This is a genomic window from Daejeonella sp. H1SJ63, assembly GCF_029360775.1.
GTDB lineage: Bacteria > Bacteroidota > Bacteroidia > Sphingobacteriales > Sphingobacteriaceae > Daejeonella.
The window spans coordinates 27027-84697 of sequence record NZ_JARKMZ010000025.1 but is presented as its reverse complement, the minus strand read 5'-3'; the positions used below and the strand labels follow the sequence as shown (position 1 = coordinate 84697).

Genomic DNA, 57671 nt, shown 5'->3' with positions numbered 1-57671 from the left:
GTAAGCAGGCTGACTGTAGCGATTGTTCCAAGAACCTGATTTGCTTCTGAATCTCAATTCACCTCTAAGTATTCAATGCCGAAGAGGTTGCTAATGTGTTTTTTTGAAACCTTTGCAGTATCAAAGCGATTAGTACCACCAGCACACAGCCTACTACATTCAGCCATAAGAAAGCCATGATATCCATCATCCAGCAGCCGAATACAATTACTTCTGTTATGATGGCGGCATAGAATGTGGCTGATCCGCCAATTTTTTTGAGGTAAAAGGCGACCACAAAAATTCCAAGTATTGTTCCGTAGAAGAGCGATCCCAGGATATTTACAGCTTCCAGAAGATTTCCCATTTCACTGGCATATAAGGCCATCAGGATGCAGAAAATCCCCCAGATGACGGTTGCCCATCGCGAAGCAGAAAGATATTTTTCATCAGATGCATCTTTATTGATCAGTCTTTTATAGATATCAATCACTGTGGTGGATGCGAGTGAATTTAATGAACCGGCGGTTGATCCCATGGAAGCCAGAAAAATGATGGCAATCAGTAACCCAATGAGTCCCTGAGGCAGGTACCTGGTTACAAAACTCAGGAAGACATAATTATTATCATTGGTATCAGCTTTCGGATCATTTTTCTTCATCAGATCAACAGCCTGCTGACGAATAGCCCTGGTCTTTTTATCGGCTTCTTCCAAAATGCTTCTTTGAGTGTTTATGGCTTGTTCATCATCCTGGTCAAGTGCTTTTTCCAGAATATGTATTTGTGCCTGTTTCTCAACAAATGCATTGGAATAATCGTTTTTAATCTTGCTTATTTCTTCTTTATATTCACTTTTTTCAAGCTTCCCCAGCTCATAGCTGTTAAAGAATACCGGTGGCTGCTGATACTGGTAGAAGGTAAACACAAGTACTCCAATCAGCAGGATCAGAAACTGCATCGGTATTTTTACCAGTCCGTTCATGAGCAAACCCAGTCGGCTCTGCCCGATAGATGAGCCTGTTAAATAGCGCCCTACCTGGCTTTGATCCGTTCCAAAATAGGATAGTTGAAGAAAAAATCCGCCAATCAGGCCGCTCCATACAGTATATTGATTGTTCCAGTCGAACTTGAAATCGATAGCATTGGTACGGCCCATTTTTCCGGCAATCTGCAATGCCTTTCCCAATCCAACATTATCAGGAAGTAACCTCACAACAAGAATTCCGGCAAGGAGCAGTCCCAGAAAAATGATCGACATCTGCAGCATTTGGGTATAGGAAACCGCTTTGGTTCCGCCGTAAACAGTATAGCTGATCACCAATCCGCCAATAAACAGGGTAGTATAGGTGGTATCAATATCCAGTATGGTCGAGAGGATAATCGAAGGGGCGTAAATGGTAATTCCAGTTGAAAGTCCGCGCTGTATCAGAAATAAAAATGCGGTTAGAGCCCTTGTTTTCAAATCGAATCGATTCTCAAGGAATTCGTAAGCCGTGTAAATTTTCAGTTTGTGAAAAATTGGAACGAAGGTAATGCAGAGTACAATCATTGCCAGAGGCAAACCAAAATAAAACTGTACAAACGACATTCCCGAAGAAAAGGCAAGTCCGGGAGCAGAAAGAAATGTAATCGCACTGGCCTGGGTAGCCATTACCGACAGTGTAACGCTGTACCATGGAAACGACTGGTTACCCAGAAGATATCCCTCGATATTTTCTGTACCACGACTTTTGTAAATGCCATATACAACAATTACAAGCAGGGTAATGAAAAGTACTAACCAGTCTAATCCGCTCATTCAAATATTTTAGTGAACAGATAGAAAGATGCAATGAGGAAAACCAGCCATATTATCAGAAGATAATAGAACTGGTTCCAGGTTTTTACAAATGGTGGAAGATCCTGATCAGGCTTCTTCACCATGCTGAACAACATTAATCCAGAATCCTGCAGAAAGTAGTCCGAATATTGCGCCTAATACCATATAGCCAACTGAGCCGGTTACTAAGCAAGCAGTAGCAATTCCGCATAACATAGCCGGAACAACATAATAAGCACTATAAGCGCGATGATTGTTTTGAGTTTTCATCTGTTTATTTTTTTGTTTTTAATGATAGTCATAATCCTGCAGGTTTTAGCAAAATCATGATGGTTTCATATTAGTTACCCTTGTTTAATGTGATCAAATTTACAAATAATCTGTATGCGCCGGGTATCCCTGCAGGTAATTCCCTGAAGAATGCCAATGAAGTATAAACAAATCGTCCCTTCCCGAAATTGCTGACCAGAAGTGAGCCGTCTTTCGGACTTTCACCCTGATCCTTCATACTCAGAATCCTGCTGTATTTTGGATCTGCTGCATTGGTAAAATATAAGCCTCTTTCCTGAATCCACCCTTCAAAATCTTTAGATGTAATCTTGTTTGGATAGTTTAACACAGGATGATCTTTTTCCGGGAATACTACTTCAGCATCCTCCTCTGTTACCCTGTCGCGTGAAATCTTAAATGGATACGGGCCTATATCCTGAACCAGTAAGGGATTACTGACATTATACTGAACCAATAATGTCCCTCCTTTGCTTACATATTCCATCAATTTAGGCTGCATAAGAGCAAGTCTTTCGTTTACGTTGTAAGCCCTCACTCCGGTAATGATTGCGTCATATTGGTTCAGGTTGCCGTTCATCACTTCTGCTTCAGTGATTGTATTTACCTGATAACCTATTTGCTGAAGCGATTCAGGTATAAGATCTCCTGCACCCGGAATATATCCAATCTTTTTTCCTCCTGTTTTCAGATCCATACGGGCTATTTGAGCCTCTGCTAAAGGGAACAATGTTTGCAAAGGAATATGATCATAATCAATCACTTTATTCCCACGGTTTAGAATTTTCCCTTCGCTTTGGATGTTCAAAACAAATTTTCCTGCTGCTGCATTTTCGCCGGGACTGACCGTGAACTGAACTGTTTGCTCATCGCCCTTTTTGCTGAGCTGAAATGTATATTGTACAGGATCGATTTTCCACCCTTCAGGAAGCCGGGGGATAAGGATTCCGGAGCTCTTATCGCGATAACTTTTTAAGTGTACCTGAATGGTCTTTGTTGTATTTCCTGCCAGTACGAACGCCTTCTCAGCAATACTGGCGGTTACTGCCGGAGCAATGATGAGCGGCTGATAAATCTCACCTCTTACCTGATCTGTATATTTATAAATCACCGGACGTTTATAGCTCAGGTTTTTTCCGTTTATATTAAAAACAAAATCAATATCGGCCGCGGCAGGATTTTCAGGATGTCCAACCAGTTGCAGATCCCTGATTGTATATATTCCAGGCGGATGATTTTCATTAAGCCAGTAAGGATCAGTGATGTTATTTGCCAGGGCAGATCCCTTTAAACTCTTTAATCCTCCTTTTTTAAGATCAGTATTCTGAATTTTATTATCTACAGAAACAAGTTTTACACTTAAGTCTGATTGTAAAACCACTTCTGATCTGATTTGAATACTATCACCTGAAGCATATGTGGACTGTGCGGAGTAACTTTCAAACCATAACCCTGCAGCGGCTGCTATCAGATCTTTTAATTCTCTGCTTTTTTGCTCTTTCCAATAACCTTGCGGCAATTTTTCGACTTGTTTTAGAATATTAATCAATGCCGTGACTGATTCAGAAGGTCTATCGGTATTAAAACTTTGATCAGCCTGCCGGATCATCTTTCCAATTGCCTCTCCGCCCGGGATCCTGTTCCAGTTGCTGTTTATACCTTCGAAAAGTTCTTGCTTAGCCTGCTGACCTGCAGTATGTACAAAATATTCAAATGCTTCGCCTCTTTGCTTTGCGCTGCCAAAACCCTGACTTTTATGATGTGTTCTGCTTTCGGCTGCAATCTCACCGTAACCTTTACCCAGCAGGGGGTTAAAAGTGCCAACATCAATCCTTAACTGATCATCTGCGGTAGTATTGAGCCCGCCGAAATTATAGGTATTCCATAAAATTCTTTTTGTCTGCCATGCTTCAACATATTTCAGCTGCTCCGGAAAACGTTTTGGGTCGCCGGCAGCCAGAAATGCTTCTCTTGCTATGATAGCTGATGCCGCATGCTGACCATGACCTGCACGTGCATCTTCAGGAAAACGGGTGATGATAATATCAGGACGCAGTTTCCGGATTACCCATACAGCATCGGCCAGTATCTGTTCCTTATTCCAAATGCGGAAAGTTTCATCTGATGTTTTCGAAAATCCAAAATCAATGGCTCTTGAAAAATATTGTTCTGCTCCGTCAGTCCGTCTGGCAGCCAGTAATTCCTGAGTTCTGATCAGTCCAAGCAGTTCAGATTGCTCATTCCCGATCAGATTTTGTCCTCCGTCGCCTCTTGTAAGAGAAAGATAAGCAGTTCTGAAATTTTTCTCCTTGGCAAGAAAGGCCAGCAGCCTTGTGTTTTCATCATCCGGATGTGCCGCAATGTACAGGGCAGATCCCAATACATTTAATTTTTTCAACCCCTGTTTAATCTCTGCAGAATTATACTGAGGAGAGGGCTGCCCCGATAAAAGGGCCGGAATGAAGAGAAATATTATGAGTACTAATTGGCGAAAGTTCATACTGATCCATGAATTAATTCGAAAAATAATCAAAAAACAATGGCTATCAGGAATGAATCAAAAAATTTACCTGTTGCAGATTTTTGACTTATTGGGGATGGATGGAAACCGTATAAAGGACAAAAACGGTCAGATATTAAATACCTGACCGTTTTCCCCAAAAATTACAATTTAAAACTTGTAGATCCCTGAAGCTTTCATCCGCCTCTCAGAGTACAATCGCTGCATGACTGAAAGGCGTTTAAACGAAATAGCCTCAAGGTTGATTAACCTTTATTTTTTAAAATTACGATTTTTCATTATTTATCTAAAATAAGTTTTCAACATTTTTAACTCAAAATAATCGGCTATATGAGTATTAATTAATCATTATTCTTTCTGAGAACTATTTTAAAGTAGCTTCAAACAGCTTGTAAATACGTTTATATTCATCTGTCCAGCTTGAAGGTTCAACAAAAGCATGGTCCTCAACCGGGTACACTGCAAGTTCCCATTTATCTTTTTTCAGTTCGATAAGACGCTGTGACAAACGAATAATATCCTGAAAATGAACATTCACATCCACCATTCCATGTGCCATCAGCAGGTTGCCTTTCAGACCTTCTGCAAAGTAAATAGGTGAGCTTCGCTTGTAAGCGATTTCATCATCCGCAGGTTCATTCAGAATATTTGCTGTATATCCGTGATTATAATGAGCCCAATCAGTAACAGAGCGTAATGCCCCTCCTGATTTAAATACTTCAGGAGCATTGAATAATCCCATCAGGGTCATAAATCCACCATAAGATCCACCGTAAATACCCACATTTTCAGGATTGACACCATATTTCTCAACAAGCATTTTTACTCCATCTACATTATCACTAAGATCTTTCCCGCCCATATGCCGGTAGATTCCTGTACGGTGATCACGTCCATAGCCAGAACTTGCAGTATAATCAATGTCAATAACTGTGTAGCCATTATCAGCCAGCAGATTATTAAACATATACTCCCTGAAATATTGACTCCACCAGTAATGCACATTCTGAAGATACCCTGCACCATGAACAAAAACCACGGCTGGTTTTGTCGGAGCCGGTTTTTCAGGCGTATAAACACGTGCATAAACATCAGCACCGTAGCGGTTTGTAAACTTTACCATTTGGGGCTCTCTCCAGGCGTAAGATTTAAATTCTGCACTAACAGAGCTGGTGATCTGCTTTGCTTTAGCTCCCGGTTTATTTTCCTGGAGATATAACTCCCATGGTTTATTTGAATATGAATAACGTATGGCAAGCCATCTTTCATCGGGCGACAGACTCACTTCATTGCCTCCCTTCATAGAACTGAGCTTCACAAAAGTTCCACCGCTAACAGGGATTCTGTAATAATGCGTTATTCCCGGATGTTCCATATTTGCGCTGAAGTAAAAGCTCTTCTTATCATTTGATAGCCTGAGTGATTGCACCTCATATTTACCCGAAGTGATTTGCTTTTTCTCTCCGGTATTGATATTCATGGTATAAATATGCGAGTATCCGCTTGCCTCACTCTGAAAATAAAATGTACTATTATCAATCCAGGCTAAGTTGCCGGTTCCGAAAAATCCACCAATTCCCGGCCCGCCAATCCATGCTTCATCTCTTTGACGGTCAAGAAGTGAAAGTTTGCCGCTTTGCTGATCCAGGTTCATGATCCAGCGGTCTTTATTGTCTAAAGCCGATACCACTACTACAGCTTTGGTGCCATCTGCATTCCAAACCGGGATATTGATGGATACCTTGCGATCTTCATTCTTTTTGGTTCTTTCTTCCAGCTGTTTTGGGTAGTCTTTCACATAGTCCGGAAGATCTTTAATTCCGGGGATATCCTTAGTTATAACTGCATAAATGGTATCACGCTGAATGTCATAAATAAAACCTTCATTTTCTGAAAGGGTATTGCCAACTTTGGTTCGGCCGGGGATATCTTCAGTATAACCACTGGTAGTTACATAATTGGGTACATGGGTATTTTTATTGCCTTCAGCCCGTTTCATGATTCGGAAAGCAATATATTTTTCATCCGGACTCATGTTCAGGCCGATGAGCATACTGCGCTCATCCAGATAGAATTCTTTTGGGTCCTTAATGGCATTTAACTTATTCTTTTGCTCATTGTTTTTACGTTCATTTTCCCTCTTTTTGATGATATCAAATTCACCGATCTGATCTTTTCTTAGCCATTGATCCTGCTTGCTCAAAGGCATTTCTGGTCTGTTTCTGTTTCTGGTAAAATTACTCAGCTGAACAAGTGAGCCGCCATTAATTTCCAGACTGAATAAATTATCGCCGCGCTGAAATAATACTTTGCTTTCATCTTTACTAAAAACCGGATTGCTTTCCCGATCCATTGTTTTGGTGAGTGCTGTTTCCTGTCCGTTAGCAATAGCCAATAGAAAAATATCTCCATTGCGCTCAAAAAGAGCCTTCGATCTGTCTTTGGAGTAGCTAACAGAAATTCTTTTCAGTATTCTGCTCAGCTCTTCTGCCGATTTAACAGGCAGGTGCTTATCTATGGAAATCTGATAAAGCTGATCCTCATTTAATTTATCCGGATTCCAGTTAAAGTATATATTCCGGCTGTTCAGATCCCATTGTATGTCTGAAGGTGCAACACCCATCCATTTTGGATCGCGCATGATTTTTTCTACTGTCAGATTGCCAAGTTCCTGAGCAGATGCGTAAATGGTTCCAAAGATGAAAAAGCAGATCAGTAATCTTTTCATAATATTAGTTTTCTAAATAAAATTCGGCTTTAAAGCGTAGTGATTTATTTCTTTCAAGGATATAATAAAATCTTTTTTTGTCAGCACTGAACTCCATGATCCAGCGGTTTGTTGAGGCTGAAGGGAGCAGTTTAGCAGTAAAGGCATCTGCAGGAAAATACTGGCTGAGCGTCGTTCCCAAGCTTATATCTGAATCTCCGCCATAATTCGTTATGCTGTCCTGACTGCCATCAGCATGCCTGTGATCATGTTTCAACTGAATTCCATGTCTGCTTTTCTTTAAAATCCAGGTACGGGTTTTGTTTTCTCCTGCATTGAAGGGCAGACGAAGCTCTGATCTTTTAAACTGTAGAACAGTGAAACTTAATTCCTTGCCCCAGAAATCATTGGCTTTTGTAGTATCCGGCATATAAATGGCTTTTCCGTAAATGGTTTTGCCCTTAAAAGATTTGAGGTGGTTAAAAAACTCATTGCTGCTCTGCCCGAACAAAAATGTACAGTACAGAGTCAGAAATGCCGTTATGTATAATGGCTTCATTCTAATGATGTAGTAAAAACATGCCGACAAGAATTTTTCTTATGAAGAAATATTTCTCGGGTACTTAGCTGGTTAGTTGTCAGGGGCTGAAATTACAGAATAATTTTTACACCCCTGATTTTACATAATATCTATCCCGGATGATTATTTTTCTGAGTATTCGTAAAGTTGATTGAAAAGCAGTTTAAATGTTCCGTGTGTTTGCGCTCTGAAAGTGATCTCAGGACCGAAAGCATATAATTTACCTTTGCCGATCTTTGCTTCGAAACCTGTTACTCCATCCCGCAGGTAGGCCTGCCCCCATGCCCATCCGCTTCGCAGAGGCGTTGGGTCAGAGAACCATAGTATAGGTTTAATATCACCTTTGGCTATTGCTTCAGTTGATATCCGGAAAACCGGATTGTTATTAAAATAGATGTCTGCTTTTGACGGCATTCCCCATGCAGCGCTAAGCGAATTGTCGACACTAACATTGAGTACACTTCCCGGAACATAATATTTTTCATTCGGTAACCTGCGTTCTTGTCCGTCAGAGCCCATTTCTACCAATGAGTTTCTGACAGGAAGGCCAAGATGATATGCCAGGTTGGTACTGCTGCCTGTAGCAACAATTTTTCCGCCCTGCTCAATAAATTTCTTTAACTCCGGAATAGATTTATCCTGACTTATCCTTCCAAGCTGACCTCTGAATTCAGCAGGAATAGAATCCTGCATTGAGGCGTAATTGCCACCTGTACCTGCACGGTTGGAAACGGCAGGAATTGCTCCCGGAACGAAAACGATCACATCAAATTTTGATTTCAGATTACCCGAATCAATATCCTGAGCGTAGATTACTTTTGCTTTATAGCGAAACTGCTCCATGATGAGGCGAACCCAGCCTGATGCCATTGAACCGCCATAGGTATCCCAAAGTGCAATGCGTAATTCGTTTAATCTGCTGATGTTTTTGGGGCTTGCAGAACTGCTTCTGTAAGTAAGCCCCGGGTTTGATTCCAGGTTTTTCAGGATTCCTGAAACTTTCGGATTCCCGGGGATATAAAAGTCGCCTTTGCTCTCTCCGCTATTGATGCGGTAAACTTTTTCACCGGTATTGAGCAGTTCATTCACAGCAATAAACGCATTGTTTGCCTCGGCATTGATCATGTACGATTTTGAGGCAACAGGGGTAAGTACTTCACTTTTCTGCAATTCGCCGTATGGAATTTGCTCAAACGGGCCATTGAAATCTTCAAACATACGGTCAAACGCTACATTCATTAAATAAGCAAGGGTCCATCCTGCTGCATCGTAAGGTGCAATCGGAGGTCCTCCGGCATATTGGAAATCGTTGGGATGGTCCTGTGGTTCAAACATGTCCAGAATATGAGGTCTGAAGGCCTGATTGGTCTTGATGATGTAGGAGCCCTTTGGATAATTTTTATTTCCTGCACTAAAATCCTCACTTGCTTTATGAACAAGAATCCCGGAACGGATCAAAGTGTTTACAAATTTTATTGCCGTCTGAAAATCTTTCTGGTCCGCAGGAATAATGTATCCTCTTGCATCCCGTTTAGCCGGATCGCGCATGATCTGCTCAAAATATTTTGTTGGAATGGACCCGTTCGAAGCAATTTTTGATGCAGGCTGTTCTTTGCGGTAGGCTTGTTTAATAGCTTCTACTTTATTTGGGGATAGTCCCCAGGTATCTTTGCTTCCCTTATCTATCGAATTCCTGCCCATCAGGTAAATATTATACAGCAATTCATCGCGATGACGCCGGGCAAAATCCAGAACGGCATAGTTCATGGATATTGAATAATCAATTGACTGTCTGAAATGCCATTTCTGTGGGGTAACAGGAAAAGTTGTTCCTCCATTGGGGATCAACCTGTCGGGTACCAGTGTAATCTGTGAAGGTGTTGGCCCTCCGATCGTTTCTGTCAGAAGTCCGATCATATTGTGAAAATAGGTGGTAGTTCTTAATCCACCGTTATACCAGGTAGAAAACACAGAACCATATTTCTGGGTATATCCTGGTTTGTTCTCGCTGTTCAGTCTGTTGTTCATAGCGGCACCAACCGCATCGAGGCTCGTCATCAGAATCGGATCGAATACATAATTGAATGGATCGCGGTAGGGTGCACCTGCTACCACCGAACCTTCCGGTCCGCGCTGATGGTGGTTGTACATAATTTGTGGAAGCCACTCTACGAATAACTGCCTGCTCATATTCTGAGTTTCCTTCAGGTTCATCATGAAGAAGTCGCGGTTATTGTCATGCCCGGCGTATTTTTCGTATAAACGGGGCAAATGTTCCAGACTTCGTTTTTCAGGTGTTTTTTCGCGCATATACCAGTTGCTCACCAGCTCATGGCCATCCGGATTGGCATGGGTCATTAAAATAATGGTGTTATCAAGAATCCGGAGTGTTTCTGCATCCTTCCGGCTTACCAGATTCCAGGCTGTTTCGATCAGTTGGTGAATACCCAGGGTTTCAGTCGAATGCAGACCCCCGTCGATCCAGACAATTGCTTTCCCCTGCTCTGCAAGTGAGCGGGCCTCTTGTTCTGTCAGGCCCTCAGCACGTGCAAGTTTTTGTGATATTTCTTTATAAAAATCAAGCTTTTTCAGATTTTCAGGTGAGGAAATGATCATCATTGGCTGATTTCGTCCCTCCTCAGTCAGTCCGATGCTTTGAAGTTTAACCCGGTCTGATCCTGCCGCCAGTTTTTTAAAATATTCTTCAGTCCTGGTAAAATTGGCTAACTGATAATCATCACCTATGGTAAAGCCGAAATGCTCTCTGGGTGAGATCTGTGCAAAAGAAGTACTTATCAGAAATAAACTGATCAGCAATACAGAAAACTTACGCATGTTTTGAATCTTTAATTGGTTTTGAGTATGCAAGGTAGTAAGTTGAAAGTAAAAATTAATGAGCAACTAAGCATATATCTTTTGATCTGCTTTCGCTTATATTTATTGTTTTCGCACAAATCATCAGATTTAAATGCTTCCTTACGAAGAAAAGGCATATCATGAACTTGAGTTATGGAAGAAAAAATTCCTTAAGAAACCTTCTTTGTTCGATCTGGCCTCGAAAGGTTTGCAAAACCGGGTAAATAAATTAATTCCGGAAAAAGTGCATCAGGGCATTACCCTTGCAATTGAAAAAATGGTTAAGGCCGTGCTTTTCGGAGCTAAATATATTACTTCAGCTCCGAGACAGGACAGTTCTTTACAACTCAGGGAAGCATTCGTCAGAGAAAGAATAGAATTTTACAGAAAAACAGCATCGGCAGAGGGAGCAGTAACTGGTGCCGGAGGTTTTCTTCTTGGGATGGCTGAATTCCCGGTTCTGATAGGAATAAAGATGAAGCTGCTTTTTGATATCGCTGCTCTTTATGGCTATGATGTGAAAGATTATCGCGAGAGGCTTTATATTTTGTATGTGTTTCAACTTGCATTTTCGAGCCGGCAGGCCAGGGCCAGGGTTTTTCATCAGCTTGCTGATTGGGATGCCTATGTAAAAACTTTACCAGGGGATGCTGAAAAGTTTGACTGGCGTACTTTTCAACAGGAGTACAGGGATTATATCGATCTGGCAAAGATGGCACAGCTAATTCCGCTTATCGGTGCCGCAGTAGGTGCTGTGGTGAATTACAGACTGATCAATAAGCTCGGTGAAACTGCCATGAACTGTTACAGGATGAGGAAGATCAGTCCCCTGAAAATTATTAAGGATCCATCGTTAAGGATTAATCCTAAGAAATAGCGGGACTGAAATTAACGCAGCAGGTTTCCGGCCATATCCACCCGGATATTATAAGGCTGGAGGTATTTGTCGGCAAGAACTCCGAATTCTTTCCTGCTGATATTCCTTTTCGGATCAAAACTGCTGTTTAGCCTGAAGCTTTGTTTCCAGCCTTCTTCAATTTCTTTTTTCAGCTCATTGCCGCGGGCTGCAGTAAACATGAGCAAACTGATTACATCTTCAATGGTCAGTACTTCATTTTTATTATCGGCAAACCAAAGCTGGCTTCTGGTATAGAACTCCTTCATCGATACCTGAAGTTCCTTATGACTTACCGTACCCGCGGTATCAAAGCGGATCTCTTCATTAATTATTTTAGGTTTGATCAAACCGCTGAGCCCAAGCCGCTGAAAGGCCAGAAAATTAGGATCATTCCTGTCGATATCAGAATAAGGGATAAGTAAGGCATTGAAAGCCAGCAATTCACCCTGAGTGACTCTGACATTGATGTTTTTTGTGGTTGTTTTGAAGAATGCACAATAGGCGGCTATGGTACCTGCTGCACGGCCGGCCGACATTTTTGCCGGTCTTAGTCCGGCGATTTGCCTTGGCAGGATGACGAAATTTTCTACAGATTGAGGAATGAGCGCAGCCATAGGCAGCAGAGTACGGAAAGTTCCTGCTCCGGGATAAGCAAGGGCAACTGTAGTTCTGTACAATTTATTATCAAATGGACTTGAGCTGTTTCCGGCTAATGCCATTGTTTTTTTGGTGTCTATGCCCAGCAGAACAGAAACAGACAGGTTTTCGGTGGCATCAACCACTACATCTGCCTTGATTCTCTCGCCTCCCTTTAATCTGACCTCCCATCCCTTTCCATCTTTTTTTAAATCATCAACCACATTATTATGATTCAGGCTCAGATTTTTTACTGTGTCAGCAATACTTTGCATCAGGCTCACAGCCTGCTCAAGCTTAAGCTCTGACCTGATCAGGGAATCTGTAGCAGGAGTTCTTTTTCGGGCCTTCATGGCATAATAATTCCTGATATGGGTGATGAAGCTGATGTCCTCAGAGGTAAAAACAGGATTTACGGATAATGATTGAGTAAGGTAAATGGTTTTCGCACCTGAACGGGCCGATTGAATTGCTGCTGCAACTCCTTCAGGAGTATTCCCTACAACCAATACGCCTGTTTTTGAAGTTTGTGCCTGAATGCTGATACAGGCAAAAAAAAGAATGCTGAAAAGTGATATCCCTTTGATCATATTTAGTTTAAATTGAGCATAATTTACAGTTTCTTTGTTAAATTTATCAATAACCATTAATAAGCTATATGAAACTCCATATACGACGTAAAAGTATTATCGTACTTCTCTGTATTCTAAGTTTTACATTCGGCGGATTTGTTTTTCAAAAAGTTGAAGAAGAGAAGATCAGCAGGATTCTGGTAAAGCAGGCTCAGGAAATTTTCGCACTTGAATTTACGGATACCGAAATCGACACCATGCTGGAAGATCTGGATGGGCAGCGTAAAAGTCTTATTGCTTTAAGAAACCTGAATATTCAGAATTCTGTTTCTCCGGCCCTCAATTTTAACCCTCTACCGGTAGCTTATCAGTTTCCTGATCAGTCAAATTATTTTAAGGTTGCGCCACTGCAATCTGTAAAAATGCCTTCAAACAGAGATGAACTTGCTTTTTACAGTATTCCTAAGCTTGCAGCACTTTTACGTACCAAACAAATCAGCTCCACGGAGCTAACCCGTTTTTTTATTGAGCGGATTAAAAAATATAATTCTGTCTTGTTGTTCTCGATCAGTATTACTGAGGAGCGGGCAATGAAGCAGGCTAAAAAGGCAGATGCTGAAATCGCTGCAGGAAAATATCGTGGTATACTTCATGGTATTCCTTTTGGTATTAAAGACCTGATTGCAACCAAAGATTATAAAACTACCTGGGGTTCTGTTCCATTCAAAGAACAGCATATTGATCTGGACGCTACTGTTTTAACAAAACTTGAAAATGCCGGAGCTGTGCTGATTGCAAAATTAACCCTGGGTGAACTGGCCATGGGCGATGTATGGTATGGGGGTAAAACCAGAAATCCCTGGGATATAAAAAGAGGATCCAGCGGATCTTCTGCCGGTTCAGCTTCCGCAGTGGCAGCCGGATGTCTGCCTTTTGCAATCGGTTCCGAAACCCTGGGTTCTATCGTTTCACCTTCAACGGAGTGCGGAACAACGGGTTTGAGACCGAGTTTCGGACGTATCAGTAAACATGGTGCCATGGCCCTGAGCTGGAGTATGGATAAATTGGGTCCGATAACACGCGATGTTCAGGATTGTGCTATAGTTTTTAATGCCGTCCTTGGTGCAGATGGTAAGGACCTGAGTGTGATTACTGCTCCATTCAGTTATACGAGTCCGCTCACTACCAGCCTGAAGGGAACACGAATTGGCTATATTAAATCTGAGTTCAATCGGAAATATGCAAATTCTGCCAATGACAGTCTCACTCTGATTAAACTGAAGGAGATGGGTGCTGAACTGGTTCCTGTTGAACTGCCTGAATTACCATACAGAGACATGCTCATCATCTTGTCGGCCGAATCGGGTGCAGCTTTCCAGGATCTGAGCCTAACAAACCGTGATGATCTGATGGTCAGACAGGATAAGAATGCCTGGCCCAGCGGATTTCGCTCTGCACATTTCATCCCTGCCGTAGAATACATTCAGGCAAACCGGGCCAGGACAATTTTGATTGATCAGCTTCATAAAAAAATGAAGGATATTGATGTGTTTGTTGCCCCTGCTTTTGGTCAGAATCTGCTTGCAACAAATTTAAGCGGTCATCCCTGCGTGGTTCTGCCCAACGGGTTCAGGAACGGACTTCCGGGTAGCATTACCTTTACCGGACAACTATTCGGTGAAGGGAAATTGCTCAAGGTTGCCGGGGCTTATCAGAAAGCTACTGCATTTAATGAGAAACATCCTTCAATGAATTTTTGATAATTGTTTTTTGCTTTCGGACAAATTGTCAGAAGCTGCAAAAGCGGGAATATGGCTGTGAGCTCTGTATTCGGAATATTTATTCATTATTTGCCGTAATATTTCAGTCGCGGTTCGATCTGATAAATAGGGCTATCCGCTAAGAATGAACCTGTTAAAGAGCTTAAAGAAGAGCATTTGATGCTATGACTGAACTATTAAACATTTTCCCCAGGCTTAGTACTTCACTAATTGATCTTCTGGATGGCCTAAGCCGGCAGCAATGGGAAAATGAAACAATATGCAGCCAATGGACAGTAAAAGATATTGCGGCACATCTGCTCGACAGGGTATTAAGGAGGATATCTGCAGGTAGAGATACCAATATACTTAATGGACCCGATCTTAAAACCTATCCTGAATTACCTGCATATTTAAATGAACTGAATGCCGATTGGGTAAAGGCTTATCAGAGGGTAAGTCCGCAGATTATTATAAATCAGCTCAGGCATGCTTATGATGAACTTTATACTTATCTGAAGAGTTTGGATCCCGATGCTCCTGCTATTTTTCCGGTATCCTGGGCAGGGGAAGAGCATTCTACAAACCGTTTTGATATAGAAAGGGAATATACAGAACAATGGTATTATCAGCAGCAGATCAGGCTGGCGGTAGGGGCGCCTTCAATTCTGAACCCTGAATTATATCATCCTTTTCTGCAGATTTGCATGAAAGCATTGCCTTATCACTACCTGTGTATGGATGCCAGGGAAGGAAGTGTGGTAAGGATTGAGATTGTTGGTGATGCCGGCGGGGTATGGTGCATTCAGCAATTGTCAGGTAGCTGGTGTTTTGCAGATTCAGCAGATCAGGCAGATTCAATGGTTTTTATTGATCAGAATATTTCCTGGATGCTTTTTTCAAAGGCAATTGATATTAATCAGGCTGCACAGTTCTGGCAAGTCATTGGCAATAAACAGCTTGGGGCACATGCCCTGTCAATGCGTACATTTATGGTTTAAATAATTAATGGTATGACAAAAGATTTGGAACAGCTTAAATATCCGATAGGAAAGTTTAAGTCAGAACCCTGCACAGAAGATGAATATCCGGGATTGATCGAAAATCTGGCAGCATTGCCCGGCAAGATTCGTGACGCAGTAAATGGATTAAATGATGTGCAGCTGGATACACCCTACAGGGATGGGGGCTGGACTTTAAGACAGGTTGTTCATCATCTTCCCGACAGTCATATGAATGCATATATCCGTTTCAAGCTTGCCCTGACTGAAGATAATCCCACTATCAGGATTTATCATGAAGATCGCTGGGCTGAATGTGAGGAGGCGCATTATGGAGCCGTGCATGATTCGCTTGATCTGCTTGACAGTCTTCACAGAAGGTGGACGGCATTTTTGAGAACATTTAAGAGCAGCGACTTTTCAAGAACTTATTATCATCCGGAACATAAAAAGAATTTTGTACTGGCTGAAGTTCTGGCAATGTATGTCTGGCATGGAGAGCATCATCTGGCTCATATCACGGAGACAAGAAAAGCCAGGGGCTGGTAAAATAGCTCATCAACCCGGAGCCTGATGAGCTATTTAGATAGGATATGAGTGTATTTATTGAGCGGATTTAGCTTCTTCTTTCATTTTTTCGTTGGCAACGATCACAATTTCCACACGACGGTTTTTGGCTCTGCCATCTTCGGTAGTATTATCATCAATTGGTTCACTTTCGCCTCTTCCCTGAGTATTCAGGCGGCTTGAACTTATTCCCTGAGCAACTGCATAAGATTTAACAGCTGCGGCGCGACGCTCAGAAAGTTTCTGATTATAATCATCGGTACCGGTAGCATCTGTATGACCAACAATGGTAACGATAGTCTCCGGGTTATTTTTCAATGAGGTAGCCAGATTTTCAATATTGGTTCTTGCAGCAGGTTTCAGTGCAGTCTGATTAACATCAAACAAAATTCCTGAGTCAAACTTTACAATGATTCCTTCGCCTTCGCGGATTACTTCAGCATTTGGAACAGTTTGTTTGATTTCTTCTGCCTGGCGGTCCATTTTACGACCGATTAATGCTCCGGCAGTACCACCGATAGCTCCGCCCAGAATAGCACCAACTGCAGTATTTCCTGCTTTTTTACCAATTATAGCACCTATAGTTCCACCGGCTGCTGAACCGATGACAGCTCCTTTTTGTGTTTTTGTTGCAGTTGCGCAGGCTTGAAATAACATGGCAGAAGCAGCAATAGCCAATGCCCATGTTGCTGTTTTAATCTTTATACTTTTCATGATTATTTATTTTTTGTTTAAGATTAATTCAAATGAGATGCCAAAACTCAATTAAAAATTAAAGCACGTACTTTTGTTGTAAATATACATGAAAAATAACACTACGGTTAGTTTACTTGGATGCGGCTGGCTGGGCTATCCGCTTGCTAAATACCTGATAAGCAAAGAATTTAGAGTTAAAGCCAGTACAACAAGTCCGGCTAAATCAGATCTGTTTAAATCAGATGGAATTGACCCTTATTTAGTACAGTTCGACATAAATAGTCAGGATCCTGAACTTTTTGATTTTTTAGATTCTGACATTCTCATCATTTCTGTACCTCCGGGCAGGAGAAGTATAACCGGTACAGAAAATTATCGTAAAATGGCCTTTCTGCTGAAGCCATTGCTTGAGAGAGGAAGAATTTCCAGAATCATCTTTATCAGTTCTACCTCAGTTTATCCTGAAAGCAATTCGGAAATAACAGAAAGCTCAGCAATAGCACCTGAAACCGATTCAGCGAAGGCAATTGCAGAGTTTGAAGAGATGTTAAATGGTCTGAAGACAAAGGTGGTTGTTTTAAGGCTTGCCGGTTTAATCGGGCCGGGCCGGACACCGGGAAGATTTTTTGCCGGTAAAACCAATATTCCTAACGGACTGGCTCCTGTGAACCTTATTCATCTGGATGATGTTATTGCTCTGGTCAGTACCCTGATTAATGATGAAAATGCCGGGGGGATATATAATGGATGCGCACCAATACATCCGTCAAAAGAAGAATTTTATACACTTGCTGCAAAAACCGAGCATCTTGTCGAGCCGCAATTTATTGCTGAAAGGAAGGACTGGAAAGTAATCAGCACTGAACGAACTGATAGAGAACTGAACTTTACCTATAAGTATGCTTCACTGATGGACTGGCTAAAGAATTTATAGTCAATGACTTTAATCCCTGATACTAAAATTACTGCTGATTTTCTGAGATTCTTTCCTTAAATTTATCAATTATCGAAACATAAGGAATTAAGCTAGCCGAATTGTCGCAATCCTTATTTTCTACAGAATACTATATGAACAGATTATTTTTTATTGCTTTTATTTTATTTCTCGGTTCTTATTCAGAAGCTGCTGTTATTGATTCTTTGCTTATAAAAAGAGTAAATGAATTATCACTTCAGGTTCAAAAAAAATACGCTCCGGATAAAAGAACTGAATATTATCAGCTTAGTCAGCTAACATCAGAGCCTCTTGCGTATAAGCTGGAGATTTCCAAAGCAGAAGCAGCGGCAGAATTAAAAGCTTTGCTGAGTAGGGAAAACCTCGTGGTAATAATCAAAGAGGAAGTTTTACCTTCTGCTGATCAGAATGCAAAAGTATATGGTGTCACTAATTTATCGGTCATCAATCAGCGCTATGCCCCGAATCATGCTGCCGAGATGGCCACCCAGTCTCTCCTGGGTACACCGGTAAAAATATTAAAGAAGGAAAGAGGAAATTATTTTATCCGTACTCCTGATAATTATCTGTCATGGACTGAATCAGCCGGTATTGTACCGATGACTAAACCGGAGTTCGAGAACTGGCAAAGGGCAGAAAAGATTGTTTATACCGAACTGTTCGGACTTGCTTACACTGAACCATCTGAAAGTTCATTACCTGTATCTGATCTTGTTGCCGGAAATATTCTGCAGCTGCTTTCTGAGACAAGTGGTTTTTATAAAGTTGCATTCCCCGATAAGCGTACTGCCTTTATCTCAGTGAAGAAAGCAAGGCCATATGATCAGTGGAAAAATCAGCCCGATCCTTCAGCAGAACAATTATTGAAAACTGCCCGTAACTATCTTGGTATTCCTTATTTATGGGGTGGCACCTCAGTAAAGGGCATGGATTGCAGCGGATTTACGAAAACAAGTTATTTTATGCATGGTATTGTACTTCCCCGGGATGCCTCCCAGCAGGCATTAGTTGGGGATAAGGTAGATATTTTTGAAAGTGATTCTGTGAGTATTACCAAAGCATTAAAGAATCTGAAGCCGGGCGATCATCTCTTTTTTGCAGGGAATAAAAAAACGATGAGGGTTACCCATACAGCAATATATATTGGCAATGGGGAGTTTATTCAAGCTGCAGGATTGGTGAGAATTAACAGCATGATCAGCGGATCTAAGAATTATGATGATTTTCAGTCGCGTACTCTTGTAGGTGCCCGCCGGATATTAACTGCCATTGGTGACCCTGAAATAACCAGAGTTAAGCAACATCCTTATTATCAGGAACAAGTAAATCAGTAAATTGAAACTAAACAATTAATAGCATATGAATATTTTCGTTGGAGGACTTCCATTTAAAGTAGATGAACAGGAGTTAAGAGAAATTTTTGAAAAGTATGGTGAACCCACTTCGGTGAAGTTGATTATTGACAAGCAAAGTGGTCGCAGTAAGGGCTTTGGCTTTGTTGAAATGGACGATGAGGCAGGTCAGCAGGCTATTGAAGCCCTGGATGGCACTGAATTATATGGCCGTAAGATTGGTGTTCGCGTTTCTGAAGAAAAGAAACCCGACAGAAGATTTTAATTCGGGTTTCTCCCGAATGAATCTCAGACAGTCGTTCGGGCAATGAAACCAAATTCTGATTTTCGCGTAACAATTGAATAACAATTGATGCTTGTTTATAATCGGATAAGCTAAAATGTTATTTTTGGTATGAGGGCTTATTACCTGTCGTGTTATTTTGGCGCGGGATTTGCTTTGATAATACAAAACAATAAACTTTAGTAATTATCAAATCATGATCGCCATGCCCGACGGCATGCATGCCTGTCTACCGACAGGTAGACCTGCCTGCCGCAGGCAGATTTATTACTATTAAAAAAACAAAAAATTAAAAAGATGAAAAAGTTAGTTATTCTTTGCAGCGTAGTATTTTTGTTTGCAGCAGTATCAGCATTTCGCGCTGTAGAAAAACCTGAATTCAAGTTTGAAAAAGAAACGCATGATTTTGGTAAAATTCCTCAGGGAAAACCAGTAAGTGTTGATTTTAAATTTACAAACATTGGCGATGAGCCATTGATTATAAGCAATATTGAAAGTGTTTGCGGATGTACTGTTCCAAAGTATACCAATACACCGGTATTAAAAGGACAAACAGGAACGATTACAGTTACCTATAATGCAGCCGCATTGGCTCCATTTAGTAAGGGGCTGACCATCAGGTCTAATGCTAAAACTCCTGTAAAGTTGATTTACATTAAAGGAGAGGTTGTTGCTGCATCAGCAGAATAGGAAATCAACCTGAAAATGAAAGGCCCCGGAGTGAATTTTTCAATCCGGGGCCTTTCTGTTTTTAAAGAATTAAATTCCTTTCACTTTCATCTTCAGGGTATACACTGATTTATTTGAGGTTATAAATAAAATATCTTTGTTTTTACCTCCAAAAGTAACATTGGCTGTCCATCCCGGCAGCTCAATATGTTCTATTTGTTCTCCCCGGGGATTAAAAACAGTAACGCCCCGGCCGGTAAGATAGAGGTTGCTTTTGTTATCAAGTGTCATTCCGTCTGAACCCATACCGGTAAATAGCTTTCGTTCAGACAGGCTGCCATCCTTATTAATGGTATACTTATAGGTTTTCTTATCACCGATATCAGCTACGAAAAGATTTTTGCCATCAGCCGAACCAATGATGCCATTCGGCATTACAAGCTTATTGTCAACTATGATTGCTTTTTTTGAACCATTCGGCAGGTAATAAACATGTTGCCCGTCAAGTTCTGATTGCTTTCTTTCCCAGTAAGGACGCTGATAGTAAGGGTCGGTAAAATAGATTCCTCCCTTTTTGTCTATCCATAGATCGTTCGGTCCGTTAAAGCGTTTCCCTTCGTAATTATCGAGGATTACGGTAATTTTTTTATCCGGACTGATCGACCATAACTCATTTTTTTCGTCGGCAGCTGTGATCAGGTTGCCCTTTTTGTCAAAATACATCCCGTCAGAGTGGCCGGTTTTATCCATAAAAAGGCTTAATTCACCTTCGATACTGTACTTCCAGATCTTATCTTCGATGATGTCTGTAAAAAAGAAATTACCCTGCTTATCAGCCACCGGTCCCTCGGTAAATTTGAACTGACTCGAAATTAATACAGGCTTTGCATTATCGGCAATGATATCAGATTTCTTCTTCTGAAATTTCAATACAGAACGCATATTTTCATTCATCCCGCTGATCATCCCGTAGCCGGCAAAAGGCAAAACTATACTCAGCATTAAGGTTTTTACTGTATTCATATCTGTAAATTGTTTTATAATGAAGGTGTTTTACCGCCATCAACCGGAACATTGATGCCGTTGATATAGGATGCTGCCGGGCTGGCTAAAAATGCTACTGCTGCTGCAACCTCTTCAGCATCGGCTATTCTTCCTGCCGGAATGGTACTGATCATGTCATTTTTAACCTCCTCATTGCTTTTACCTTCTTTCTGAGCAATAGAATTAATCAGGAATTCAAGTCTGCCCGTCATGGTAAAACCTGGAAGAACATTGTTGACTGTAATACCAAAAGGTGCGAGTTCTAAAGCAAGTGTTTTCGACCAGCTGGCTACCGCTCCTCTGATGGTATTCGAAACTCCCAATCCTTTAAGCGGAGTTTTTACAGAAGTAGAAATGATATTAATGATTCTTCCGAAATTCTTATTCTTCATTCCGGGTACCACGGCCTGAGTAAGTATCTGATTACAAATAAGGTGCATGTTGAAAGCATTTATATACTCATCAGTTGCAGCATCTACCGCCTGTCCGCCTGCCGGGCCACCTGTATTATTGATCAGAATATCTATCGGGTGTTCTGAAACGTATCCGGTGATGATTTTCCTGAGTTCAGAAGGGTTTGTGAAATCAGCTGATAAATACTGGTGCTTCTGTTTTCCAAATCCGGGTAATTCGTTCAGAACTTCCTTTAATTTTTCCTCATTTCGGGCAATGAGGGTGATGTCTGCGCCCAGAAGTGCAAGTTCAATAGCAGAAGCTTTGCCGATTCCCTGTGTACTTCCGCAAACTAATGCTCTTTTGCCTTTAAGGTTTAAATTCATTTGTGTTTTGTTAAGATTTCTGTTAAAATAATATTGAAATTAATGAATTTGTTGCTGATTAAGACTCTGGTTTATTAACTGAAAATTCAGAACAGCTCAATAATTATATTTCCCCTTCCATAAAGACCTTAATCTTTCCCTGAGTTTATCTTCAGCTGCATTTTTCCCCGGATCATATAAAAGATGTCCGCTCAGACTATCAGGCATATATTCCTGAGCCGAAAAATTGCCTTCAAACGCATGCGAATATTCGTATTCCCTTCCATAACCTATGTTTTTCATCAGTTTTGTAGGGGCGTTTCGTAAATGGAGCGGAACAGACTGATCACCGGTTCTGTTAACCAGATCCTGAGCCTTTGCTATCGCTTCATAACTGGCATTACTCTTGGCTGATGAAGCCAGATAGGTTACCGTTTGTGAAAGTATGATTCTTGATTCAGGCCATCCTATCACATTTACTGCCTGAAAGCAGGTATTGGCAAGTAATAATGCGTTAGGATTGGCATTTCCGATATCTTCTGAGGCTAAAATAAGCAGTCTGCGTGCAATAAACGAAGGATCTTCCCCTCCTGCAATCATTCTTGCCAGCCAGTAAACAGCTGCATTCGGGTCGCTGCCCCGGATTGATTTGATGAAGGCCGATATAATATCATAATGCTGTTCGCCAGCTTTATCATAGATGGCCATATTCTGCTGTACATGTTTTAATACCAGCTCATTACCGATAACTACGCTGCTGCTGTTAGCGGCATTGACAACGAGTTCCAGAACATTCAGTAATTTTCTGGCATCTCCGCCTGAAAGACGAAGTAGCGCCTCATGTTCTTTGATGCTGATTTTCTTGCCCGACAGATAGGAATCCTGGCTGATTGCTTTATTCAACAAGCCAAGCAGATCCTCTTCAGAAAGGTTTTGTAAAATGTAAACCTGGCAGCGGGAAAGCAATGCAGATATTACTTCGAAGGAAGGATTTTCTGTAGTTGCTCCGATCAGTGTTACCAGGCCGCGTTCAACAGCACCCAAAAGCGAATCTTGCTGCGATTTTGAAAAACGATGAATCTCATCAATAAATAGTATTGGCAGATTCTCATTCAGATCCTTTAATGCCGCAGCTTTTTCAATTACTTCCCTGATGTCTTTTACACCTGAATTGATGGCACTGAGACTAAAGAACGGACGGTTTAATTGTCTGGCGATGATGAACGCCAGTGTTGTCTTTCCTACTCCTGGCGGACCCCATAGAATTAAGGAAGGTAATCTCCCGCTTTCAATGGCTACCCGCAGGATGGCATCCTTCCCAACAAGATGTTTTTGTCCAACATAGTCGTCGAGCGTTTCGGGGCGCATGCGCTCTGCCAGAGGAGGTATTGTTGCCATCTTTAATGAGTTTGATTAAGATTAGGAAATATTGATCGTTAAAATTCGGCAAAATCAATCGTAATTAAACAGGATTGCGCCCTGAATTTTTAAATCCCGTTACTGTTTCTATACACCTGAATATTTACTCTGAGATGATGCTTGTAATTTAATACATCTTCGTACGTTTGATTTAGTCAACAGGATCCGTAATTTAATACAGATCAATCAGGAGTATTATTAATGAAGGTCAGGTCTTATTTTTTTTATGGTTTATTTTCGGTGATTTTCGTGCTGCCAAATCAGGCATGTGCAAAGAACAAAAATCAGGAAAGCAGAGCGATTGAAATCAAGATTAAGTTTAGTAAACCGGATTTATCCGATTCGCTTAAAGCAGAAATTTTAAGGTCGGCCAATTTTGATCCGGTCAAAAGCTATTTCAATAGTTTGCAGTTGCGCAGACAGCTGATGGCATCCGACGCAGCTCCTTCAGTATTTCCTGTCTCTTCCGGAATATATAACGGTCATTTGGGTTCTGATTCCCTGACTGCTTTTGATCAGCTGATCTTTTTATACAGAAACCTGGGCGACAGGGCCGCTGAAGCAAATGTTTTGAACTCCTATGCAATTAATTATGCCTTAAAAGACGATCTGGAACAAGCTGTATTTTTGATGGAGCAGGCACTTAATCTGAATCTTGAGATCAATAATACTAAAGCAGCACTCAGCAATTACCTCAGCCTTTCGCGACTCTGTACCTTCAAGGGGGATATTAATAAAGCTCTTAAATACAGTAATGCTTTAATTGATGCTGCGGAAGGCATGAAGAATTCTGCTTCTGTTGCAGAAGGCTATAGTAGTCTTATAACTCTCTGGGCCACACAAAAAAAGTATAAAGAAGCCGAGGCATTGATTTTAAAAAGGGCTTTACCTCTGAATTATTATAAGTTAAAAGATAAAACCGGTACGATAAGATGTTACGATCAGCTGGCAGATATTTACGGACGTCAGAAGAAATTTTCTGAAGCAAAGTGGTTTTATATTCAGTCAAATATGCTGGCAAGGAAAGTAAATTACCCGAAAGGAATTGTTAATTCCCTTATCGGGCTTGCACATGTCAAACTGGCAATCGGCGATTATCAGCTTGCCTTCAGCGATCTGAAAGAAGCAGAACAGCTTTCGCTTAAATATAAATACAGTTATAATCTGATCGAAATAAAGAGCACACTGTCTGAACTTTATACAAAAACCGGTAATCTGCTTGCTGCAAATTCAGCAAATAAGGAATTTAACGATCTTAAAGCCGATTTTTTAAGGACTGTACAATAGATTTTCTTCAGGCTTTTCTTAATTTCAGCCGTTCAGTATTATAAAAGAACACAAACATGTTACATGGTTTATGTATCAATTCGATATTTGCCATGTCTATATTTAAAATTTGGTACCAATTTGGATAGGTATATTCTACAATGGAGTTAAAATCATTTAAAGAGATGTTAAAGAGGTTATGTCTGGCGGTTTTTATAGTAGCAGCTTTATCCTGCAAAGCCGACCCACGGGTAAATATTGTGGTTTCAGAAAATGATCTTAAGCCTGAAATGCAGCAGTCTGTAGTGGCAAGATCGCTGGTTGAGCTCATTGAAAATTTCCATTATCAGAAAGTTACTGTGGATGATGATTTTTCAACTGTTGTTTTTGATGAATACCTTAAAGCGCTTGATGGTGGTAAGAGCTATTTTTTGCAAAGTGATATTACAGATTTTGAGCAATACAGAATGACAATGGATGATGATATCCGTGAAGGAGATCTGAGTGTTGCATTTTACATTTTCAATGTTTATCAAAAGCGTTATAATGACCGGGTGAAATTTGCATTGAAAGAGCTCGACAAGAAATTTTCTTTCACTGCAAATGAAACATATACCTATGACCGCGAAAAGCTGCCCTGGCTTAAATCTGAATCTGAGTCAAACACACTCTGGTCAAGACGCATTAAATATGAAATGCTGAACCTGAAAGTTACAGGTACTGAAGAAGCTAAGATAAGGGAAACCTTAAAGAAGAGATACGAGAATCTGATCTCTCAATCCACTAAGTTTAACAATCAGGATGTATTTCAGATCTTTATGAATGCCTTCACCGGAACAGTGGATCCCCACACTAATTATTTTGTCCCTAATCGTGCACAGGAATTTAACGAAGAACTTGCTCGTACTTTTGAAGGTATAGGTGCCAGACTTCAGTTGGAAAATGAAGTGGTGAAGGTTGCTGAAATTATTCCCGGCGGACCGGCATTCAAGGCCAAGACTCTGAATGTGAATGATAGAATCATTGCCGTTGCTCAGGGCAGGGATGGCGAATTTGTGGATGTAATAGGATGGCGAATTGATGTTACAGTAACCAAAATAAAAGGGCCTAAAGGTACCATTGTTCGGTTAAAGGTTATTCCTGCAGGTCAGGAACTGTCTTCTACACCAAAAATTGTTGAACTGGTTAGGGATAAGGTAGTTCTTGAAGATCAGTCGGCTAAGAAAATAATTAAAACGGTTAGTTCCGGAGGTAAGTCATATAAGATTGGTATCATACAGTTACCGGCTTTTTATGCTGATTTCAGAGCAATGCAGGCAGGAGATCCTAACTATAAGAGTACAACGCGTGATGTAAGACTTCTGCTTGATACTTTAAAGCAGGAGAAAGTGGATGCCGTTGTTCTTGATTTAAGAAGTAATGGAGGAGGCTCACTTCCTGAAGCGATTAGTTTAAGCGGTTTATTCATTAAGTCGGGCCCTGTAGTACAGGTTCGCGACCGGAGAAATAAGGTAGAAGTGGATGAAGATGAGGATACATCAATTGCATGGTCTGGTCCACTGGGCGTACTTCTGGATCGCTTCAGCGCATCTGCATCTGAGATCTTTGCAGGTGCAATGCAGGATTACGGAAGAGGAATAGTGATTGGTAACCAGTCTTATGGAAAAGGAACCGTTCAGCAGGGAATCGATATGTCGAGAGTGATAGGTACTGCAGATAAGCTGATGCTTAAGGCCGCCCAGACCGCCGGTAATAAGGGAGGGAATAATGTCAGGACGAATGCTCCTGAATTTGGACAGATCAATCTGACTATGGCGAAATTCTATCGTGTGAATGGCAGCAGTACGCAACATAAGGGTGTTGTACCTGATATTGAATTACCAACTGTTTTTCCGAAAGACAAATATGGAGAAAGCTCTGAACCGAGAGCACTTCCATGGGATACGATTGCCCCAAGCAAGTTTGTTCAGGTAACTAATTTGGAGGATGTTAAGCGTAAACTTATTGTTATGCATAAAGAACGGATGAAGACATCCCTTGGCTATAAGAACCTCCTGGAGGATATTGAGGAATTTGCAAAACGTGAAGCTGAAACTTCAATCACTCTGAATGAAGAGCAGCTGAAAAAAGAACGTGATGAGCAGGAGGCCAAAGCATTACAGCGTGAAAATCAAAGACGGGCCGCAAAAGGTCTGCCACCATTGAAAAAGGGTGAAGCAAAGCCTAAGGATGATGTAGATTTTATCCGTGATGAAGCTTTGCAGATTGTAGCAGATTACATTCAGATCAAATAACAGAAAAACCCGGTGCATGCCGGGTTTTTCTGTTATTTGGAGTTTAAAATTTCTGTTTAAGCTTTCTTCTTTTTTTCCTGGGTTTCCATGATGTTGATGCTCATCATTTGCTCCATAGTTCTTTTCATACCTTCAGAAGAACCATCAAGGAATATAACATTGCCCTGCCCGTTCTCTGCGAAATGTTTGATGGCTTCTGTCCACATGGTGAAAAGAATAACTGAAGTATCCAGATCTGCGGTCTGCATTTCTTTTGCAGCATGTGTCATACCCTTTGCAACTTCTTCACGGAATAGTGCAATACCCTGTCCGCGTAACTGAGCAGCTTCACGTTCTGCATTTGCAGCGATTTTGATCGCATTACCATCCGCTTCGGCTGCTTTTGTTTTGGTGATTAAAAGAGCCTGACCTTCGTTCTCTGCAGCAGCTTTCAGGTTATTGGATGCTACTACACGGCTCATAGAGGTCAGGATTACTTCATCGAAGGTGATGTCGTTAATCTGCAGATCCTGTAAATGATAGCCCCATGTTTCGAGGACCGTATCCAGCTGCTCTTTTACGTGATCAACAATGTCTTTGCGAAGCCCCAGGACTTCTGATTGTTTCTTACTTGCCACAAAGGCGCGTATTGTTCCTTCAATGGTTCTGATCAGAGCCTGCATCAGGTTTTGCTCATTGATAAATTTAAAGGCAACATTTTTGATCGTTTCTTCATCCTGATTGTTGACAGAATAAAGAACCATCGCTTTGAAATAAACGTTAGCCTGGTCAATAGTTACTGCCTGAAATTCAAGTTCTACAGAACGGTTCTGAATAGAAATTCTCGAATGAATTACTTCGATCAGTGGAATCTTTAAATTCAGTCCGGGCAGCAGCAGCCTTCTGTATTTGCCGAAAATAGTTACAACTGCAATTGTACCCTGTTTAACAGTAACAAATGAACTGAACAGAATTACAATCGCTAAGAAAAGTAAAATATAGGATGTGTACATAATTGGAAAATTTATTGAATATACTGAATTTGAACCTATTAAAACAAAAAAGCACCGTAATTGTGTTACGGTGCTTTTTAACATATTGAGTTCTTGTTAATCTCTGAGTGAGGCCAGCAATCTGCCGCCTTTGTAATAATATCTGGTCCAGTAGGCTTCGTTCAGATCACTGATCATTACACCCTTGCTGCTTGAGGCATGTGCAAATTTATTATTGCCCATATATACACCAACATGAGTAATTGAACGGCTGCCTATTTTAAAAAATACAAGATCACCTTCTTTCAGCTCTTCCTTTTTGATCGGATTCACCATACTGAAAATATTTCTTGAATTATTGCCGATCAGTGTACTGAAAACTTTATTGTATAATTCGAATGCAAAACCAGAACAATCAATTCCCTTTTTGGTTCCACCACCTAAACGGTAAGGAGTACCGATCCAGTCGTAAACAAACTGATAAAGTTTAAGGTTTGATGTAGCGGAGAGCGCAACTCCCATAATCTGGGAGAAGTATTCGGTAGCCAGGTTATCGGGATCCTCAATCTTATCTGCAGGTTTTGGATCCTTCTGCGTGGTCTGTGCCTGAATCGACACAAAAGAAATCATAAGCAGCAGGGCTGCAATTACTTTTTTCCCCATTTTTTAGCTCTTTCGTTTATAGTACAAATGACAAGACTATGAACGCCTGTGTACTGGTTATATTCTCAGAATGTTACAAATATCCAATATTTTAACTATAAAAGCAAGACCAATTACCCTTTTAACGTTTTTTTAACATTCGAAAAGCTGCATTTACCGTAAACAAAACGCGTTAGTATTCTTTTTTTTTGGAAGATATGGTTAGATTTGTCGTCCCTTAGACAGGGCTTAAAGAGTTTAACAGAAACTAATACGAATGAGTTCAATAGAAATAACCAAAGACACTTATCTTCAATGGTATGAATCAATGCTTTTGATGCGCAAGTTTGAAGAGAAAGCAGGACAACTTTACGGGCAGCAGAAGATCAGAGGATTTTGCCATTTGTATATTGGTCAGGAAGCGGTGATGGCAGGTACAATGTCTGTTATCCGTCCTGAAGATTCTTTAATCACAGCTTATCGCGATCATGCTCATGCCCTTGCAAAAGGAATGAGTGCAAATGAGATCATGGCTGAGCTTTACGGTAAAGCTACCGGATGTTCAAAAGGTAAGGGTGGTTCAATGCACATGTTCAGCAAGGAGAAGAAATTTTTTGGCGGACATGGTATTGTAGGCGGGCAGATCCCGCTGGGAGCCGGAATTGCATTTGCTGAGAAATATAGCGGAACAGATAATGTTTGTATCTGTTATATGGGCGACGGAGCTGTACGTCAGGGAGCTTTGAATGAAACTTTCAATATGGCAATGTTATGGAAACTTCCTGTAATCTTTGTTTGTGAGAACAATGGCTATGCAATGGGAACTTCTGTATCGCGAACTACCAATATGGTTGATATCTATAAGATCGGTTTAGGTTTTGATATGCCTTGTGCACCGGTCGATGGTATGGATCCCGTAGCAGTTCATAATGCGATGGATGAAGCTGTTCAGAGGGCACGCCGTGGTGAAGGACCAACATTCCTTGAAGCGAGAACTTATCGTTATAAGGGTCACTCTATGTCAGACCCTGCAAAATACAGAACCAAAGAAGAGGTTGAAGCTTATAAGGCAAAAGATCCGATCGAGGTTGTAAAGGCTGCTATTGAAGAGAAAAAATATGCTGATGAGGCATGGTTTGATGAGATTGGTGAAAAGATTAAAGCGATTGTTGATGAATCAGTGAAGTTCTCTGAAGAGTCTCCATGGCCTGATCCGTCAGAACTTTACACAGATGTATATATTGAATCTGACTATCCTTACATTCGCGACTAAACCTAATTTTTTAAAATACTAATCTGGAAATAAAAATGGCTGAAGTAGTTAAAATGCCAAAGATGAGCGATACGATGACGGAGGGAGTTATCGCTAAATGGCATAAAAAAGTTGGTGACAAAGTTAGTTCAGGAGACCTGATCGCAGAGATCGAGACAGATAAGGCTACTATGGACTTTGAATCTTTCCAGGAAGGAACATTATTATATATCGGTGCTCAGGAGGGTCAGGCGGCTCCGGTTGATTCTGTTATTGCCGTTTTAGGTGAAGCAGGAGAAGATTATCAGGCATTGTTAAGCGGTGCCGCTGCACCAGCTTCTGCTCCGGAAACACAAGTTACTCCGGTCGCTGCTGCTGAAACTGAAGAAGTTTCGGGAGATGCTGATGCTGATGCCGCTGCACTGGGTGCTACCATCATCCGTATGCCTTTATTGAGCGATACGATGACCGAAGGTGTTATCGCTGAATGGCACAAAAAAGTTGGGGATACTGTGAAAAGTGATGATGCCCTTGCTGATGTAGAAACTGATAAAGCTACAATGGAAGTGATTGGTTATGCCGATGGAACACTTCTTTACGTTGGAGTGGAGAAAGGTCAGGCTGCCAAAGTAAATGATATTATTGCGATTGTTGGTAAAGCAGGAACTGATGTTTCAGGATTGTTGAAATCAGGCTCTAAGCCAAAAGCTGCAGCTAAAACCGAACAGGCTACCCCTGCACTGGCAGCATCAAGTGCTTCTGCAGGCCAGCAGATAATCAGTGATTCTTCATCACGCGTAAAAGCATCTCCATTGGCTAAAAGAATTGCCAGAGAGAAGGGAATTGACCTGAGTCAGGTTAAGGGAAGTGCTGAAGGCGGAAGGATTGTTAAAAAGGATATTGAAGGATTCAGTCCGGCAGCAGTTAGTGCTGCTGCCCCGGCAGAAGCTAAGGCAGCCCCTGCCAGTGCTCCTGCAATTCCTCAGTTTATCGGTCAGGAAAAATATTCTGAAACTCCGGTATCCCAGATGCGTAAGGTTATTGCCAAGCGTCTTTCAGAAAGTTTATTTACTGCCCCTCATTTTTATCTGACCATGTCTATAGATATGGACAGTGCAATGCAGGCACGTACCAAAATAAACGAGTTTGCTGCAAGCAAGATCTCTTTCAACGATATGGTACTTAAGGCTGTTGCAGTTGCATTGAAGCAGCACCCTCATGTTAACTCATCATGGCTGGGTGATAAAATACGTTATAACGAGCATGTAAACATTGGTGTTGCGGTTGCTGTTGAAGATGGTTTGCTGGTGCCGGTAGTTCGCTTTGCTGATGGAAAATCACTTTCTCATATTTCTGCAGAGGTTAAAGATTTTGCTCAGCGTGCAAAAGCGAAAAAACTTCAGCCTGCCGATTGGGAAGGGTCAACATTTACCATTTCAAATCTTGGGATGTTTGGAATAGATGAGTTTACAGCGATCATTAATCCACCTGATGCATGTATTCTTGCAGTTGGCGGTATTCAGCAGGTTCCTGTAGTTAAAAACGGAGCGGTTGTGCCGGGTAATGTCATGAAGGTTACGTTAAGCTGCGACCACCGTGTGGTTGACGGTGCAACCGGAGCGGCATTCCTGCAAACATTAAAAGCTTTGCTTGAAGAGCCGGTAAGATTGCTCGTTTAAGAGATTATGAAATAAATGAAAGGGCCTTCCGGTATATGCAGGGAGGCCCTTTTTTATTGGATTGAAATCATGGTCAGTTCCGGTATTCAGCTATAGGCTTTTATTGGCCCGGGTTTTTACTGTCGGCATAACTGAATACCTTTTTCAAAAGCTGAGTACTTCTTAGCGCAGGATTTTGCCTGATCTTCAGTTCTTCAGCGGCAATCTCATGGAATAATCCCTCAGTTGCTTTCTGAGTGGCATAATCACTAAGGTCAGTGTTTACTTTATTCACAAAAGGAATCTGGTTATATCTTGTACTCAGGTCAGACCAGTACCTGGTGGCTTCAGTTTTGGTGAGTGAACTTTCGATAATCGGTTTAAATTTACTTCTAAGCTGCTGACTTGTTGTCTTTTGAAAGTAATTGGTGGCGGCGTTTTTCTGATCGCTTAAAAGAATATTGGAGGCATCCTGAATACTCATTTCTTTCAGTGCATTCACAAATACCGGTTTGGCTTCTTTTACCGCCAGCTCTGCAGCACGGTTAAGACTGAGTATGAAATCATCGCAGGCTCTGTTCATTCCTATTCCACGGAGTGCTTTCTCAATTTTTTGAGCTTCGGGCGGAAAGAGAAGTTTTACAGCTGCATTTTTAAGAAAGCCATTTTCCAATGAAAGCCTGTCGGTGCCGGCTGAAATTCCGATGGCCAGTGCTTCTTTTAAAGCTGAACCAATTTCATCCTGACCCGGGCTTGCAGTGGTTTTTGCAGCATCTTTTAAAACCTGAGGAATTTTGATCTGAGCACATGAAACATTAACAGAGAATATACTTAGAAGAAGTAAAATTGACGGAATTTTCATAACGTAAATTGTGTGTTCTTAAAACGGAAAAGATAAAAGTATGGTATTCAGGTTAAATTAGTTAATCTTCAGACTTTATACTTTGCTCTGAGCTTAAGCCGAAAATAATTCATAAATTAATTCAATAAAGCAATTCTTTTGAAGTTTATTCAGAATATATCAGGCCGTAAAGAAATCAATGAAGCTGAGCTGCTCATTGAATATCGCAATACCGGCGATCTTCAGCTCCTTGGGAGTCTTTATGAAAACTATATGCCGTTGGTATATGGATTATGTCTTAAGTATTTCAGGGATGAGGAAAAGAGCAGGGATGCTGTAATGCAGATTTTTGAAGAATTGATACCGAAATTAAGGATTCATGAAATCAGTAACTTTAAAAGCTGGCTGTATACCCTTGCCAGAAATCATTGTTTGATGGCAATTCGTTCTTCGTCTAAGCATGATTTTGTATCTGTTGATGAGTATTTTATGGAAACGGAGTCGGTTTTGCATCTTAACAGAGACGAAATTCCTGAAGACAGGCTCATCCTCATGGAGAAGTGCATGGAAACGCTCTCTGATGAACAACGCATATCAGTAAATCTGTTTTATCTGGAGCAGAAATGTTATAAAGAGGTGTCTGAACAAACCGGCTTTGACCTGAATAAGGTTAAAAGTTTTATTCAGAACGGAAAAAGGAATCTTAAAATTTGTATTGAAAAGAACGGTGAGCTCAAATAGTAACCATATTCATTTATTCAGAAAATATCTTTCCGGTGATCTGGAGCCTGAGCTGATGCATCAGCTTGAGAAACAAGCTATTGACGACCCCTTTATGTGGGAAGCAATGGAAGGTTACGATACTGTGGCAGACCCTGCACATGATCTTAGTCTTCTTCAGAGCAGTCTGCATAAGCGTATTGCCCATTTGCAGGAGCAAAAAGAGAACTTCTTCTTTAGCTGGCAAAGGATGAGTATTGCAGCAACGGCTTCAGTTATGTTTATTGCTGCAGGTATTTTGTTCTGGATGAATGTTAACCGCTCTGATGCAATCAGGAAAAATTCAGAAAGACAGGTAGAAGTGAATCTGAGCAGCCATGAAGACATTAAATCTGAAATTTATTCATCATTCAGTTCCGGTTCAGCAATACAACCCGTAATTGGCTGGGATAAATATCAGATTTATCTGAAAGAAAATCTGCGCAAAGCAGAAATTGAACCCGGACAAAAAGGAAGTGTCTTTCTCTCCTTTAAAATAAATAAAAAGGGCGAGGCTGTTGATTTTGTTATTTTGAAGGGACTTACCCCGGCTTCAAATGCAGAAGCGATACGTCTTGTAAAGGATGGGCCTGCCTGGAAAATCAGAGCTGGCAGTAAGATCAATACCGGCAGGATTGAAGTCAGGTTTTGACCTCAAATTGTACCAGCGATTGGTTAAGCCTTAATTTTATAAATTTGATATTAATTCCGTTTTGTTAATTATAATTCAAACAAATGAACAGATTGCCTTACCTGATTTTATTAGCATTTATCCTTTCAGGCTGTAATAAGCCCGATGCCCGGAAAATTGTAGATAAAAGCATTGCCTTTTATAATATGGATAAGCTGAGCAATGCGACTCTGGAATTTAAATTCAGGACAGCGGGTTTTAAAGTTATGCAGAATGGCGGTCAGTTCAAATATGAACGATTTTTTAGTGATTCTACGGGCAATGTTCATGATATATTAAGCAATGAAGGCTTTAAAAGAATATTAAACGGTAAAGAATTGCAGCTTGATCAGAAGGAATCAGACAAATACCGGCAGTCGCTTAATGCAGTCGTTTATTTTCTATACTTACCGTTAAAATTAAACGATGCCTCTGTAGTAAAAAAATATCTGGGCGAGAGTAAAATCAAGGGTAAAACCTTTTATAAGATTGAGATTTCGTTCGAAAAGTCAAAGGAAGCAGGCGATCATAGTGATGTGTTTTATTATTGGTTCGATACCAAAGATTACAGCATGGATCATTTTGCGTATAGCTCAGGAGGTAATCGTTTCAGAGAAGTACTCAGAACCCATGAGGCAGGTGGTGTAATTTTTCAGGATTATGTTAATTACCAGATGCCACTTGATGACTCAGTCACCACAGTTGATAAGTATGATAGTTTATTTGAAGCCGGGAAGTTAAGGGAGCTGTCGAGAATTGAATTGAAGAATATTGTTGTGAATGAATAAGTTATTATTCTTGTAATTGGATCAAAAAGGGGCTCTGAATAATATCAGGGCGCCTTTTGATTTTATAAGAACAGACTCAGCAGAAAATAGAAAGTTGCTGCGAGCACTGCAGAAACAGGAATGGTTAATACCCATGCCCACATCAGACTGATGGTAACTCCCCATCTGACTGCAGATATACGTTTACTTAATCCAACTCCGATAATTGAACCGGTAATGGTATGTGTTGTAGAAACCGGAATTTTGAAATATTCTGTCATGAACAGGGTCATCGCACCTGCAGTTTCTGCTGCAACACCTTCAAGCGGGGTTACTTTGGTGATCTTGGTGCCCATGGTCTTTACAATCTTCCAGCCACCACTCATGGTTCCGGCAGCAATTGAAGTATAACAGGCAATTGGAATCCATTCAGGAATATGATTGATTTTAACTTTACCGTCAACAACAGTATAACTAAGCTGTAACCAGTGGCTTAATGTATCCATGTCAAGATGTGCATCTTTCAGGTACACGATGATTGCAGCAGCGATGATTCCCATAACTTTTTGAGCATCATTACCACCGTGACCAAGGCTGAATAATGCAGAGGAAACTAATTGTAATTTCTTAAACCACCATTCAGCACGTGAGGGATTTGCATTTTTACAAATATTGATGATGATAACAGTAATAGTATAAGCCATGATCATACCAATGATCGGAGCCAGTACGATAAAAGAAGCAACTTTTCCGATTACACCGAGGTTAATTACATCCAAACCTCCATGCGCAACTGCTGCTCCGGCAAAACCACCAATCAGTGTGTGTGATGAACTTGAAGGAATACCAAACCACCAGGTGAACAGATTCCAGCAGATGGCTGCAATAACCCCTGCCAAAATAACTACCAGGTTAATATTCATAGTGTCGGCAGTTTTCGCAACGGTATCTGCAACGTTCAGATTAAATATCCAGTAAGCAAGAAAGTTGAAGAATGCTGCCCAAATCACCGCCTGAAATGGAGTCAGAACTTTGGTAGAAACAACGGTTGCTATAGAATTAGCAGCATCGTGAAAGCCATTGATATAATCAAATACCAGTGCTAAAACAATGATTACAATTAAGAGTGTAAAGCCCATATAGCCAGTGTAATATCGTTTTATGTATTAAGCGTTCTTTACAAGAATTGATTCAAGAACATTTGCTGCATCTTCGCACATATCGGTTGCAGTTTCAAGACCTTGTAATACCTCTTTGTATTTAATCAGGTTAACTGCATCTTTTTCATTATCGAAGAGTTCGCCTACGGCTTTGTCGAAAACATAATCAGCCTGGTTTTCAATACTGTTAATACGTACACATGAATCAGCAATTATGCGGATATTCTTAAGATCGCGTAATTCATGGATTGCCTTGTGCAGGTCCTGGCAGGCCTGTAAGATCAGACTGGCAAGTTCTTTGATAGGGGGAGTAACCACTGTTACATTATACAGATCCATGCGGCTTGCTGAACCATGGATATAATCCGCGATATCATCAATTGCACTTGCAAGTCTGTGGATATCCTCTCTGTCAAAAGGAGTGATAAAGTTTTTACTTAGCTCAAGATGAATCTGGTGGGTAATTTCGTCGCCGGCATGCTCCAGGTCAGAGATATCCTTAAATAATTCCTTACGTCTGTTAAGGTCTTCTGTGTTAACAGCTTCAACAAGCTTTTCGCCTAATTTGATCAGGTTTGCACTGTCTTTTTCAAAAAGCGGAAAAAATTTCTTGTCTTTAGGAATAAAATACTGGAAAATACTGTTCAGTGACATGTGTTGAGTTTTAAAGATGAAGCAAAACTACGATCAAAATGTTAAGTTAATGTTAACTTATTGATTTTGTTAATTATCCGCGTGCAAGAGTAAAACCAAAAGTAGATCCGATATTCTCTGTACTTCTTACTGAGATGGTTTGCTGATGTGCTTCGATGATGTGTTTCACAATAGCCAGACCTATTCCGGAGCCGCCAATCTCTCTTGAACGGCTTTGGTCTGTACGGTAAAACCGTTCAAATAAGCGGGGTAAATATTTTTCTTCAATGCCTATTCCGTCGTCTGTAATCTCTACAAGTATCTGATCATGAAGCACAAAGGTCTTGATATAGGTATTGCCCGGATTCTTTCCATATTTTATCGAATTGCTGATCAGATTCACCAAAACCTGTCTGATTTTCTCTCTGTCTGCATAAACCCAGTTAGGAGATTTATATTTTTCCTTGAAATGCAGGGTGATATTATTCTTATTTGCCTTCAGTTCAAGTGATTCGATAACCTCTGAGATAAGCGTTGAAAGATCAAATTTTTCGTAGTTAATCGGAATTTCCCCACTTTCCAGTTTCGAGATTTCATCCAGATCTTTGATAAAATATGCCAGTCTGTCAACATTTTTGGCTGCTTTTTCCAGAAACTTCTGTGTAATTTCCTTGTCTTCGATATCCCCGTCCTGAAGTGCTTCGATATACCCCTGGATCGCAAAAAGCGGGGTTTTTAATTCATGGGATATATTAGTTAGAAATTCTCTTCTGAACTTTTCCTGTTCCTTCAGTTTGTCGATCTCTGATTTTTTATCCCGTGCCCATTCTTTTACCTCCTGTTCCACGTCATTAATGGGATCGGCACTTACATATTCTCCTAATGCATCTTTAAGATCTTTGCCAAGCTTTAGATTATGGATTAGCTTATAAATGAGCTTGATCTTGCTGTATACAAAACGTTCGATCAGATAATAGAAAGTAATATAGCTGGTAACTAATGAAACGGCGAAGGTGATCAGGGAATCAATAACATCCTTCTGGAAATAGAAGCTGATTATCGATAATGACATTGCGACAGCCAAAGCATTGATAAAAACAAGAACCCACAGTTTCATAATGCAAGATAATTTTTTAATCCTTAATCAGGATGGAATTACAATGGCTATTTTTTGCCGTCCCATTCATTAAAAAACTGTTCCAGGTATAATTCCATAAAATTATGTCTTCCTTCAGCAATCTTTCGGCCTGTTTCAGTATTCATTTTATTTTTCAGCAGTAATAGCTTTTCATAAAAATGATTAATGCTCGGAGCGGTAGATTTTTTATACTCTTCTTTTGTCATGTTTAATGCAGGTGGGATTTCGGGGTTATAGATTTCACGGGTTTTGAAACCTCCATAGGTAAATGCTCTGGCAATACCTATTGCACCTATCGCATCCAGCCGGTCTGCATCCTGAACAATTTCTAATTCTTTTGAATAAAAATCTATTTTACCGAGACTTGCCTTGAACGACATATTCCGGATGATTTGCTGAATATGAAAGATTGTATCTTCAGCAAGTTCCTGAGATCTGAGAAAACTCCCGGCTTTTTCAGGTCCTATTTCTTCATCTCCATCGTGGAATTTGCTGTCGGCAATATCATGTAATAATGCAGCCAGTTCTACGATAAGATGATTTACAGACTCTGATTCAAGGATTTGAAGGGCATTATTCCTGACCCGCTGAATATGCCACCAGTCGTGTCCGCTTTCTGCCCCTTCGAGTGTTTGTTTTACAAACTTTACAGTTTCAGCAATCAGCTGATCAGGATTCAGGTTTGGGCTCTCTTTTACTTCCTTCATAAAGTTCGTATTCCAGTAATCTGCAATCCAGTTTGCCATTGTAAAACTCGATCCTGCGCGAAGCACGTAAGCCGATTTTTTTGGCCAGATCAGGATTACCTGTAAAAATATAACCACGGTAACCTTTACACTTCTGTTTCATGAAATCACCAATGCGCTTGTAGGTTGCTTCGAGTTTGGTATGAACACCGAGTCGTTCGCCGTATTCAGGATTAAATATAACCACACCCTGACCTTCAGGCACCGTTGTATCTGCAAAATCACAGACATCAAAATCAATCAGATGATCTACACCTGCGGTTCTCGCATTTTTTCTGGAAACATCAACGGCATCTTCTGAGTGATCGGTTGCTACAATCCTGAAATCAATTTCTTTTTTTGCTTTATCTTTTAATTTGCGCCTTTCCTCGAAGAAAACCTGTTCATCGTACCCTATAATATGCATGAAACCATAGTTCATGCGGAACATGCCGGGAGTTTTGTCGGTAGCAAGTAATGCAGCTTCAATAGCCAGGGTCCCTGATCCGCACATTGGAACCACGAACGGACTTTTTCTGTCCCATCCTGTAGCCATGATCGTTCCGGCGGCCAGTGCTTCCAGCATCGGAGCTTTTCCCGGAATCTTGCGGTATCCGTGCTTAGCCAGAGTTTCGCCGGAGGTATCAATAAACACTTCCGCATTGTTTTCTTTCCAATACAGGTGGATCACTGCTTTATTGGCTTCAGGGCCGGTATTGGGCCTGATCTGCTTCTTTTCTTTGATGCGGTCTACAATTGCGTCTTTAACTTTCAGATTTGCAAAGAGCGGAGTAGTGATTGTTTCATTATCAACATTGGAGGTCACAGAGAAGTATCCGGTAAAATCAATCAGTTCTTCCCATGCAATGTCCATCAGCTCTTTATAGAGCCTTGCCGGATTTTCTGCGGTAACTGTCTTTATTGAATATAATACCTGACTTGCACAGCGCAGATTCAGATTCAGAGGGATACAATCATTGATTGTTCCTTCAAGCTCAAGCCCGGTACTGAATGTTCTTATGATCTTGTATCCAAGTGCTTCAACTTCCTGCTGCAGATAGGGCGACAGGCGGTTATTACAGGTGATAATGATCTTACTTTTTGTGTGGAAAACTTGCATAATAATTTCCAAAGTTAGCAATTAAAAACTGCCTTAATTTTATACTTTTACAAATTGTATCCTGCGGCAGATCCGGGGAAACCAATACGAGTTCGATTAAAATTATATAGTAAAGCCATGGAAGTTAAAGGAAAAGTACATGAAATCTCAGCGGTGATTACCGTGAGTGATAAGTTCAAAAAGCGTGAACTTATACTTGAATATGCAGAAAACCCAACTTATCCGGAATATGTGAAATTTGAGGCGGTTCAGGATAAGGTTGATTTGTTCGATAAAGTTAAGGTTGGCGATCAGGTAGAGTTATTCTTTAACCTGCGTGGCCGCCCATGGACAGATAAAACGGGTAAAACATCTTACTTCAATACTTTATCGGTTTGGAGATTAAATGCAATCGGTTCTTCAGAATCAGCAGCTCCTGAGTATGCTGCCCCGATTGATATCAGCTCTGCTCCGGGTGATGATGATCTTCCTTTCTGATTTGGAAGAATTTTGTTTTAAAATAACGCATTCACTGAATACAGCTTTGTTATTTTAATTTTAAAAATAATTGACAAAATGAGATTGCTTTTAAAAGAGGGTCTCATTTTGTCTTTTAGCATAGGCACATTCTATTTTGAAGTCCCTGAAAAAGATTGCTCAGACATGGGGATTTTCCTGCTTTAATGTTCAATTCAGACGGCAGCAGAGTTATGTCATATTAAAAATTCAATTATTCTTCCCGGTTTATTGATTAAATGCCCCTTCCGGGGTTAAAACAATTCCAATGGCAAGACCTGTTGGTTATTCCCTGAATGATAAAAACCATACCGGGTAAAGCAGTGATCCAGCCCAATGCCATGGGTAAACTCATCATTTCTGCAAGCATGACTGCCGGATTCATTTTTGGCATACCCATAAACGGCGCAATGAACATGATCATAATCATTACAGCAGTTCCGGCAAAACCGGCAAATACCGATTGTTTAATTTGATTTGCCATTTTTGTTTATTTTAAATTGTTTCTTCGATTTCCTGATTACAGATTTATTTGATCTTATAATTAATATTTTAAGACCTGAATTTCTTTTCGATTAATCTGTCCAGGCTTAATTTTCCGGAGCCATAAATAAATAGTGTAAGTAGCATGATGATGTAGTATAATGGAATTTCAAATCCATTTTCACCGGCTTCAAAACCGTTTGCCCAATGAACCGTTTTAATGGCAACCAGCATTGTTATAATTAGAGGGATAGTAATAAAACGTGTTCCTAATCCTAAAAACAATAATACCACCCCTAAAGTTTCTGTACCTGCTGCCAGATAGGCATTCAGATAAGGCAGAGGGATCTCAAGGCTTTCAAACCATTCTGCGATGCTGTTTATATCGTTCCACTTCATGATTGCAGGGCCATAAAAGCCATAAGCTATCAGCAGTCGCATTAAAAGAAGAGGCAGGAATTTTGCTTTTTCAATATCCGCCGATGCTGAAAAATATTTATCTGTTATATTCATATCAAATCATTTTGCTTACCGAAACCTATAATTAATTGCTGTTTATAAGCATTTTCAAAGAACCGGATGATCGATTTCTGGTCTTCATCTGAAAGTAGTAAATTGTATTCCTGCTGAAACTCATTGAAAAGTTCTTTTATTGATAGAGGGCTTTCTGAAAGATACTCTATCATCCTGATTAATGCCGGAGAGCTATCGGTAAAGATCACTTCGCCTTCTGTATTGCGATGAGCAATTACATAATACTTTCCTTTATCGCTAATCTTAATGAGTTTGGCATTTTTATTATGCACCGGGTAGTTAAAGGAAAGTAAGTGATGTTCAGGGTTCAGTACTAATCTTCCTGATAAAATATTGCCGGATTTATCTGCCTGAACAATTTTATCTTCCATCATAAATAATTCTACCTCTACCCATTCAAACCAGAGCAATTCTTCCAGAAAAGGGTACTTTTTCAGTAATGGATGTTTTGTATCAGCAAGAAATTGGTAAAACTCCTTAGGCATATACCATACCTGGGGCGATTGGCAGGGATGGTTGGTAAAAAAATTATTTACCGCCCCTTCCCATTCTTTTGCTGTCAATAGTTCATGAGTAATCGGATAGGCGTTTTGAAGCATGTCATCTACTACATTATATACCAGCCTGCGGTAATGATGTACATTTTCCCTGATTATGCCGGGTATGGTGCTTAGTTTGCCTGTACGGCAGTAAGACGCAAGGTTTGACTGATGCTTAAAGGTCGGTTCAGACAGTTGCATAATCTTTTATTTTTAAGGCCGATTGTTTAATGGCGCTCAGCCTGTTTATTTCAATTTGAAGTTCCTGTAATTCAGGGATATTAAAATCTCTTTCGAGTAAAACAGGTACATCTCTTTTTAACTGATGCATCGTGTATTCGAAGAGATCATAAACGGGGTCAATAATGGCTTCCCCGTGTGTATCTATGATCAGGGTATCGGATACTTTTTCATGTCCGGCCATGTGTATATAGCTTACCCTACCCATAGGAAGCTGGTCAATAAATGCTTTGGCATCGTATTGATGATTGAAACTGTTTACATATACATTATTTACATCCAGCAGAAGCTCACAGTCTGCCTCCTCAAGAATCATGTTTATGAATTCTATCTCTTTTAACTCAGGAGCAATCGGGGTGTAATAGCTCACAATTTCAATCGCTATTTTTCTTTCCAGTAAATCCTGAACTGTTTTAATACGTTTCGAAACATGCTTTACAGCATCGTATGTAAAAGGAATAGGAAGTAAATCGTATAAGTGAGCATTATCGCATTTTGCATAGCTCAGGTGTTCTGAATAGATTTTCGAATTGGTTTCATTCAAAAAAACTTTCACTTTTCGCAAAAAATCAAAATCAAGTTCATCAGGACTTCCAATGGATAATGACAGTCCGTGCGTGAACAAGGGATATTTCTCCAACACCTTTAAAAATTGTTTTTTCCAAAAGCCTCCTATACCAATCCAGTTTTCAGGTGCTACCTCAATAAATGAAGGATCCAGGATATTACTTTGTAAGAACTCTTCCGCAAAATCTTTTCTGTAACCTATGCCTACCATGATATTTTTTTGAATGTTTTAAATGAGGGCAGGTAAACCAAATCACCTGCCCTTTAATTAGAAGCAAAGGATTACATATCCTTTTTAGTGGCACCGCATTTGCCGTCTTTACCGGTTTTAGTGTCCGGCGCTTTTGTGTCTTTTTTCTTATCACCACACTTGCCTTCACCGCATTTACCATCTTTTCCTCTTTTTGCAGGTTCGGTTTTCCCTTTTTCGCCACACTTTAATTCAAAGCTTTTACCGGCCTCTCCTTTATTCAAAAGATTGGTTCTGATTTCTTCACCTGTACCCAGGTTAGAGTAATTAAACATTCCGGCGGCATTGGCACTATAGCCTGATACCGCGATGATAACACCTGCAACTAATGAACCGTTCAGGATACTTTTTTTCTTTTCCATTGTTTTGATTTTAAAATTGTGAGATAATTCATTTAACAAAGGAATAGTTGCCGCATTTATAAAAACCTGACAAGAGATTAAAAAAATATTTTGGCGGGTGGGAAAATGCTGCCGTGAATGAACAAAAGAAATGCTGGATTATGTTTTTTTACCGTTTCTGGAAATCGTAAGATTTTTTGCGCTATCCTGAGATTGTTGTTTACAGAACTATATTTATTTTAAGCAAGAAAGTTCAGACTATTTGACAATGTCTGGTCACAAAATAAATTGTGCATTGCCTTTACCTGCCCAGCTGATTATGAAATGAAAAAAATCAGAACGTAATCTGGTCAAGTCACTCCACTCTGAAATATGAATAAGAATGATTGATTTGCCTTTTCCCGAATGGTCAGATATTCTGCCCAATCAGCAGCAATTTTCTCCTGTCTGAATAGGAGGGCATTTAACGGATCCGTAACTACAATAAACACAGCAGTCACCTTGTAATGGTTTAAGTTGTGTTTTACATTGTTCACATTCATAAAAATATACACAGGAATCTGTCGGCATTATTTCAGTTTTTTTATGCCCGCAGTCCGGACAAGTCAGTGTTGATTGTAACTCAACGGGTTTGCCATTATAAGTCGTACAAGTATCACAGGTTCCCTGCATTTTATTTCGTCTGTAATTCTGGATTGTTGCGATGAGAAGGCCAAACATACCTGCGTAAAGATAGTAGGTCCAATAGTCTGTGTTATCAAAGTGATAAGCGTAAAAAATCAGAAGTCCGCTCAGAATAGCAAGTATTAATGGATTTATACCACGGTGCCTGCGATACGAAATGTAAAGTCCGCCAATTGTAATTAAAACCATAGCCTGAAAAATCCATATTGTCCAGATGCCAAAAAGTTCGGCACTGCCAAACCCTATTGCTGAACCTGCAAATGCAAATAGAGGAAAACAGCAGGGTGAAAGTATTGCGGTCAGGAAAAGTCCGCCTGTTCCTAATTTGTCGATGTTGCGTGTTAGTTTCATTTTGATTTGTGCTGTCTTTCAGTCCGAAGAAAATTTTAAATGTCAATCCGTTACAGTAAAATTCAGTTCTTTACTCAAAGTGTTTACAATAGCTTCTCACTTAAGGCAGTTTGCTGATTATTTTTTCCTTTAACTCATTATTATGGATTACTTCGCGGTGTTCCGAATGGATATGATTATGAATTAATTCATCAATTTTTTCACTGTGTTTTTCATAGGCAGTACATGCATCACACATACTTTTGTGCATATATAATTGTATTTTTTCCTTTAATGAAAGTGGTAATACAGACTTTTTCTCAATTAGTTCGGTCGCTTTTTTACACGAAAGCATAAACAGGTGTATTATCTTTATCATCTTACAATTTTTTAAACCAGTGGATTTCCAGGCATCTCCTGAGTTGCAGTTTGGCTCTGTGTAACATTTGCCAGAAATTAGTCGGGCTTATCTGCAATTCCTGACAAATAAGATCGCCCTTTCTTTCTTCCAGATACTTTAATTGAATGGCAGCGTTCCAGTTTGGAGGTAATTTACCCATACAGTCCTGCATAACACTTAGAAATTCTGCATTATCCAGAGGGTTTTCACTTTCCATTATCCATTCAGACGGGCACTGGTCTTTATTCCAGCTTCCATCCTCATCGAAAAAATTATTAAGCCATTCGTTAGTCTTGTGCTTAGTTTCCGGATTCTCAGCTAATACCGGACTTCTATAAATTTTTCTGAAATGTTCGGCAATTTTATTTTTTAAGATCCCCAATAACCAGGTTTTAGGGTCGCTTCGGCCTTCAAAAGCGTGAATTGACTGACAGGCTGACAGAAATGTATCCTGTACCAGATCTTCGGCACTTTCTTTATTCCCGGTTTTGTAATATGCCCAGGTGTACATTGTATCTGAATACAAACTTACCCAGTTTTTAATCCTTACTGTTGTATCTGAGAAGTCATTCGGCATATTCATCCTATTTTCAGTTGCATATTAAGTATTCCAAGAAATTAAAATCTTTTAAACAGGCCAAACCATTGAGGTCCTGTATAAATAAGAAGCTTATTGAATCGGTAATAAATAAAACTAATAAAAAAAACAGAAGCCCCGATCCCATTTATGGGCGGGGCTTTCTGCTTTCTAACAAAACACAATTAGTTTTTAATCAGTTTCCTCACAAACCATTTTGAGTTTTGACTGATTGTGATATAGTAAACCCCATTCTGAGGTAAGGAAATTTGCTTCATATAATTCCCCTGAAAAGAGGCTTGCTCGTCGGTAAAAATAGCCTTCATGTCTGAATTCAGTATCTTTATTTTAGTTGTGCCGCGCCCATCCAGGTTAAATGATAATCCGGCTTTGCCGTTTGAAAAATTCGGAAATAATGTAAGATCCTTTACATCCAGATCAACTGATGTATTCTCTGAACCTGTTATGGCTTTTAGTTTTTCTTTTTCGGCATCACTGATGCGAATACTCATGCGGCTTGGAATACCGTCTTTATCTACATAATTATAATTGAAGGAAGAAGAGTTTTTTTTGTCTGCCATGCCGGAATGTGGCCCACGCTCAAAGAAACCCGGAGCATCAGGAGGCATTGGAGGACGCGGGGTTCGTGGTGTAACAAACATTTGCGGACCTTCAATATCAAAGTCCCTATGCATGGTAATGATTCGATTTCTCAGATTACTGTCGAGTCCGTTTAATTTAAAACGTAATGTCTTCATGATCGAATCCGGATTCATACCTAACATTATGCTGTCTGAGTCAAATCTGAATAAATGTTTCCCTCCTGGCATTTTATCATCAAATTCAAATCTGAATTCGTGCATATGATCGTTATTCCTTGCTATGGCAGGTTCATCAGCCGGGGTTTTTCGTTTTATTATTACCTTCTTATCGTGTTTTGCATGCTCATGGATGCCATCTTCCATTTCTTTTAATTCTTTCTTAAGCTTTATGCGCTCTTCGCGGGTAGCTTCACTTATTTTCTTCCCGTTGATAATGGTATCTCCATCAGAAATAATTATACTGCGGACGATTTTTTTTTCGTCCTGTGCTTTTACTGTGGAGCTTGAACCGGCAAGAACGAGAACAAAAAAGCTCATCAGCATGAGGTGAGGGTTTAACATATACTTTTTCATCTGTTTATTATTTGTTTTTTAAAGATGATGAACCTACCTACCTGCCTGCCGCAGGCATGGCGATCATGATTTAATAACCATATCCCTGCGGGTTTTGGCAAAATCATGGTGGTTTCTAAAGGTTTATACTTAAAAATTATCGGTATCCCGATCCGGAATTATCTCTGAATCAAAGCGTATTTTTAATTTATTTTTTAGCCTGAAACAAAAATAAGGGGTCTGCTAATGCGATTTTGTTAATGCTTTGTTAAAATATGTTAAAACTAAATTGACATAGAGAGTGTTACGTACTTTTGTATTGTCGTGAAAAGAAAAAGTATCAGCTTGATTATTGGATTAATGACTATTGCACTATTAGGTGTGATGGCTATGCAATGGTATTTTTTCAGACAGAGTTATCAGCTTCAGTCAAAACTGTTTGATCAGTCTGTACATGAGGCGATGAATAATGTTGTGGAACGGCTGGCAAAGAAAGATGCCAATACATTTCTGGAGAAAAAGGCAGAATTTGTTTCTGTACCCGCTCCTCCGGCCCCTCCGGCTTCAGCACCGGTCTCTCTCCCCATCCTGAAAAAGAAAAAATTTTCTGATGCCTATTACCTTGCAAATGAGCAGAGAAAAGCCGACAGTATATTTAAGATCAGGGATAGTCTGATCAGAGCCAGATATCCCAATGTATTTTCTTTTAATGATGCAATAACTCCTGCTGATCTGAAAGATATTGAGTATAATTTTCAGGTAGATGTGATGCAGTTTGAAGATGATTTTGGCCGCATTCATGAGCAAACCCGTCGCACAGTAACCAGAGCCTTAAACCGTCTGCCTCATCTTAACGCAGAAGTTGGGGCACGGTCTGATTCAGTTACCCAGTATATTGTTATTGATCCGGTTGAGGGGGCATTTCTGAGAACGGTTCCAAGACCTAAAATCAAAGCTTTTGTACATCAAACCCCTCCTGATCCGGAAAAGGAGGAAAAGGTACTGAAAGTTAAACAGTATTTTGCCGAAGGACAAAGTAATAAAGAGGATGTTTTTAAGGATCTTTATAAGGAATATCGTGAAGTAAATCTGCCTTTAAACAAGAGGGTTCATCCCCAAACCCTTGACTCCATGCTTAGAGCGGAATTCAGGAATTTATCTATCTTCAGCGATTTTGAATTCAGGCTTACTTCTGCAAAAAGGGATTCCGTAATATTTACCAGGGCATCAAACCGTACAGAGTTTTTACCGGATAACAGTTATGAAACCCCGCTTTTCCCAAAAGATATGATCAGGGATTCAGGTTTGCTGACGATCACCTTCCCTGATAAAAATAATATTATCCTTTCTAATCTTACGGCAATGATGGGCTTATCAGGTGGTTTATTGCTTATCCTGATTTTCAGCTTTGGTTATACCATTCATTCCATCCTGAGACAGAAAAAGATATCGGAGATGAAGACTGATTTTATCAATAATATGACTCATGAGTTTAAAACTCCTGTTGCAACGATTATGATTGCCAGTGAGGCCCTGAAAGATCCTGACCTTAGCTCAGATAAGAGCCGTATTGACCGTTTGGCTACCATCATTTATGATGAGAATGTTCGTTTGGGGAATCATATTGAAAGGGTGCTGAACATTGCCAGAATTGAAAAGGGGGATCTTAAGCTCGAGCATAAGGAAGTAAATATGAATGATCTTCTGGCCGCAATTGTAGATAGCATGTCGCTGCAGCTTCAGAAGCGCAATGCCAGTATTGAACTGGAACTGAAGGCTGAAAAGTCTGTTGTTATCGGTGATGAGCTGCATCTTTCAAATGTGATCTTTAATCTGCTCGACAACGCAAATAAATACAGCCCCGAAAACCCTCAGATTAAATTAAGTACCCTCAATTCAGGAAAGAATCTGATCATAAAAGTGGCTGACAAGGGTATTGGAATGAGCCGTGATCAGCTTTCAAAAATATTTGACCAGTTTTATCGTATCCCAACAGGTAATTTGCATGATGTAAAGGGGTTTGGCCTTGGACTGAGCTACGTAAATAATATCGTAAAGCGCCTGAATGGGAATATCCGGGTTAAAAGTGAAAAAGATCAGGGTTCAGAATTTGAAATCAGTTTGCCGCTTGACTTGAATTCATAAATTTAAAATGGTATTTCCCCTATTTGAGATTACTGATATGAAAAAAATATTATTAGCCGAAGACGATCCGAATCTGGGGATGTTATTGCAGGATTACCTGCAGCTTAAAGGTAAGTTTAATGTTGTTTTATGTCAGGATGGGGAAGAGGCGCTGAGGGCATTTAACAAGGATCATTTTGATATGTGCATTTTTGATGTGATGATGCCGCGCAAGGATGGATTCACACTGGCTAAGGAGATTCGTAAGTTTAATCCAGATGTGCCGATTATTTTTGCAACGGCAAAGGCAATGATCGAGGATAAGGCCGAAGCCTATAATCTTGGAGGGGATGATTATATCACAAAGCCATTTCGAATTGAGGAACTCCTGTTAAGAATTAATGCCTTGTTTAAGCGTGTTTCAGATCCGGGCAAAACTGAAGCCTCAGATCAGCCTGCAAAATTTGAAATCGGGAAGTATAAATTTGATTATACTGCACAGTTAATTATTAACGAAAATTCTCAGCAAAAGGTTTCTACCAAAGAGGCTGAACTTTTGAGGCTTTTATGCTTAAAAAAGAATGAAGTACTAACCCGCGAGGAAGCCCTGATCACGATCTGGCATGATGATAACTATTTTAACGGACGTAGTATGGATGTTTTTCTGAGTAAGTTGAGGAAATATCTGAAAGAAGATCCGAAAGTGGAGATTATCAATGTACATGGAAAAGGCTATAAGCTGCTGGTAAGTTAGATTTAGGCAGTTTATATTCTGTTTTTACTGGATGATAAGCTGAAATAACCCTTAAAGATCAAACTTTATTCCCTGAGCCAATGGTAATTTATCAGAATAATTAATCGTATTGGTTTGCCGGCGCATATAAGATTTCCAGGCATCGGACCCTGATTCACGCCCCCCTCCGGTTTCCTTTTCTCCTCCGAAAGCTCCACCGATCTCAGCCCCCGATGTGCCGATATTGACATTGGCGATGCCGCAATCTGACCCTGCAGCAGAAAGGAATTGCTCGGCTTCCCTTAGGTTTAATGTCATTATAGCTGATGATAGTCCCTGTGGAACATCATTCTGCATGGCAATAGCTTCATCCAGGGTCTTATATTTCATCAGATACAGTATGGGTGCAAAAGTTTCGTGCTGAACGATACTGAATTCATTTTTTACCTCAGCAATACAGGGTTTTACATAACATTCTGATTCGTATCCATCACCTTTAAGTACTCCACCCTCTACCACAAAATTTCCACCTTCAGTTTTGCACTTTTCTATTGAATTCAGATAGTTTTTTACAGCATCCTTATCAATCAGCGGACCAACATGATTATTCTGATCGAGCGGGTTACCAATCTTCAGCTGTTTGTAGGCATTTACCAGTTTATCGCGGAACTGATCATAGACACTTTCATGGATAATCAGCCTTCTGGTACTGGTACATCTCTGTCCGGCAGTTCCAACGGCTCCAAAAACAGCACCCACAAGCGACATTTCCAGATCAGCATCTTTGGAGATGATGATTGCATTATTTCCTCCAAGTTCAAGTAAACTGCGTCCGAGGCGTGCTGCCACAGCTGCAGCAACTTCTTTACCCATTCGGGTTGAACCGGTTGCAGAGATCAGTGCAATCCGTTTATCCTGACTCATCAGTTCCCCTATAGCTTTATCGCCTGTAATCAAACAGGAAACGCCTTCCGGAACATTGTTTGCTTCAAATACTTTTTGAATGATATGCTGACAGGCAATAGCCGTCAGAGGGGTTTTTTCAGAAGGTTTCCAGATACATACGTTTCCGCAAACCAAAGCCAAAGCGGCATTCCACGACCATACTGCCACCGGAAAATTGAATGCTGAAATAATTCCAACAATGCCCAATGGATGCCATTGTTCATACATGCGATGTAATGGACGTTCGGAGTGCATGCTGAGCCCGTATAATTGACGTGACAGGCCGACAGCAAAATCGCAGATATCAATCATTTCCTGAACCTCGCCATAGCCTTCCTGCAGGCTTTTGCCCATTTCATAGCTGACCAGTTTTCCCAGATCTTCCTTTTTTGTCCTGAGTGCATCGCCAAGCTGCCGGATTACTTCTCCTCTTTTTGGAGCGGGCCAGGTACGCCATATCTTAAACGCTGCTGCTGCTGTAATCACTGTTTGCTCTAAATCATCTGCAGCGGCAAATTTTACCCTGGCAATTTCTTTCCCGTCAACCGGAGAAAAAATTGTTCTTTCATGCTGTTTTCCCCTGCTGAACCATAATTTTCCTGTACTTCCTGCTTCATTAATGGTCTGGATTTCAAGGCGCTGTAATACCGGGATTATGTCTGTTTGCATAAAATTCGTACTTTTGTATAAAGTTAAGCATTTCTCCCCGGAGCAGGATATCCACAATGGATTCCTCAAATGAAGCATCTTTTATTGATTTATACTCAGCCATTTAGCTTTTTATTGTCAGGATGTGGAAAAATAAAAGTAAATCACTTCACGATTTGCCTTAAATTGACATGAATAAGGCAGATTATTGGTTTGCCCGGAAGAACGTTCTTAATCATATTATTTCAGGATGGAAGAAGATTTTGAGTTTGATTTTTCCGAAGATCCCAGATTTTCGGTAGAAAGATATGAGGAAATGATCCGTAATCAGGATCAGTATTTTTTTGATGCCCAGGCATTCGAAAATATTATAGAGTATTATATCGAGAAAAATGATCCGATAAAGGCATTGCAGGTGGTTGAATATGCAATAAGCCAGCATCCTTTTGCTGCAATATTTCCGATTAAGCAGGCACAGCTTTTTGTAGCCACCAATCAGTTCGACCAGGCCTTTGGATCGCTTAGCAGAGCTGAATTACTGGAGCCTTCCGATGCTGATATTTATACAATCAGGGCTAATATTTACGAGGGGATGGAAAGACATCAGGAGGCTCTGGATAATTATGAAAAGGCTCTGGAACTTGCCGAAAATACCGATGAGATCTTATTACATATCGCGTATGTTTATCAAAGTATGGGCGATTATGAAAGTGCAGTGGTTTATCTGAAGCAATGTCTCCATCAGAATATGGAAAATCAGGATGCACTTTATGAACTTGCATTTTGCTACGATGTTCTGGATAAACAGGAGGAAAGTATTAAATTTTATGAGCAGTATATTGATAATGAGCCTTATTCATATGCTGCCTGGTATAATCTGGGGAATGCTTTCAACAAGATGGATCTTTATGAGAAGTCTATTGATGCCTACGATTATGCTATTCTGATTAAGGATAATTTTGCCTCCGCTTATTTTAATAAAGGGAATGCCCTTGTGCATCTGGACCGATATACTGAAGCCATTGAGGTTTATAAACAGACTTTTGAATATGAACCGCCAAGCGGGGATACTTATTGTGCAATTGGGGAGTGTTATGAAAAGCTGGAGAGGATGGATGAAGCACGTTCTTATTATAAAAAGGCGGTTAAGATTGATCCTTTGCAATCAGATGCCTGGTTTGGAATAGGAGTGACACTTGATTTTGAAGAAAGATATTTTGAGTCGCTGTATTTTTATAAAAAGGCTCTGGATCTGGATGATAAAAATGCAGATTACTGGTTTGCGATTGCAGATGCTCAATATAAGCTGAAACAGCTTGATGAATCTGAAAAGGCTTATGAAAAGGTTCTGGAACTTAATCCGGTAGATATAGAGGCATGGCTTGATTATTCTTCTATCCTGTTTGAGCAGGATAAGCTTGACAGCGCCATTGAGATCATCTCAGATGGTATCAAGAATAATCCCGATTCTGCAGAGCTTTATTACAGAATGGTAGCCTACCTGTTTGCCGCTCATCAGTTCAGTGAAGCATTGGTGTATCTTGAAACCGCATTGAATGCAGATCCTGAAAAGCATCATATTTTATTTGAATATCTGCCCCAGCTTCATGAAAACAAGGTTATTGTAGATATTATCAACCGATATACACGTTAAGTGTGAATTAATTAATTGTGTCTTTAGGATTTGATTTTTTTTTGGAGATTTGCAGAATAAATATGAGACTGCTTTCCTTCGCGAATAATTAAAAAACAGGGCTCATCCTTTATCCAATTGAACAAAAATACAGATGAACTATAGTTTAAAAAATATCCCTGAGCGTACCCAGAAACCACGCCTCAATGGGCTTACCATGGTTATGGATAAGGGCCTGAGTGTACGACAGATCGAAGATTTTCTGGAAGTTGCAGGTCCGCATACCGACATTGTGAAATTAGGTTGGTCTACATCTTATGTTACGCCAAATCTTGAGGATAAATTAAAGGTGTATCGCGACGCAAACATCCCGGTATATTTTGGGGGTACTCTTTTCGAAGCTTTTGTAATCAGAAATCAGTTTGATGATTATCGCAGGGTATTGGATAAATATGATATGCAGTATGCAGAGGTTTCTGATGGTTCTATCACGATCCCCCATGAGCAAAAATGTGAATATATCAGCAAGCTTAGTGAGCAGGTTACTGTAATCTCTGAGGTTGGTTCAAAAGATGCAGCAAAGATATTTGCTCCATATAAATGGATTAGTCTGATGCAGGCTGAGATTCAGGCAGGAAGCTGGAAAGTAATTGCAGAGGCCAGAGAAAGTGGCAATGTTGGATTGTACAGGGATTCAGGAGAAGTAAGACAGGGACTTGTGGATGAAATTCTGACTCAGATACCTGCAGAAACGATCATCTGGGAAGCTCCACAGAAGGCACAGCAGGTTTGGTTTATAAAGCTTATCGGTTCAAATATCAACCTTGGAAATATTGCTCCCGCTGACGTTATCCCTGTTGAGACATTACGCCTTGGGTTAAGAAGCGACACTTTCGATCATTTTTTGAATCTTGAAATATAGGTTTTAACCTGTTTTCTCAGATTCAAAAGGAGGAATAAATAATGAAAAAATACGGACTCATAGGGTATCCCCTTACTCATTCTTTTTCAAAAAAATATTTTACTGAAAAGTTCGGGAAGGAAGAACTTGATAATTACCAGTACGACCTTTACCCGCTGCCAAATCTGAGTGATCTGCCTGATCTGATTAAGGGAATTCCCGAGCTTTGCGGATTAAACGTAACCGTCCCTCATAAGATAGGGGTAATGTACTATCTTGATAAGATCGATCCTGCTGCAAAAGAGATTGATGCGGTAAATTGTATTAAAATTGTCAATCATCAGCCGGTAGAGGCTTTTTTCAGCGGAGAACTTTCATCAATGAATGTCAGACTGGAAGGATACAATACCGATGCAATTGCTTTTGAGGAATCATTAAAACCATTAATAAAAAAGCATCATCAAAAGGCGCTGATTCTTGGTAACGGAGGTGCTGCCAGAGCTGTTGCCTATGTTTTGAATAAACTGGGTATATCCTATCGTACGGTATCAAGAAAGGCTGTTGGGAAGCAATTAACCTATAAGAAACTTAGCTCTGAAATTATGAATGAGTATTTTCTTATTGTTAATACAACGCCACTTGGAACATTTCCAAACATTGAGGAATGCGCTGATATTCCGTATGACATGCTTGGCGCTAAGCATTTACTCTATGACCTGGTTTATAACCCTGCAGAAACAGAGTTTTTGAAGAGGGGAAAAGCGCAGGGTGCAGCATGCAAGAACGGTATGGAAATGCTTCATCTGCAGGCTGAAAAGTCATGGGAAATATGGAATAGCTGATGATAAGGCACTTTAAATATATTTTTTTATTTATTTGCTTTATCCTGGCTTCCTGTTCTGCAGATTACTCTCCTAAACCCCGTGGTTATTTCAGGATAGATCTTCCCCAAAAAAAATATCAGACTTATTCTTCCGATTGTCCATATACTTTTGATTATCCGGTATATGCACAGGTACAGCCTGATAAAAACAGGGATGCAAAGCCCTGCTGGCTTGATGTAAGTTATCCGGGTTTTAATGGCAGGATTCATTTAAGTTATCAGCCCATAAATTCTGAAAAGCAATTTAATCAGCTGATTGAAGATGCCCGTACTTTTGCATTTAAACATACCGTAAAAGCAACTGCTATTGATGAGGCAGTAATATCTTATCCTGACCGTAAGGTTTATGGGATCTATTATTCGATTGAGGGCAATACGGCTTCTTCTGTTCAGTTCTTTTTAACAGACAGTACACAAAATTATCTTCGCGGAGCCTTGTATTTTAATGAGCAGCCCCGGCTTGATTCTATAAAACCGGTATTGGATTTTGTAAAAAAGGATATAGATTTAATGATTAAAACATTTAAATGGAAAAAGTGATGAAATTACTTTATTTACTTGTATTTCTCCTTTTGGCACACAGTGCCTCGGCTCAATTGAGCAAGGATGAAAAGAAGATCATTGATTATATAAAAGCCCATTACGGTGAAGCTGAAGAACTGCTGATAGAATCAGTCAATATCAATAGCGGAACCCTGAATGTGGATGGGGTAAGGAAAGTGGGAGCGGTTTATCGCCGGGAGCTCGACAAACTGGGTTTTACTACTGAATGGGTTAATCTGCCTGATTCATTGCGCCGTGCAGGGCATCTTGTTGCAAGCCGTAAAGGCACTCAGGGAAAGCGTCTGTTTCTTATCGGGCATCTGGATACGGTTTTTGAGCTGGATATGGAATTTAGTCCTTATCAGAAACTGAACGACTCTACCGCCACCGGACAGGGAGTAAACGATATGAAGGGCGGTAATGTGGTTATGATATCTGCCCTGAAAGCATTACATGAACTGGGCTTATTAAAAAACACACAAATTATTGCATATTTCACCGGAGATGAGGAGAGTTCGGGTTCTCCGCATGAGGTGGCCAGAAAGGATTTTATTGAGCGCGCAAAAACAACTGATATTGCTTTAGGCTTTGAAGGTGCTCAGGGATTAAATACCGTTGCCGTAGCCAGAAGAGGTATCGGAGGCTGGACTTTGAATGTTACGGCCAAAACAGGTCATTCGGCAGGAATCTTCAGCGAAAATGCAGGTTATGGAGCTATTTATGAAGCTGCGCGTATCATCAATGAGTTCAGAACTCAGTTGAAGGATGAAAAATACCTGACTTTTAATCCTGGTTTGATCAGTGGTGGCTCAGAGATCCGCCTTGATCCTGCCAATGCAAGGATGGAAGCTATCGGTAAGACCAATATAATTTCGCCGGCAGCTTTTGTGGCCGGAGATCTTCGTTTTATTTCAGAAGCTCAGAGAGACAGGGCGAGAGAAAAGATGAAGGCTATCGTATCTCAGAACCTTAACGGAACTTCTGCCAGCATTTCATTCACTGACGGTCTGCCTGCAATGGAACCTACGGAAGGAAACTATAATCTTGTTAAATATCTCGACCGTATTACGCAGGATATGAGTATCGGAGCAACCAAAGCCGGTGATCCGGGCGCGCGTGGTGCGGGTGATATTTCTGATATTGCCAAATACGTAGACAGTCTGGACGGAATGGGTGCTTCCGGAGGCGGTGCTCATAAACCGGGCGAAGTAATTAATCTGAAAGAGTTTCCGCTGCTTATTCAGAGAGCTGCCCTGATGATTTACAGATTAAGCCGTAAGAATCCGGTACTGAATTAATGCATATGCGGGTCTTATCCGCTTTGAACGGCAGGAATTTGGTACTTTTGTAATTATGATTCAGATCAAATCTTTTGCTTTTAATCCTTATCAGGAGAATACTTATGTACTTTTCGACGAAAGTCGGGAATGTGTGATCATTGACCCGGGAATGTATACCGGAGATGAGCAGAATGCATTTTTAAAATTCATTGCCGATAGTGATCTTAAACCGGTATTGCTCCTGAATACTCATTGCCATATAGACCATGTGCTCGGGAATAAATTTATTTTCGATACTTATGGCTTATTACCTCAGTTTCATAAGGGCGAGCAGGCAGTAATAAATTCTGTGGTATCCTATGCTCCCCAGATGGGAATTCGTTATGATGTTTCTCCGCTTCCCGAAGTCTATTTACCTGAAAGCGGAACTGTGAAATTTGGCAATTCAGAGCTGGATCTGATCTTTGCCCCAGGGCATTCGCCCGCACATTTGTGTTTTTATAGTAAAGAAGATCAGTTTATCATTGGTGGTGATGTTTTATTTTACAGAAGTATAGGCCGTACGGATCTTCCGGGTGGTAATTTTGATCTGCTGATCTCAAACATCCGCGAAAAACTGTTTACATTACCCGATGAGGTCAGGGTCTTTCCGGGCCACGGACCTTCTACCAGTATCGGCTTTGAAAAACAACATAATCCCTTCCTGAGTTAAAGACAGATCAATTGAACACTTCCTATTACATAGCAAAAAGGTACCTGTTTTCTAAAAAGTCTGTCAATGCGATAAACTTTATTTCGGGGATTTCAATGCTGGGTGTTTTTGTAGGAAGTGCGGCGCTGATCATTATCCTTTCTGTATTCAATGGTTTTGAGAATATTGTACTATCCATGTACAATACATTCAGTCCGGAGTTAAGAATTGAGGCACTTAAAGGCAAAACTTTCGATCCTGCAGACGCGCGGTTTGAGACATTGAAAAATGACAGAAGAATAATCAGCTATACTGAGGTATTACAGGAGAAAGCACTGGTCAGATACGGGAAAAGTCAGTCTATTGCTCTGGTTAAGGGAGTAAGCGAGGGTTTTACAAAAGGTAAACCGGGATTGGATTCTGTTATTTCAAGCGGCAGCTTTATGCTGTGGAACCGCGGACAGGACTATGCAGTGATCGGTGCCGCATTGCAGAATTATCTTTCGGTGAACCTTAATGATGAGTTTCAGACTTTAGATGTTTATGCTCCGCGAAAGGGGGCTATTAATTCAATCAATCCTGCTGATGAGTTTAGCGTGGGTTCTATTTATCCTTCAGGAGTATTTTCTGTACAACAGGAATTTGATAATACCATGATTGTGCCCCTGAGTTTCGCGCGGAATCTGCTCGGCGAAAGCACCCTGATTTCCAGTATTGAGATCAATACACATCCCGGAGTATTGGTTGATAACTTCCAGTCTGAACTGCAAGAATTGCTTGGCAGGGATTTTGTAATCAGGAATCGCAGCCAGCAGAATGAACTGCTTTATAAAATCCTCAATTCAGAAAAATGGGCCATATTTCTGATTCTGACTTTTGTACTGATCATTGCTATATTTAATATTATCGGTTCACTGACAATGCTGGTTATTGATAAACGACAGGATATTGCTGTTTTAAGCAGTTTAGGGGCAAATAACCGGCTTATTAAGGGCATCTTCTTTCTGGAGGGAATGATGATCTCTATGCTGGGTTGTTTGGCAGGGATGTTAGCCGGACTCATATTCATCCTTTTGCAGCAGCAGTTTGGCTTTATCGAAATGTCGGGTAACAATCTGATGATCAGTGCTTATCCTGTAGGGATCAAGCTGACAGATTTTTTCCTTGTTTTCGGGACTGTGTTTTTAGTTTCAATTATAGCTTCTGCAATTTCTTCCCGCCTGAGTGTAAGAAATTCAATGAGCTTAAAGGAGGCCTTATAAATATTTGCCCGGTACCAGATAGTTTTTTACGTAATCTTCAACTCCTTTTTCCAGACTGAAAAATTCCAGACTATAGCCGATAGAGCGAAGTTTTTCCATACGTGCTTCTGTGAAATACTGATACTTGTCTCTGATATCTTCCGGTGTTGGGACAAATGAAATATCTGGTTCTTTTCCG

At 40.4% G+C, this 57671-nt stretch carries 56 protein-coding genes and 2 pseudogenes (1 of these 58 only partly in view); 26 read left to right on the top strand and 32 right to left on the bottom strand.

The features are described from left to right. Positions 1–39 carry the 3' end of a hotdog fold thioesterase gene (locus P2W72_RS07175; protein WP_276360316.1) on the top strand. It extends 384 nt beyond the left edge of the window, so 39 of the gene's 423 nt are visible here — the last part of the coding sequence; the start codon falls outside the window, past its left edge; the stop codon is at positions 37–39. 25 nt (positions 40–64) lie between these two features. Here the strand turns inward: P2W72_RS07175 and P2W72_RS07170 are convergent, their stop codons facing one another. The 6 genes from P2W72_RS07170 to P2W72_RS07145 all read right to left on the bottom strand — a co-directional run bounded on the left by P2W72_RS07170 (position 65) and on the right by P2W72_RS07145 (position 10729). Continuing rightward, complete coding sequence (locus tag P2W72_RS07170; protein ID WP_276360315.1) at positions 65–1777, bottom strand: sodium:solute symporter; 1713 nt, start codon at positions 1775–1777, stop codon at positions 65–67. Positions 1778–1885: 108 nt separating this feature from the next. Next, positions 1886–2068, bottom strand: a complete 183-nt coding sequence (locus P2W72_RS07165; protein ID WP_276360314.1) for a hypothetical protein — start codon at positions 2066–2068, stop codon at positions 1886–1888. A gap of 70 nt (positions 2069–2138) precedes the next feature. Then, entirely contained in the window at positions 2139–4586 is a 2448-nt protein-coding gene (locus tag P2W72_RS07160; protein ID WP_276360313.1) for a PIG-L family deacetylase, read from the bottom strand. Between the two features lie 385 nt (positions 4587–4971). Beyond that, positions 4972–7335: a prolyl oligopeptidase family serine peptidase gene (locus P2W72_RS07155; protein WP_276360312.1), complete on the bottom strand. Its 2364-nt coding sequence runs from the start codon at positions 7333–7335 to the stop codon at positions 4972–4974. Between the two features lie 4 nt (positions 7336–7339). After that, positions 7340–7873: a hypothetical protein gene (locus P2W72_RS07150; RefSeq protein WP_276360311.1), complete on the bottom strand. Its 534-nt coding sequence runs from the start codon at positions 7871–7873 to the stop codon at positions 7340–7342. Between the two features lie 144 nt (positions 7874–8017). Then, the gene (locus P2W72_RS07145) at positions 8018–10729 is read right to left on the bottom strand and encodes a M14 metallopeptidase family protein (protein WP_276360310.1); all 2712 of its coding nucleotides are present in this window, start codon (positions 10727–10729) and stop codon (positions 8018–8020) included. Between the two features lie 133 nt (positions 10730–10862). Between P2W72_RS07145 and P2W72_RS07140 the strand changes: the two genes are divergently transcribed. Beyond that, entirely contained in the window at positions 10863–11627 is a 765-nt protein-coding gene (locus tag P2W72_RS07140) for an EcsC family protein (protein WP_276360309.1), read from the top strand. 11 nt (positions 11628–11638) lie between these two features. Here the strand turns inward: P2W72_RS07140 and P2W72_RS07135 are convergent, their stop codons facing one another. Further along, a complete protein-coding gene (locus P2W72_RS07135) occupies positions 11639–12931 on the bottom strand; it encodes an FAD-dependent oxidoreductase (RefSeq protein ID WP_276360308.1) in 1293 nt (430 codons plus the stop codon). A gap of 11 nt (positions 12932–12942) precedes the next feature. Here P2W72_RS07135 and P2W72_RS07130 point away from each other — a divergent pair, with 11 nt between their 5' ends. The 3 genes from P2W72_RS07130 (at position 12943) to P2W72_RS07120 (ending at position 16166) form a co-directional block, all read left to right on the top strand. After that, on the top strand, positions 12943–14616 hold the full coding sequence (locus P2W72_RS07130; RefSeq protein ID WP_276360307.1) for an amidase: 1674 nt from the start codon (positions 12943–12945) through the stop codon (positions 14614–14616). Between the two features lie 185 nt (positions 14617–14801). Further along, positions 14802–15617, top strand: coding sequence for a maleylpyruvate isomerase family mycothiol-dependent enzyme (locus P2W72_RS07125; protein ID WP_276360306.1), 816 nt, complete (start codon positions 14802–14804; stop codon positions 15615–15617). 12 nt (positions 15618–15629) lie between these two features. Continuing rightward, positions 15630–16166 (top strand): YfiT family bacillithiol transferase, encoded by a 537-nt coding sequence (locus P2W72_RS07120; protein WP_276360305.1) that lies wholly within the window; start codon positions 15630–15632, stop codon positions 16164–16166. 54 nt (positions 16167–16220) lie between these two features. Here the strand turns inward: P2W72_RS07120 and P2W72_RS07115 are convergent, their stop codons facing one another. Further along, the gene (locus P2W72_RS07115) at positions 16221–16898 is read right to left on the bottom strand and encodes an OmpA family protein (protein ID WP_276360304.1); all 678 of its coding nucleotides are present in this window, start codon (positions 16896–16898) and stop codon (positions 16221–16223) included. A gap of 88 nt (positions 16899–16986) precedes the next feature. On the opposite strand from P2W72_RS07115, the gene P2W72_RS07110 reads away from it, so the two are divergent. The 4 genes from P2W72_RS07110 to P2W72_RS07095 all read left to right on the top strand — a co-directional run bounded on the left by P2W72_RS07110 (position 16987) and on the right by P2W72_RS07095 (position 20160). Further along, positions 16987–17814, top strand: coding sequence for an SDR family oxidoreductase (locus tag P2W72_RS07110; RefSeq protein ID WP_276360303.1), 828 nt, complete (start codon positions 16987–16989; stop codon positions 17812–17814). Positions 17815–17948: 134 nt separating this feature from the next. Beyond that, positions 17949–19169 carry a C40 family peptidase gene (locus P2W72_RS07105; RefSeq protein ID WP_276360302.1) on the top strand — a complete coding sequence of 407 codons (1221 nt, stop codon included), beginning with the start codon at positions 17949–17951 and terminating at the stop codon, positions 19167–19169. A 25-nt stretch (positions 19170–19194) separates the two neighbouring features. Continuing rightward, complete coding sequence (locus tag P2W72_RS07100; protein ID WP_276360300.1) at positions 19195–19452, top strand: RNA-binding protein; 258 nt, start codon at positions 19195–19197, stop codon at positions 19450–19452. A 315-nt stretch (positions 19453–19767) separates the two neighbouring features. After that, entirely contained in the window at positions 19768–20160 is a 393-nt protein-coding gene (locus P2W72_RS07095) for a DUF1573 domain-containing protein (protein WP_276360299.1), read from the top strand. A 69-nt stretch (positions 20161–20229) separates the two neighbouring features. On the opposite strand, the gene P2W72_RS07090 is transcribed toward P2W72_RS07095, so the two are convergent. The 3 genes from P2W72_RS07090 to P2W72_RS07080 all read right to left on the bottom strand — a co-directional run bounded on the left by P2W72_RS07090 (position 20230) and on the right by P2W72_RS07080 (position 23339). Then, a complete protein-coding gene (locus P2W72_RS07090) occupies positions 20230–21162 on the bottom strand; it encodes an SMP-30/gluconolactonase/LRE family protein (protein WP_276360298.1) in 933 nt (310 codons plus the stop codon). Between the two features lie 14 nt (positions 21163–21176). Then, a complete protein-coding gene (locus tag P2W72_RS07085) occupies positions 21177–21962 on the bottom strand; it encodes an SDR family oxidoreductase (RefSeq protein WP_276360297.1) in 786 nt (261 codons plus the stop codon). 96 nt (positions 21963–22058) lie between these two features. Next, positions 22059–23339, bottom strand: coding sequence for a replication-associated recombination protein A (locus P2W72_RS07080; RefSeq protein ID WP_276360296.1), 1281 nt, complete (start codon positions 23337–23339; stop codon positions 22059–22061). 222 nt (positions 23340–23561) lie between these two features. Between P2W72_RS07080 and P2W72_RS07075 the strand changes: the two genes are divergently transcribed. Continuing rightward, positions 23562–24647 (top strand): hypothetical protein, encoded by a 1086-nt coding sequence (locus P2W72_RS07075; RefSeq protein ID WP_276360295.1) that lies wholly within the window; start codon positions 23562–23564, stop codon positions 24645–24647. A gap of 164 nt (positions 24648–24811) precedes the next feature. Next, complete coding sequence (locus P2W72_RS07070) at positions 24812–26920, top strand: carboxy terminal-processing peptidase (RefSeq protein ID WP_276360294.1); 2109 nt, start codon at positions 24812–24814, stop codon at positions 26918–26920. Between the two features lie 56 nt (positions 26921–26976). On the opposite strand, the gene P2W72_RS07065 is transcribed toward P2W72_RS07070, so the two are convergent. Together P2W72_RS07065 and P2W72_RS07060 are read right to left on the bottom strand one after the other, a co-directional pair. After that, positions 26977–27912, bottom strand: coding sequence for an SPFH domain-containing protein (locus tag P2W72_RS07065; RefSeq protein ID WP_276360293.1), 936 nt, complete (start codon positions 27910–27912; stop codon positions 26977–26979). 96 nt (positions 27913–28008) lie between these two features. Then, on the bottom strand, positions 28009–28554 hold the full coding sequence (locus tag P2W72_RS07060) for an NlpC/P60 family protein (RefSeq protein ID WP_276360291.1): 546 nt from the start codon (positions 28552–28554) through the stop codon (positions 28009–28011). Between the two features lie 256 nt (positions 28555–28810). Between P2W72_RS07060 and pdhA the strand changes: the two genes are divergently transcribed. Together pdhA and P2W72_RS07050 are read left to right on the top strand one after the other, a co-directional pair. After that, positions 28811–29806, top strand: coding sequence for a pyruvate dehydrogenase (acetyl-transferring) E1 component subunit alpha (gene pdhA, locus P2W72_RS07055; RefSeq protein ID WP_276360290.1), 996 nt, complete (start codon positions 28811–28813; stop codon positions 29804–29806). A gap of 35 nt (positions 29807–29841) precedes the next feature. After that, positions 29842–31464 carry a pyruvate dehydrogenase complex dihydrolipoamide acetyltransferase gene (locus P2W72_RS07050; RefSeq protein WP_276360289.1) on the top strand — a complete coding sequence of 541 codons (1623 nt, stop codon included), beginning with the start codon at positions 29842–29844 and terminating at the stop codon, positions 31462–31464. 100 nt (positions 31465–31564) lie between these two features. Here the strand turns inward: P2W72_RS07050 and P2W72_RS07045 are convergent, their stop codons facing one another. Continuing rightward, positions 31565–32305 carry a DUF4197 domain-containing protein gene (locus P2W72_RS07045; protein WP_276360288.1) on the bottom strand — a complete coding sequence of 247 codons (741 nt, stop codon included), beginning with the start codon at positions 32303–32305 and terminating at the stop codon, positions 31565–31567. A gap of 138 nt (positions 32306–32443) precedes the next feature. On the opposite strand from P2W72_RS07045, the gene P2W72_RS07040 reads away from it, so the two are divergent. The 3 genes from P2W72_RS07040 to P2W72_RS07030 all read left to right on the top strand — a co-directional run bounded on the left by P2W72_RS07040 (position 32444) and on the right by P2W72_RS07030 (position 34501). Then, positions 32444–33025 carry a sigma-70 family RNA polymerase sigma factor gene (locus P2W72_RS07040; protein ID WP_276360287.1) on the top strand — a complete coding sequence of 194 codons (582 nt, stop codon included), beginning with the start codon at positions 32444–32446 and terminating at the stop codon, positions 33023–33025. Beyond that, on the top strand, positions 33012–33695 hold the full coding sequence (locus P2W72_RS07035; protein ID WP_276360286.1) for a hypothetical protein: 684 nt from the start codon (positions 33012–33014) through the stop codon (positions 33693–33695). The genes P2W72_RS07040 and P2W72_RS07035 overlap by 14 nt, the downstream gene beginning before the upstream one ends. 83 nt (positions 33696–33778) lie before the next feature. Continuing rightward, complete coding sequence (locus P2W72_RS07030; protein WP_276360285.1) at positions 33779–34501, top strand: DUF6503 family protein; 723 nt, start codon at positions 33779–33781, stop codon at positions 34499–34501. A gap of 62 nt (positions 34502–34563) precedes the next feature. Here P2W72_RS07030 and P2W72_RS07025 read toward each other — a convergent pair whose 3' ends face one another. The 5 genes from P2W72_RS07025 to P2W72_RS07005 form a co-directional block, all read right to left on the bottom strand. Continuing rightward, the gene (locus P2W72_RS07025) at positions 34564–35619 is read right to left on the bottom strand and encodes an inorganic phosphate transporter (protein ID WP_276360284.1); all 1056 of its coding nucleotides are present in this window, start codon (positions 35617–35619) and stop codon (positions 34564–34566) included. A 27-nt stretch (positions 35620–35646) separates the two neighbouring features. Then, positions 35647–36294, bottom strand: a complete 648-nt coding sequence (locus P2W72_RS07020) for a DUF47 family protein (protein ID WP_276360283.1) — start codon at positions 36292–36294, stop codon at positions 35647–35649. 73 nt (positions 36295–36367) lie between these two features. Beyond that, positions 36368–37390 carry an ATP-binding protein gene (locus P2W72_RS07015; protein ID WP_276360282.1) on the bottom strand — a complete coding sequence of 341 codons (1023 nt, stop codon included), beginning with the start codon at positions 37388–37390 and terminating at the stop codon, positions 36368–36370. 47 nt (positions 37391–37437) lie between these two features. After that, positions 37438–38118, bottom strand: coding sequence for an HD domain-containing protein (locus P2W72_RS07010; RefSeq protein ID WP_276360281.1), 681 nt, complete (start codon positions 38116–38118; stop codon positions 37438–37440). After that, positions 38081–39256: a class I SAM-dependent RNA methyltransferase gene (locus tag P2W72_RS07005; RefSeq protein ID WP_276360280.1), complete on the bottom strand. Its 1176-nt coding sequence runs from the start codon at positions 39254–39256 to the stop codon at positions 38081–38083. Before P2W72_RS07005 ends, P2W72_RS07010 begins: the two co-directional genes overlap by 38 nt. Positions 39257–39373: 117 nt before the next feature. Between P2W72_RS07005 and P2W72_RS07000 the strand changes: the two genes are divergently transcribed. Then, on the top strand, positions 39374–39733 hold the full coding sequence (locus P2W72_RS07000; RefSeq protein WP_276360279.1) for a DUF3127 domain-containing protein: 360 nt from the start codon (positions 39374–39376) through the stop codon (positions 39731–39733). Between the two features lie 253 nt (positions 39734–39986). On the opposite strand, the gene P2W72_RS06995 is transcribed toward P2W72_RS07000, so the two are convergent. From P2W72_RS06995 to P2W72_RS06950, 10 genes and pseudogenes are all read right to left on the bottom strand, one after another. After that, a complete protein-coding gene (locus tag P2W72_RS06995; RefSeq protein ID WP_276360278.1) occupies positions 39987–40235 on the bottom strand; it encodes a DUF6789 family protein in 249 nt (82 codons plus the stop codon). A gap of 68 nt (positions 40236–40303) precedes the next feature. Then, positions 40304–40747 carry a DoxX family protein gene (locus P2W72_RS06990; protein WP_276360277.1) on the bottom strand — a complete coding sequence of 148 codons (444 nt, stop codon included), beginning with the start codon at positions 40745–40747 and terminating at the stop codon, positions 40304–40306. Further along, positions 40744–41508: a putative DNA-binding domain-containing protein gene (locus tag P2W72_RS06985; RefSeq protein WP_276360276.1), complete on the bottom strand. Its 765-nt coding sequence runs from the start codon at positions 41506–41508 to the stop codon at positions 40744–40746. Before P2W72_RS06985 ends, P2W72_RS06990 begins: the two co-directional genes overlap by 4 nt. Further along, a complete protein-coding gene (locus P2W72_RS06980) occupies positions 41495–42325 on the bottom strand; it encodes a DUF692 domain-containing protein (protein ID WP_276360274.1) in 831 nt (276 codons plus the stop codon). The genes P2W72_RS06985 and P2W72_RS06980 overlap by 14 nt, the downstream gene beginning before the upstream one ends. Positions 42326–42396: 71 nt before the next feature. Further along, positions 42397–42726, bottom strand: a complete 330-nt coding sequence (locus P2W72_RS06975) for a hypothetical protein (RefSeq protein ID WP_276360273.1) — start codon at positions 42724–42726, stop codon at positions 42397–42399. A gap of 405 nt (positions 42727–43131) precedes the next feature. Beyond that, positions 43132–43377 (bottom strand): GDCCVxC domain-containing (seleno)protein, encoded by a 246-nt coding sequence (locus P2W72_RS06970; protein WP_276360335.1) that lies wholly within the window; start codon positions 43375–43377, stop codon positions 43132–43134. 21 nt (positions 43378–43398) lie between these two features. After that, positions 43399–43740 (bottom strand): annotated as a pseudogene (locus P2W72_RS06965) (MerC domain-containing protein); the annotation flags it as partial. Between the two features lie 100 nt (positions 43741–43840). After that, positions 43841–44098, bottom strand: coding sequence for a hypothetical protein (locus P2W72_RS06960; protein WP_276360272.1), 258 nt, complete (start codon positions 44096–44098; stop codon positions 43841–43843). Position 44099: 1 nt separating this feature from the next. Beyond that, positions 44100–44702, bottom strand: a complete 603-nt coding sequence (locus P2W72_RS06955) for a sigma-70 family RNA polymerase sigma factor (RefSeq protein WP_276360271.1) — start codon at positions 44700–44702, stop codon at positions 44100–44102. Positions 44703–44881: 179 nt separating this feature from the next. Next, positions 44882–45871: a T9SS type A sorting domain-containing protein gene (locus tag P2W72_RS06950; protein ID WP_276360269.1), complete on the bottom strand. Its 990-nt coding sequence runs from the start codon at positions 45869–45871 to the stop codon at positions 44882–44884. 303 nt (positions 45872–46174) lie between these two features. Between P2W72_RS06950 and P2W72_RS06945 the strand changes: the two genes are divergently transcribed. Together P2W72_RS06945 and P2W72_RS06940 are read left to right on the top strand one after the other, a co-directional pair. After that, entirely contained in the window at positions 46175–47995 is a 1821-nt protein-coding gene (locus tag P2W72_RS06945; protein WP_276360268.1) for a HAMP domain-containing sensor histidine kinase, read from the top strand. 37 nt (positions 47996–48032) lie between these two features. Next, complete coding sequence (locus P2W72_RS06940) at positions 48033–48728, top strand: response regulator transcription factor (protein WP_276360267.1); 696 nt, start codon at positions 48033–48035, stop codon at positions 48726–48728. Positions 48729–48779: 51 nt separating this feature from the next. Here the strand turns inward: P2W72_RS06940 and P2W72_RS06935 are convergent, their stop codons facing one another. Together P2W72_RS06935 and P2W72_RS06930 are read right to left on the bottom strand one after the other, a co-directional pair. Next, positions 48780–50321 carry an aldehyde dehydrogenase family protein gene (locus P2W72_RS06935; RefSeq protein WP_276360266.1) on the bottom strand — a complete coding sequence of 514 codons (1542 nt, stop codon included), beginning with the start codon at positions 50319–50321 and terminating at the stop codon, positions 48780–48782. Continuing rightward, complete coding sequence (locus P2W72_RS06930; RefSeq protein WP_276360265.1) at positions 50284–50424, bottom strand: hypothetical protein; 141 nt, start codon at positions 50422–50424, stop codon at positions 50284–50286. The genes P2W72_RS06935 and P2W72_RS06930 overlap by 38 nt, the downstream gene beginning before the upstream one ends. 126 nt (positions 50425–50550) lie before the next feature. On the opposite strand from P2W72_RS06930, the gene P2W72_RS06925 reads away from it, so the two are divergent. The 7 genes from P2W72_RS06925 (at position 50551) to P2W72_RS06895 (ending at position 57493) form a co-directional block, all read left to right on the top strand. Continuing rightward, complete coding sequence (locus P2W72_RS06925; RefSeq protein WP_276360264.1) at positions 50551–51954, top strand: tetratricopeptide repeat protein; 1404 nt, start codon at positions 50551–50553, stop codon at positions 51952–51954. Positions 51955–52087: 133 nt separating this feature from the next. Beyond that, positions 52088–52855, top strand: a complete 768-nt coding sequence (locus P2W72_RS06920) for a phosphosulfolactate synthase (protein WP_276360263.1) — start codon at positions 52088–52090, stop codon at positions 52853–52855. A gap of 41 nt (positions 52856–52896) precedes the next feature. Continuing rightward, a complete protein-coding gene (locus P2W72_RS06915) occupies positions 52897–53676 on the top strand; it encodes a shikimate dehydrogenase (protein WP_276360262.1) in 780 nt (259 codons plus the stop codon). After that, positions 53676–54257 carry a gliding motility lipoprotein GldD gene (gene gldD / locus P2W72_RS06910; protein WP_276360261.1) on the top strand — a complete coding sequence of 194 codons (582 nt, stop codon included), beginning with the start codon at positions 53676–53678 and terminating at the stop codon, positions 54255–54257. The genes P2W72_RS06915 and gldD overlap by 1 nt, the downstream gene beginning before the upstream one ends. Continuing rightward, positions 54245–55558, top strand: a complete 1314-nt coding sequence (locus P2W72_RS06905) for a M20/M25/M40 family metallo-hydrolase (protein ID WP_276360260.1) — start codon at positions 54245–54247, stop codon at positions 55556–55558. Before gldD ends, P2W72_RS06905 begins: the two co-directional genes overlap by 13 nt. A 55-nt stretch (positions 55559–55613) precedes the next feature. Beyond that, positions 55614–56252 (top strand): MBL fold metallo-hydrolase, encoded by a 639-nt coding sequence (locus tag P2W72_RS06900; RefSeq protein WP_276360259.1) that lies wholly within the window; start codon positions 55614–55616, stop codon positions 56250–56252. Positions 56253–56263: 11 nt separating this feature from the next. Continuing rightward, positions 56264–57493, top strand: a complete 1230-nt coding sequence (locus P2W72_RS06895) for an FtsX-like permease family protein (RefSeq protein WP_276360258.1) — start codon at positions 56264–56266, stop codon at positions 57491–57493. Here the strand turns inward: P2W72_RS06895 and P2W72_RS06890 are convergent. Continuing rightward, positions 57488–57671: pseudogene (locus P2W72_RS06890) on the bottom strand (ADP-L-glycero-D-mannoheptose-6-epimerase); the annotation flags it as partial. The gene P2W72_RS06895 and the pseudogene P2W72_RS06890 overlap by 6 nt on opposite strands.

Excerpts from the sequence above, each read along its gene's own strand:
- P2W72_RS06950 (WP_276360269.1), bottom strand. The coding sequence starts at position 45,871 with ATGAAAAAGTATATGTTAAACCCTCACCTCATGCTGATGAGCTTTTTT.
- P2W72_RS07100 (WP_276360300.1), top strand. The coding sequence starts at position 19,195 with ATGAATATTTTCGTTGGAGGACTTCCATTTAAAGTAGATGAACAGGAG.
- P2W72_RS07160 (WP_276360313.1), bottom strand. The coding sequence starts at position 4,586 with ATGAACTTTCGCCAATTAGTACTCATAATATTTCTCTTCATTCCGGCC.
- P2W72_RS07145 (WP_276360310.1), bottom strand. The coding sequence starts at position 10,729 with ATGCGTAAGTTTTCTGTATTGCTGATCAGTTTATTTCTGATAAGTACT.
- P2W72_RS07115 (WP_276360304.1), bottom strand. The coding sequence starts at position 16,898 with ATGAAAAGTATAAAGATTAAAACAGCAACATGGGCATTGGCTATTGCT.
- P2W72_RS06955 (WP_276360271.1), bottom strand. The coding sequence starts at position 44,702 with ATGAATATGCCGAATGACTTCTCAGATACAACAGTAAGGATTAAAAAC.
- P2W72_RS07155 (WP_276360312.1), bottom strand. The coding sequence starts at position 7,335 with ATGAAAAGATTACTGATCTGCTTTTTCATCTTTGGAACCATTTACGCA.
- P2W72_RS07130 (WP_276360307.1), top strand. The coding sequence starts at position 12,943 with ATGAAACTCCATATACGACGTAAAAGTATTATCGTACTTCTCTGTATT.
- P2W72_RS07060 (WP_276360291.1), bottom strand. The coding sequence starts at position 28,554 with ATGGGGAAAAAAGTAATTGCAGCCCTGCTGCTTATGATTTCTTTTGTG.
- P2W72_RS06990 (WP_276360277.1), bottom strand. The coding sequence starts at position 40,747 with ATGAATATAACAGATAAATATTTTTCAGCATCGGCGGATATTGAAAAA.
- P2W72_RS06975 (WP_276360273.1), bottom strand. The coding sequence starts at position 42,726 with ATGGAAAAGAAAAAAAGTATCCTGAACGGTTCATTAGTTGCAGGTGTT.
- P2W72_RS07025 (WP_276360284.1), bottom strand. The coding sequence starts at position 35,619 with ATGGGCTTTACACTCTTAATTGTAATCATTGTTTTAGCACTGGTATTT.
- P2W72_RS07090 (WP_276360298.1), bottom strand. The coding sequence starts at position 21,162 with ATGAATACAGTAAAAACCTTAATGCTGAGTATAGTTTTGCCTTTTGCC.
- P2W72_RS06905 (WP_276360260.1), top strand. The coding sequence starts at position 54,245 with ATGGAAAAAGTGATGAAATTACTTTATTTACTTGTATTTCTCCTTTTG.
- P2W72_RS07170 (WP_276360315.1), bottom strand. The coding sequence starts at position 1,777 with ATGAGCGGATTAGACTGGTTAGTACTTTTCATTACCCTGCTTGTAATT.
- P2W72_RS07020 (WP_276360283.1), bottom strand. The coding sequence starts at position 36,294 with ATGTCACTGAACAGTATTTTCCAGTATTTTATTCCTAAAGACAAGAAA.
- P2W72_RS07075 (WP_276360295.1), top strand. The coding sequence starts at position 23,562 with ATGAAGGTCAGGTCTTATTTTTTTTATGGTTTATTTTCGGTGATTTTC.
- P2W72_RS07070 (WP_276360294.1), top strand. The coding sequence starts at position 24,812 with ATGTTAAAGAGGTTATGTCTGGCGGTTTTTATAGTAGCAGCTTTATCC.
- P2W72_RS07150 (WP_276360311.1), bottom strand. The coding sequence starts at position 7,873 with ATGAAGCCATTATACATAACGGCATTTCTGACTCTGTACTGTACATTT.
- P2W72_RS06925 (WP_276360264.1), top strand. The coding sequence starts at position 50,551 with ATGGAAGAAGATTTTGAGTTTGATTTTTCCGAAGATCCCAGATTTTCG.
- P2W72_RS06985 (WP_276360276.1), bottom strand. The coding sequence starts at position 41,508 with ATGCAACTGTCTGAACCGACCTTTAAGCATCAGTCAAACCTTGCGTCT.
- P2W72_RS06930 (WP_276360265.1), bottom strand. The coding sequence starts at position 50,424 with ATGGCTGAGTATAAATCAATAAAAGATGCTTCATTTGAGGAATCCATT.
- P2W72_RS06960 (WP_276360272.1), bottom strand. The coding sequence starts at position 44,098 with ATGATAAAGATAATACACCTGTTTATGCTTTCGTGTAAAAAAGCGACC.
- P2W72_RS07050 (WP_276360289.1), top strand. The coding sequence starts at position 29,842 with ATGGCTGAAGTAGTTAAAATGCCAAAGATGAGCGATACGATGACGGAG.
- P2W72_RS07135 (WP_276360308.1), bottom strand. The coding sequence starts at position 12,931 with ATGGTTATTGATAAATTTAACAAAGAAACTGTAAATTATGCTCAATTT.
- P2W72_RS07095 (WP_276360299.1), top strand. The coding sequence starts at position 19,768 with ATGAAAAAGTTAGTTATTCTTTGCAGCGTAGTATTTTTGTTTGCAGCA.
- P2W72_RS07165 (WP_276360314.1), bottom strand. The coding sequence starts at position 2,068 with ATGAAAACTCAAAACAATCATCGCGCTTATAGTGCTTATTATGTTGTT.
- P2W72_RS07065 (WP_276360293.1), bottom strand. The coding sequence starts at position 27,912 with ATGTACACATCCTATATTTTACTTTTCTTAGCGATTGTAATTCTGTTC.
- P2W72_RS06900 (WP_276360259.1), top strand. The coding sequence starts at position 55,614 with ATGATTCAGATCAAATCTTTTGCTTTTAATCCTTATCAGGAGAATACT.
- P2W72_RS07085 (WP_276360297.1), bottom strand. The coding sequence starts at position 21,962 with ATGAATTTAAACCTTAAAGGCAAAAGAGCATTAGTTTGCGGAAGTACA.
- P2W72_RS07045 (WP_276360288.1), bottom strand. The coding sequence starts at position 32,305 with ATGAAAATTCCGTCAATTTTACTTCTTCTAAGTATATTCTCTGTTAAT.
- P2W72_RS07140 (WP_276360309.1), top strand. The coding sequence starts at position 10,863 with ATGCTTCCTTACGAAGAAAAGGCATATCATGAACTTGAGTTATGGAAG.
- P2W72_RS06935 (WP_276360266.1), bottom strand. The coding sequence starts at position 50,321 with ATGCAAACAGACATAATCCCGGTATTACAGCGCCTTGAAATCCAGACC.
- P2W72_RS07010 (WP_276360281.1), bottom strand. The coding sequence starts at position 38,118 with ATGAAGGAAGTAAAAGAGAGCCCAAACCTGAATCCTGATCAGCTGATT.
- P2W72_RS07110 (WP_276360303.1), top strand. The coding sequence starts at position 16,987 with ATGAAAAATAACACTACGGTTAGTTTACTTGGATGCGGCTGGCTGGGC.
- gldD (WP_276360261.1), top strand. The coding sequence starts at position 53,676 with ATGATAAGGCACTTTAAATATATTTTTTTATTTATTTGCTTTATCCTG.
- P2W72_RS06940 (WP_276360267.1), top strand. The coding sequence starts at position 48,033 with ATGAAAAAAATATTATTAGCCGAAGACGATCCGAATCTGGGGATGTTA.
- pdhA (WP_276360290.1), top strand. The coding sequence starts at position 28,811 with ATGAGTTCAATAGAAATAACCAAAGACACTTATCTTCAATGGTATGAA.
- P2W72_RS07015 (WP_276360282.1), bottom strand. The coding sequence starts at position 37,390 with ATGAAACTGTGGGTTCTTGTTTTTATCAATGCTTTGGCTGTCGCAATG.
- P2W72_RS07120 (WP_276360305.1), top strand. The coding sequence starts at position 15,630 with ATGACAAAAGATTTGGAACAGCTTAAATATCCGATAGGAAAGTTTAAG.
- P2W72_RS07125 (WP_276360306.1), top strand. The coding sequence starts at position 14,802 with ATGACTGAACTATTAAACATTTTCCCCAGGCTTAGTACTTCACTAATT.
- P2W72_RS07005 (WP_276360280.1), bottom strand. The coding sequence starts at position 39,256 with ATGCAAGTTTTCCACACAAAAAGTAAGATCATTATCACCTGTAATAAC.
- P2W72_RS07000 (WP_276360279.1), top strand. The coding sequence starts at position 39,374 with ATGGAAGTTAAAGGAAAAGTACATGAAATCTCAGCGGTGATTACCGTG.
- P2W72_RS07105 (WP_276360302.1), top strand. The coding sequence starts at position 17,949 with ATGAACAGATTATTTTTTATTGCTTTTATTTTATTTCTCGGTTCTTAT.
- P2W72_RS06995 (WP_276360278.1), bottom strand. The coding sequence starts at position 40,235 with ATGGCAAATCAAATTAAACAATCGGTATTTGCCGGTTTTGCCGGAACT.
- P2W72_RS06920 (WP_276360263.1), top strand. The coding sequence starts at position 52,088 with ATGAACTATAGTTTAAAAAATATCCCTGAGCGTACCCAGAAACCACGC.
- P2W72_RS07030 (WP_276360285.1), top strand. The coding sequence starts at position 33,779 with ATGAACAGATTGCCTTACCTGATTTTATTAGCATTTATCCTTTCAGGC.
- P2W72_RS06915 (WP_276360262.1), top strand. The coding sequence starts at position 52,897 with ATGAAAAAATACGGACTCATAGGGTATCCCCTTACTCATTCTTTTTCA.
- P2W72_RS06970 (WP_276360335.1), bottom strand. The coding sequence starts at position 43,377 with ATGCAGGGAACCTGTGATACTTGTACGACTTATAATGGCAAACCCGTT.
- P2W72_RS06980 (WP_276360274.1), bottom strand. The coding sequence starts at position 42,325 with ATGGTAGGCATAGGTTACAGAAAAGATTTTGCGGAAGAGTTCTTACAA.
- P2W72_RS07080 (WP_276360296.1), bottom strand. The coding sequence starts at position 23,339 with ATGGCAACAATACCTCCTCTGGCAGAGCGCATGCGCCCCGAAACGCTC.